The following is a 57,671-nucleotide window of genomic DNA, read 5'->3' on the forward strand; positions in this document are numbered from 1 at the left end:
GGAAAATGTTGCAACGGGATATGTGTTCAGCAATTACGCTAAATAGCTATGTACATGAGCCGTATACGAGGCCCGTATGTACGGTTCTGTGAGAGGGATGAGGCGGTAACGCCTCACCCTACTCGATGTGTTTAAAGAGACCTAAAACGGCATTTTACTCAAATTTCATACCCGTAGTCTTATTCTTCGTTGTAAAAATATAACAAGATATTCCCACTTAACCCTCAATATCTTTCTATTCTGTTGTTAAATTACGTAAATAATAAACGCTGCATTGTTAATAGGGTGTTGCATTAATTTTATTGAATACGTATGCAGGCAATTGTGCATTAGCAACGTCCTCTATAGCATTATCCCGACATTACTTATTGTCATTTAATTGTCATAACAATAACAAAAAGACAACAACTTTAACTGTATGGGACACCCGATTTATGAAACATTTCAAACCTAATCTCATTAAGGCTGCGCTGATTTCCGGTGGCGTTGCCTTCGTCTCAGCTCCAGCATTTTCACAAGAAGCAGGCACCGAAGCCGCTGACGAAACGAATATGGAAGTTATTCAGGTTAGCGGTATCCGTGGTAGTCTTCAACGCGCACAAGCCATTAAAATGGACAATACCTCGATAGTTGAGGCTCTTTCTGCGGAAGATATTGGTAAACTTCCAGATACCAGTATTGCAGAATCAATTGCCCGTCTACCTGGGGTAACGGGTGAGCGTCGCAACGGCCGTACAAGTGGTATATCCGTACGTGGTTTTAATGAAAACTATGTGGGCACCTCGCTTAACGGAAGAGAGTTATTAGGAATGGGCGACAACCGTGGCGTTGAATTCGACCTTTATCCAACTGAAATAATTTCTAATATCTTGGTTTATAAGACACCTGAAGCAGGCATGACCACGCAAAATATCGGGGGTTCAATCGACCTACAAACGGTGAAGCCGCTTACCGCAGAGAGTACATTTACCGTAAACGGAACGTTTGAAAAAAACGCCGAAGACTCGCCAAACCCTGATTTTGATAACGACGGTCACCGTCTATCCGTTAACTTTGTCGATCAATTTGCTGACGATACAGTAGGCCTTGCATTAACTGTAGCTAGCATGGAATCACCACGACAAGAGCAGCAGTTTCGTGGCTGGGGGTATGCAGGTGTTAATACGACCGCAGAAAATACCTTTAATGATAATGGCGATCCACTTTGGAACCCGCGCCGTTATGACGGCCAAGATACCGTAGATGTGCCTGAAGGTACTGTTGTACTTGGCGGTCACGATTCATTCCAACGTTCAGCGATGTTAGAGCGTGACTCAATAGCGGCAGTTGTGGAATGGGCACCAATCGACAAGCTAAATATTCAACTTGATGCCCTTTACATCGATTTCGTCGAAGATGATGTTCGCCGTGGTCTTGAAGAAGGTGGTGCAGAGTGGGGCACAGGGGCGTATACTATTACAGGTGTAGAAGATGGTTTAGTAACCAGCGGTTACTCTGATGGCTATTACAGTGTGGTTCGTAACGATGCTCGACGCCAAGAAGCTGATTTAACCACAATTGGCATCAACGCCGAATATCAACTCAGCGATTCTTGGACACTAGAAATTGATTATTCAACGGGCAAAGTTGAAAAAGAAATCATTGACGTAGAAAGTTATTCTGGCGTAGGTCGTGCAGGCACTGAGGGCCGCCCGATTAGTGCACGTAGTTGGGAAATGACGTCTACAGGTGTTATGTATTCTGATCATCCAACTATTGCACCGGTTGATTTAACTGATCCAGATCTTATTCGTCTAGCGGGTCCGCAAGCATGGGGCGCTCCACCTCTTCTTGAACCTGATGCACAGGACGGTTTTGTAAACCAACCTAAGTTCGAAGAAGAACTCGATACCCTAAGATTCGATGTAAAAGGTTACGTAGACTGGGGCGTGGTTACTGGCCTATCGGCAGGCGCTGTATACTCAGACCGCTCAAAATCTAAAGACAATGATGGTGCTTATTTAACTGCGCCTTCTTATCCTGAAGACGCCGCTATTCCAGATGTATTAGGTGTCGTGAACTTAGACTTTATCGGCATCGACGGTATTTTAGCCTACGATTCGCTTGGCCTGTTCGAGAGTGGATACTACATTGAAAGCGACGCTAGCCGTGTTCAAAACGATAGGCTCGGTGATACCTATACGGTAGATGAAGAGCTCATCACGCTATACACCAAGTTAGATTTAGAAATGGAACTGGGTGACATATGGGTACGTGGTAATGTTGGTGTACAAGTGGTTAATGCCGATCAGCAATCGACAGGTTTCTCTGCCACGTCAGATCGTGAAGGTTATACCATCGCAAGTGAAGTCACGGGCGGCGCAGACTATACCGATGTTCTTCCTACATTAAACTTATCTGCAGAAGTGGCTGAAAACCAATTTGTTCGTCTTGGCCTAAGCAAAGTAATTTCACGTCCTCGCATGGATGATATGCGGCCGAATACGCAAGTGACTTTTGCCTTTAACGATAACCAAATTACTAGCTCAGATATTGAGAACGGCCCATGGGGTGGTAGTGCAGGTAACCCAGAGTTACGTCCATTAGAAGCTAATCAATTTGATTTAGCCTATGAAAACTACTTTGCGGATACAGGTTATGTTGCAGTGTCGTTTTTCTATAAAGACATTAAGAATTGGCATCGTAGCACCTCGGTAGTGTCAGACTTTACCGAGTTCTATATTCCTGAACTACATCAAGGTTCACAAGGACAGACCCCGGTATTGTTCACGGGCCAAGTAAGTAGCGTATTAGATGGCTTTGAAGGTTTCGTGCGAGGCTATGAGGTACAAGGTTCACTGCCGTTTGATCTTTTACATGAATCATTAGAAGGGTTTGGCTTATACGCCAGTGCAACCTTTATGGACGGTGAAGTTGACGCTGCCCCAGGGCAAACTGAGACACGCATTCCAGGTCTTTCTGAAGAGTCATACAGCATGACATTCTTCTACGAAAGCAATGGTTTTGAGTTCCGTCTAGCTGCGACTAAGCGTGACCAGTACCTTACCGAAGAGCGTGGTGTAAGCTTGTCGCTAGTAGATGCAACCAAACAAGGTGGTACGCTCGTTGATGCGCAAATTGGCTATGACTTCGATGAGTCTGGTATTGAATACTTAGAAGGTTTACGAGTAACCTTACAAGCGCAAAACCTGACGGATGAAGATGACATCCAAGCCTCTGCGGCTGACTCTCGTCAGATTACTCAGTACCAAACGTATGGTACTAACTACTTGCTAGGGTTTAACTACAAGTTCTAATCTCTTTGTGTGTGTTAAAAGCCACCTGCTGCTTTATGTTTTAACCTGTGTTAAAACGTAACGCCACGGTGGCTTTTTTATTTGAATAAGAACACCAACACCAACTTACGTTTTCACATACTCGGTAAATCATTTATGCACAACCCACAACAAAACCCTGTCAAACACGTCGTCATTGCAGGCGGCGGAACAGCGGGCTGGTTAACCGCAGCATTATTAAAAAAGGTGCTTAATCAGGCGGTGAAGATAACCTTGGTTGAATCTGAGGCCATAGGCACGGTGGGCGTTGGTGAAGCAACCATTCCGCCTATTCGGTTAGTCAATCAAGTGCTAGGCATCGACGAGGCGCAGTTTATTCGGGACACAAAGGCTACGGTAAAATTAGCCATTCGTTTTGAGAATTGGAAAACCCAAGGTGAGCATTATTACCACACTTTTGGTAATGCAGGCAAAACCATGGCATTTTGTCATTTTCATCATTACTGGATGAAAGCGAAAACGTTAGGCCATGAAGCTGATTTGTGGCAGTACGATCTTAACTATCACGCTGCAGAAGCAGGTAAGTTCGCACAAATTAACGCCAAAGATCCCGCCTTTTCAATACCCTTTGCGTATCATTTTGATGCGAGTTTGTATGCTAAGTTTCTCAGAAAATTAAGCGAACAGATGGGCGTGGTGCGCTGCGAGGGGAAAATTCAACATGTACAGCGTTGTTATGACAGCGGTTACATCGAAACGCTACATTTAGATAGCGGTCAAAAAATTAGCGGAGATTTATTTATAGACTGTACCGGGTTTAGAGGGTTACTGATTAATCAAACCTTGGGGGCAGGGTATGACGATTGGTCTCATCTTTTACCCTGTGATAGCGCGTTAGCCGTGCCATCTGAGCGCCATACGTCAACGGCTGCTTATACCCGCTCAATCGCTCATGAAGCAGGATGGCAGTGGCGTATTCCCTTGCAGCATCGTAACGGCAATGGTCATGTTTACTGCTCGCGTTATATATCTGATACTCAAGCTCAAGATACGCTTATGGCGAACCTAGATACCAAACCGCTAGGCGATCCGAAACTAATTAAGTTTACCACTGGAAGGCGGCGCCAACAGTGGTACAAAAATGTGGTGGCCATTGGCTTATCCAGCGGTTTTTTAGAGCCTTTAGAGTCTACCAGTATTCACTTAATTCAATCTGCCATTGTACGCTTATTGCAGTTGTTTCCCCATCAAGGGATAACACCACACCTTGTCAATGAATATAACAGCCAATCAACCCTAGAGTTTGAGCAAATTCGTGACTTTTTGGTGCTTCACTATGTAGTAAACGAGCGAAACGATAGTGCATTTTGGCGCGATATGCGCAGCATATCTCTGCCCGATTCACTGCAACATAAAATTGCGCTTTTTAAAGAGAATGGGACTTTGGTACGAGAGCAAAATGACCTGTTTTTAGAAAGTTCCTGGCTACAGGTATTGTACGGTCAAGGTATAGTGCCAAACGACTACCATGGGCTAGTCGATAGTCTATCACAGCAAGATTTAAACAATATGTTAACTAAAATGTTGGCGTTAAAGAAAGAAGCACTGCATAAATTGCCCAGCCATGATGATTACATAGCGCGTATGATTGAGTATGCGAATAAGAAGTTTCCCGCTTAGTTTTCAAAATATTATGTTTTTTTCCTAGCGATAAAAAGCCGTCTTTATGACGGTTTTTTTGTGTCTTTCTGGTGCAACAATGTTATTGCTTTGTTTAATTGTCTATTTAATTCCTCATTAAATGTTATGTATTTGTAAATGAATACGTATGCAGGCCATTGCTCCCTTTTTGTACAAACCATTACTATTTGTAATTGAAACATAAGAGGCACTTTTGGGTGTGGTAGTCCTAAAGGTGTCGATAATAAACAAGGAATGGGAAACCAATGAATACATTCAAACCCAGCATGATCACGGCGGCTTTGATTAGTAGTGGCATCGCGATGTCATCGCTGCCTCTTTACGCACAAGAGTCACCGCAAATAGAAGAAGATGAAATTACTATCCCAGAGGAAGATACGGTTGAAAGGATTGAAGTCAGAGGTTTTAGTACCAGTCTTATTCAATCGTTAAATCAGAAACGCTTTTCTGATACGGTGTCTGAGCAAATATCGGCCGATGATCTTGGTGGACTGCCTGATGTCTCTATGGCTGATGCACTGACCCGTTTGCCAGGCATTTCCGCAGTTCGTACCGGGGGGCAAGCAGCGCAAATTAATATACGTGGTTTATCTGGAGATTTTGTTTTCTCTACGCTTAACGGCAGAGAGCAAGTGTCTACAAGTGGTAGTCGCGCCATAGAGTTCGACCAGTATCCCTCTGAACTTATAAGTGAAGCTGCGGTGTATAAATCGCCTAAGGCGTCACTTATTGAAGGGGGTATAGCGGGTACCGTTGAGCTTAGAACAGCCAGTCCGCTTGCCATGGACCAGCAACATAAATTTAGCGCCAACATGCGCGGAATGTACAACGATAGGGCTTCAGAGGTATCTGATGCAAAAGAATTCGGTCACCGGCTAAGTTTCTCTTACCAAGGTAAATTTCTTGAAGACACGCTAGGCGTATCGTTAGGCTATGCCCGTTTATTTCAACCTAGTGTATCTACCCAATTCATTGGTTTAGCCTACGACGGCGTTGTGGATGTCGATGGGGTTGAAGGCGATACCGATGGGCCGTCCAGTTGTCCTGAATGTGAGTACATTTCAGAAGGGTTTGAAATGCAGCATAAAGGCGGGGAGGAAACCCGCGATGGTTACGTAGCTGCTATTGAATGGGCGCCTGTTGATAATTTTACCCTCAAAGCCGATGCTTTTATCTCAAAGTTTGATTCAGAGGCGTTCGCCAGAGGGTTTAGGGTCAAGCTTGGAGGGGTTAATGCCGGTATTACTAATCCAGTTATCGTAAACAACAGTGTGATCGGCGGTACATTTTCGCGTACCGACGATAGTTTTACACGGGTTGAACTGGTTAACGATGACAACCAAGACTTTGATAGCGTCGAAAACCTAGGCATTAATGCGAACTGGGAAATATCACCTGACTTTGCCGTTCAGGTTGATATTTCACGGTCGTCCGCTGAAAGTGATTTTAGAAATGGATTACTGTGGTCGCTAGTGGGCGAAGATGCCAATGCAGTGAGCCCGGTATTTGACGAAAATGTTCAGATTTCCTATTTGTTAAACGGTCTAAATTTACCGGATATTGCGATTAACCAAAGCGATGCCTTTACCGACCTTGATAGGGTAATGGTTAGCAAATACGGTATTTATCCTTTTGTAAACAAAGATGAGCTCGATGCATATAGAATTGATTTTCAATACTACGTGGATATGCCTATTATCGCGGGCTTTGAGTTTGGTTATCGCTACTCAGATCGTGAGTACAATAACGATCGTTCAGTGTTTGAATACGGTAATGATAGTGCCTTTTCAGTAAGCCAGCCGCCACTCCAGCTAACCCCAGATATGGTAGAACAAGTTAATTGGAGCGGTGATTTTAGCTACTTCCCTAGTTATTTGTCGGTAGACTTAAATAGTGCACTTGATGCGTGGTTTCCAGAAGGCAGACCTCAGCCACTGCAAACTTGGGGGCCTGGGGCGGCAGGGGTGATAAATGGCCCTGGTACTGGCCCGTCAACTGCATGGACAATGCAAGAGAGTGGGGATGTATTTGAAACCGTAAACTCTGCGTACTTAATGGCGAATATTAATACGGAACTTGGAAGTATCCCCATTACCGGTAACCTAGGGGTACGTTATGTTGAAAGTAAGCAAAGTTCCACGACGTTAAACCGCGCCACGGCACTTATTAGCGATCCAGAAACGGGTGCCCAGATTGAATTAAGTGACCCCTCTTTAGGTGCACAAAACATTACCGACGAAGCTGGGCTAATCAATAATTTCTATAGCCCCGCGGTGGTAACGCACCAATACACAGATGTACTGCCTTCTATCAACCTTAACTTTAAGCTTACCGACGACACCCAACTACGGGTAGCAGCCGCTAAAGTAATGGGTCGCGCGCCTATTAATCGCTTTGCCGCGAACGCCTCAACAACCATAGAAACAGTAACCGCTTTTCAAGATCGTGACTCGGGGGAAATATCGCTTTCAACGCCAACAGCAAAGGTAAATGGAAGCGCGCAAAATAGCCCTTACTTAGAGCCATTTTACGCCACTCAGTACGATGTTTCTTGGGAGTATTACTTCAGCGAAACTGAAGGCGCGCTTGTTATAGCAGGTTTTTACAAAGACATTGAATCCTTTGTAGAAGATATAGAGATAGAACCTTACGACTTTGCTGGCAATGGTATCGTGGTACCAGAGTCTGTGCAAGTGCCTGTTTATTTAGCGCCTGAATTTAACGGCCAAGCAGCAGAATTAGCCCGTGATGCCAATGGCGATCCTGTCTTTGTCACCGTACCTACCGAAAACGGCAGCTACAGTACTGCGGTAAACAATGCAGAAGGTGGTTATATTCGAGGTTTAGAAGTTGCCTATACACAAATTTATAGCATGTTACCGGGATGGCTGTCTGGACTAGGGGTAAGCGCGAGTTATTCATTCACTGAAAGTGAAATTCAACGAACGCTTGGTGACAATATCTACGCAGCAGATTTGCCAGGCCTTTCTGAAAACGTCGCCACGGTCACTGTTTTTTGGGAGCACGAAGGGTTTGAAACACGGTTATCAGGGCGCTACCGCGATGCGTTTGTATCGCAACAAGTCGCGGTAAATGAACAGGTAACTAATTTCGATTCAGAGCTCGTTGTAGACTACCAGGCATCTTATGCAATCAACGATCACTGGAGCGTATTGTTTCAGGTGAACAACTTAACAGATGAGCCTACCAAAAGTTACTTCTCTTCCGTGGAACAAACCGGAACCATACAATTTTTTGGTACCCAGTATTACCTAGGGATGACTTACCAACTATGAAAAATAACATCCTTACTTTAATAAACTTATTCGCTTTCGCCAATATGACGCGTCATATTCAGGAGAACACTATGTTGACTAAAATGAGAGCATGGCGGTGTGCTGTGCTTATACTAGGCGCACTTGCCCTTACCGGATGTGGGGGCTCCGATGTAGAGCCCGGCTCAAATAGCTTACTTACTTGTGAAGTCCCTAACGTGCCTAACGCGCAGGGGACAGCGTGTGAAGCTCCGCCTCCTATTCAGTGTGACGCGCCTACTGTACCTAACGAGACCAACGATGCTTGTGTTGTAGGGGCCGACCCTACGTTGCCTGCTCCCGTGTTTACCCCAGGCGAAACCCAAGCGGTACTTTATTACAACCGAGCGGCGGTAGATGCCGATAATTCATCAAACGATCCGGCCTATGAAGGTTGGAAGTTGCACACATGGAATAATGATACCTGCGATGCTTATGCCGACGCTGATACTGATTGGGCAAGCGGTCGTCAACATACAGGTATAGATCCAAACTATGGCGCGTATTGGGTATTGGAGTTAAAGCCAGACTATGGAACATGCCATAACTTCATTATTCATAAGGGAACTGACGACGCTGGTAAAGAACTAGGCGGCGGTGATTTCCAAGCGTCATTAGTACAAGACGATGAAACCTTTGTAAGAATGAATTTTACCTTATCCGGTGAGCCTACACTTTTTGAATACCCTATTATGTCACTGGGGCCTCAACCCGTTGATATCGATGGCTTCGCTGCCCATTGGTTAGACGCAAATACGCTGTTATGGGATGTATCTGATACTGTGGTAGAGGTAAAACTTCACTATTCCGCTGATGCCGACCTAGAAACGTCATTGGACGCAGGTCTTAATGGTACTGCAGTAGATTTAGCGGCCACAACACTGTCTGACGAGCAAATTGACCGGGCTCCTCATCTTAGCGCTATGCAAGCATGGGAAGGCGATTGGAGTTTAGAAGAAGCGAAAGCTGTACTGACCACGCAAGCGGTTCTTGCGGGTTATGATGCAGACGGCGTGTTAGTCGCTGCTACAGGTATCCAAATAGCGAATGCCGTCGACGCTATTTATACCGAGGGTGAGAATGACGCAAATGAAGCCCAGTTAGGCGGCATTTATACAGATGAAGGCATAACGGCCGCTGTGTGGGCTCCCACTGCGCAAAACGTTGACTTACTTTTATATACGCAAAGTAAAACGCTAAGCCAGCGTATTGAGATGACAAAGGACGAGACCTCCGGCGTATGGCGTTATGAAGGCGATAACAGCCTTGACCGACAGCTTTACCGCTACGAAATTACCGTCTATCACCCTATCACAGGGGCTGTTGAGACCTTATTGGTCACTGACCCGTATTCCGTTTCATTAACCACCAACGGCCGCTTTTCTCGTTTTGTTAATTTAAACGATGAAGACCTTAAGCCGCAAGGCTGGGATACGCACGAGAGTCCGAGTATAGCCAATCCCGAAGATGCAGTAATTTATGAAGGGCATATACGCGATTTTAGTGTGCTTGACGCGTCAACTTCACAAGCCAATCGAGGGAAATACCTTGCGTTCACGGAGCAGGGGACCGCGCCCGTAGAACATCTTCAAAAATTAGTTGCCGCTGGGCTTAACTACTTCCACGTTTTGCCGGCTAACGATATTGCCACAATAGACGAGGATACCAGTAACACCGTAGATTTGTATGACACCGTTGATAACCTATGTCGCCTTAACGCAGAAGCTGCGGTGTGTGAGGAAGAAGACGGAAGTAGTTTATTAATTGATGTTTACAATAGCTATGATCCTCTCGCCGAGGCAGCGAAAGCGCAACAATTAACCAATGATCTTCGAGCGGTAGATACCTTTAACTGGGGTTACGATCCACATCATTTTAATGCGCCAGAAGGTAGCTATGCCTCAAGCGCAGAAGGTGTTGAGCGTATTATAGAAATGCGTGCCATGATTCAAGCGCTTCACGAAATGGGGCTACGCGTTGCGTTAGATGTGGTTTATAACCATACCAATGCCTCGGGAGTGTTCTCAAAGTCCGTGTTAGACAAAACAGTACCAGGCTACTACCACCGATATGAAGTGGATACAGGCGTGATTGTGAGGGAAACCTGCTGCGATGATACTGAGCCACGCAACGTTATGATGGAAAAGTTCATGGAAGATTCGCTTTTAATGTGGGCTGAGCATTATAAATATGACGCCTTTAGGTTCGATATTATGAGTCAGGCCACGAAAGACACTATGGTCCGACTTCGTGATGCGGTACAACAAATTGATGAAGACAACTATTTCTATGGCGAAGGTTGGACCAAAATCGACCGAGGTTATGAACAGGCGAACCAACTCAATATGGCTGGTACCCAAATTGGGACGTACAATGACCGAATTCGTGAAGCAATACGCCAAGGAAACGTATTTTCTCCTGACTCAGACGCGCTTTTAAGTGATCAAGACAAGGTAAAAATGGGCTTAACGGGAACACTAAAAGACTATGTACTTGAAACCTCATCTGGGGTAGCAAGTGCAACCAGTAATTTAGGTGGATACGCCGAAGACCCTGCTGATATTATCAACTATGTTTCAAAGCACGATAACGAGACCTTGTGGGATCAGCTTAACTACACCTTGCCCCATGATATTTCACTTAATCAGCGAGTACGTGCGCAAAATGTAGCTATGGGTATAAACCTTGTCTCTCAAGGGATCCCATTTTTACAGATGGGTGGCGACATGCTGCGCTCAAAGTCTATGGATAGAAACACGTATGATTCCGGAGACTGGTTTAACTATGTTGATTTTACTTACCAAACCAATAACTGGAACGTGGGACTACCTCCAGCCCAAGACAACGAAACCCGATGGGAAGAGATGGGGGAATTTATCTACGACCCTGAACGTGCAGCATCAATGGCTGACATTATGTTTGCCTCTGATGTATTTAACGAATTACTGTCAATTCGTATGTCGAGCTCGCTGTTTAGGCTAACTACTTCTCAAGACATTATCGATAGAATTGGTTTTCATAATATTGGTACTCGTCAGCAAAAAGGCCTCATTGCCATGAGTATCGATGATGGAATGGCTGCTGAGGGCGAAAGCCCTCGAGCAGACCTAGATCCTATGAATGATGCGTTAATGGTGGTGATAAATACCGGTTATGAAGAAAAGTCTATTACCGTAAATACGGCAACCGGATTTTCATTACATCCTACACTGGTGAATTCTGTGGACAGCCATGTACGCGGGGCCAGCTTCATTGAAGGCGAAGACGGTAATGGCATATTTACAGTACCGGCAATGACAATAGCGGTATTTGTTAAACCTCAAAGCGGGGCGCAAGGCTATGGTTTGTCTGCTTATGCCACCTCAGGCGCGCCGGATGTGGTGCCCTATGGTGAAGTAACCGCCTATCTTCGTGGCGACATGAACGGTTGGTCCACCGATGACGCATTTGTCTATCAAGGCGACGGCATCTACACAGTAGCAGTGGCGCTGGAAGGTGGAACAACCTATGGCTTTAAGTTCGCGTCTGAGGATTGGTCTACGGTTAATTTCGGTGCACAAGACGGCGACGATGCAATGATGGTTGCTGAGGTGGAAAAAGTGCTTGCACGCACCAATACGAACTTGTCGTTCACCCCATCAATAGATGCAACCTACTTGTTTACTTTAGATGCAAGTGACAGCGAAGCGCCTGTTCTTCGGGTTGAGAATGAAGAGCCCTATGTTGGAACAACCCTGTTCCTTCGTGGTGCAATGAACGAGTGGGGAACTGAGGATGCCTTCACTTACCTAGGCGGTAGAGTATATAGTTTCGCAAGGGACTTAGTGCCAGGTACCTATGAATTTAAGGTAGCCTCAGAAGATTGGGATACGGTTAATTTTGGTGCCATAAGCAGTGACGACGCAGACACCAATATAGGTGCGGGCGAAACGAAAGCTGTCGCTCGCTCCAATGATAATCTCGTTTTAACCATAGATACCGCTGATCGCTATGTATTCGTCTTTGATGTTAGTGATAGCGAAGCCGCAACGCTGGGCGTCTATAAAGAAGCGTTTTGGGGGGACACTGAGGTATTTGTACGTGGAGGAATGAACGGCTGGGGGGCTGTTGATAAATTTGTTTATCAAGGTGCAGGTGTTTATGCCGCTGATGTTGCGCTAAGTGCCGGGTCTATCGAGTTTAAAGTGGCGTCGGAAGATTGGGCGACTATAAACCTTGGTAATCCTAATGAAGCCGCTTCAAACGAAGTGGTTGAAGGCACACCTAAGGTAGTTGCAGCAAGCAACAATAACCTGATGATGGATGTAACTACAAGTGGCCTGTATGAGTTTAAAATTACCGGGCCGGATGGGGCTATGCCCTCGCTTACCGTTACCTTAAAATAGGGCATTCCTTAAGGGAAATAGCAATATGTACACATAAAACCGCGGCATGCCGCGGTTTTTTTTGGCTTATAAAAACGTTGTCAGCTTACTTCGCCATTTTAGCAGACTGTAAAGCGATACATATTTACATTGTTGTATGAATCTTGCACGAATTTACAGGACATTCAATTGTTGTCGCGAACGTGCTTGTTAGTTCAAAATTTCGTAGGTGCCGTATGAGTGGAAAAAAACCGAAGTGATCTAATTGCGGCCAATACGCGAACATAACGAGGAAAGGAGATTCAGATGAAGCGCGCACTAGTTGTTGAAGGAGGCGCCATGCGCGGCATATTTGCCGCAGGCGTGCTCGATAAGTTTATGGAACAAGAGTATTACCCCTTCGATTTTGCTGTAGGGGTATCAGCGGGTGCCACCAATTTATCCACCTATGTGTCTTCTATGCCTGGTTTAAGCAAAACCATCGTCATGCAGTACGCTACGAAGCGCGAATTTTTCAGCCCCTTACGATTTATTAAGGGCGGCCACATGACCGATGTTCACTGGTTGTGGCATCACTCGAAGAAATCATTAGGTATACCGGGGCCAAGCAAAGGGGCAAAAATGCCGCTCTATGTAGGGATAACCAATGTTGATACCGGCGAATGCGAATACCTATTGGCTACCGAAGACAATGTAGATAGTTTAATGGTGGCCTCCTGTGCGCTTCCCACGGCCTTTCGCGAGCAACCTATTATTGAAGGTGCCCGCTATGTTGACGGCGGCGTAGCCGATGCCATACCGGTGAAACAGGCATACGACATGGGCGCGCGGGATATTACCGTAGTGCTCTCTCAGCCGAAGGGGTTTATCAAGCCTGAAGTAAAATCTGTTTGGTTAATGGAGAAAATGTACGGTACGCAGCCTGCGTTATTAGAAAAAATTCTACAGCGCGCCACTATTTATAACGAAACTCTGGCCTTCTTATCGGATCCGCCGAGCGACTGCCGCCTATCCATTATTGCCCCCGATGAAGCATTTTGCGTAAAAAGACTCACCATGGATAAGCGAAAATTACTCAAGGGTTATGCACAAGGGAGAAGAATGGCCCGCAGGGCAATGAAGTTAAATGTGGCGATGGCGGGTTAGCAAACAACCCATTGATGACCACGTTTGTAAATTGTATATAGATGCTGTTGCTATTTAGTGGCACTATCGCGCTTTTATAATAGTTTATTAAAAGGTAGCGGTAGCAAGTGCAACTTAAAAAACAGCAAATCAGCCTTGGCTTAGTGAACCCTAAAAATCCCGTCAACGTTGCGTCTATTTTACGTGCAGCAGGATGTTACGGCGTCGCAAGTGTATTTTACACTGGCCAACGCTATCGTTTTGCAAAAGATTTTAACGCAGACACGAAGGCCTTTCATAAGGTTATACCCACAGTGGGGGTAGATGATTTAAAAGATGTTGTGCCCACCGGGGCATCTGTCGTCGCCATTGAATTAGTGGAAGGGGCTACTCCTTTACCTGAATTTGAACATCCAGAAAATGCGTTTTATATCCTTGGACCTGAAGACGGCAGTATTAATAGCGAAACGCTGGCGTGGTGCGACCACGTCGTTTACGTTCCCACCTATTCGTGTATGAACTTAGCCGCCACCGCGAACGTGCTTTTGTATGATAGGTTAGCAAAATCCGACTATGCCAAAGGCAACGCGTTAATTAGGCAAAGTAGAGATACGAACAACCGAACTAAGATTTAGCGGCGGACACCTCTGAATACGTATGCATGTTTTTTAACATCTATTTAACGCGTATCCTGTGTGTATTGCTAACTAATTAACGTTTTCTGCTATGTTAACATTACCTTTGTCTACCCGCGGTATTATGCGAATGTTGCCTATACTGTGCTTTTCCCTAACCGCTTGTCATAGCGAGCCTCCTGTGTCTAATGCGCAACCTTCACTTAGCAACACAAGTTCCATTGAAACCCGTGCGCAAATTAATCGCGAAGCCAGCAAGCCTGTGGTATATCAAGTGTTTACTCGTTTGTTTGGAAATACCAATACCACCAATGCGCCATGGGGAACCCGAGATGAAAACGGGGTAGGTAAATTTGCTGATTTCACGCCGCAAGCGCTGGCAAGTATTAAAGCGTTAGGTACTACGCACATTTGGTACACGGGTGTGCCACACCATGCGCTGGTGACAGACTATTCTGCCTATGGCATTGAAAATGACGATCCTGACGTAATAAAGGGGCGGGCAGGCTCTCCTTATGCGGTGAAAGATTATTATAACGTAAATCCGGATCTCGCCTTAGACGTCGCTAATCGCTTAGATGAGTTCGAAGCCCTTATTGCGCGCACGCACGCCCAAGGAATGAAAGTGATTATCGATATCGTACCTAACCATGTGGCACGTCACTATCATTCCCTCTCTGCTTTGCCCGGCGTCGAGGATTTTGGCGCGCATGATGACACAGGTGTAGCTTACGCGAGGGATAATAATTTTTACTATGTTGTCGATAAGGCGTTTTTGGTGCCACAGGCAAAAGACTATTCTCCCTTAGGTGGCAAGCCCCATCCTCTCGTTGACGGCAAATTCGATGAAAACCCCGCCAAATGGACCGGCAATGGCGCAAGAACAGCGCAGCCAGATAGTAATGATTGGTATGAAACCGTAAAAGTAAACTATGGGGTAAGGCCCGACGGTAGCTATGACTTTCCAAGGTTGCCTGCCCAATACGCAGATAAATCCTACCAAGCGCACAGAGAATTTTGGCAACACAAAAACTTACCCGATTCTTGGTACAAGTTTAGAGATATCGCACTGTATTGGTTAGATAAAGGAGTGGACGGTTTTCGCTATGATATGGCTGAAATGGTGCCAGTGGAGTTTTGGTCTTTCTTAAATAGCACCATTAAACAGCATAACCCAGACGCATTTTTACTGGCTGAAGTTTATCAGCCCGAAAAATATCGCGACTATATTTATTTGGGCAAAATGGATTACCTTTACGATAAGGTTGGGTTTTACGATACGTTAAAGTCGATTATGCAAGGCCAGGGGAAGGTGAGTGATTTGGTATCGGTACATAATGAGGTTAGCGATATTGCCGAGCATATGCTGCACTTTTTAGAAAACCATGACGAACAACGTATAGCAAGCCCTGAATTCGCTGGCAACGCTGAAAAAGGGAAACCCGCGATGGCGGTAAGCGCGCTGATAAGTGCCTCGCCCACCTTGCTCTATTTTGGCCAAGATGTGGGAGAAGATGGCAGTGAAGATATGGGCTTTGGCAAGCCTAGTAGAACCACAATATTCGATTACGCAGGGGTTCCCGCTCACCAACGCTGGATGAATAATGGGAAATTTGATGGCGGCCAATCTACCCCAGATGAACGAGCGTTACGTAAGTTTTATAGGCAAATTATGGCTATCGCTACTACTGAACCTGCTATCAACGGAGCATTTATAAGCTTACATGATAGTAATTTGCAACATAGCGATGCCTATTCACAGCAACAGTTCGCCTTTGCGCGCAAACAAGGTAAGCATGGTTTTATCGTTGTAGCCAACTTTGCAGATACGCCAGTGAAAGACTTTACCCTTGTGTTGGCGCACAATGTTATCGAAAGTAACCAGCCCCGTGTAACACTTTCTCCGCTTCTATCCCATGGGTCTTTATCGGCAACGCGCAAAGGTAATAACTACCAGGCAACTATGTCTCTTGCGCCTCTTGAAACCAAAGTTTATAAATTTTAACCGCAATTATTGGTGTGAAAATGTTCGACTGCGCCCCTAAAGGGGCGTGAATACGTATGCAGTGCATTGGTAACACGAATAAGGAAGGGTAGTATCTGTAAACTAGTTGTTAACGTAATGTCTAATTACCACGAGGCTGTTGTGTTCGGTATATATCTCACTGCAAAAAAAGCACAAACACATTTTAACTTGCGCCAAAATCTGTTTTTTCGAAAAAATAGTTTTCCTATGTCAGTTAAAGCCGCTGTGTGTGTTTCAACTCTGCTGTCAACCTTTGCGGTAATTGCAAAAGACACGGTTGAGGTTTATCCACCAAACTGGTGGGCCGGTATGGCTTCAGCTGAGGTTGAACTTATGCTACACGGCGATGGTATTGCTGATGATACTGTTTTACTTAATGCCGAAAACGTTAAAGTGAGCAAGGTGGCTGCCTTAGACAGTGATAACTACTTATTCGTTACCCTAAATACTGAAGGCGCACACGCCCAAACCTTCGAATTGACGATAAATGATGCCGACGGCAGTAGCCGGAGTATTGATTATCAGTTAAAAGCACGTACCGAAGGCGCAAAAGAGCGCCATGGTTTCGATCCTACGGACGCCATTTATTTACTTACCCCTGACCGGTTTGCCAATGGTAATCGCCATAATGACAATATTAAAGGGTATAAAGACAAGTTAGCACGCAAAGACAAAGGCGGACGGCATGGCGGTGACATTGAGGGTATTATCGAACATATAGACTATATTAGTGAGATGGGCTTTACCCAGATATGGTCGATGCCGCTGCTTGAAAACAATATGGATGCGTATAGCTATCATGGCTACGCTATAACCGACTACTATCAAATTGACCCCAGATACGGCAGCAATAGCGATTATGTTACGCTAAGTAAAAAAGCCAAAGCGGCTGGGGTGGGCGTAATTATGGACATGGTGCTAAACCACGTAGGAAGTGAGCATCCGTGGATGAACGATACGCCTTCTGATGATTGGTTTAATAACCAAGGTAACTTTGTTGGCACCACACACCGTCGAGAAGCTTTGCACGATCCCCATGCTATAGAAAGCGATATTCGAGGGTTTAGTGATGGTTGGTTTGTACCTACTATGCCCGACTTAAACCAACGAAATCCTCATCTAGCAACCTATCTCATTCAAAATGCTATCTGGTGGGTAGAATATGCGCAATTAAGCGGTATTCGGGTGGATACCTACTCCTATCCAGATAAAGCATTCTTGGCAAAATGGACACAGCGTATTACGCAAGAATACCCAAACCTTAATATCGTTGGTGAAGAATGGACCATTAATCCAGCGATTACTGCGTATTGGCAAGCTGGTAGCCAAAGGTACGACAATTACGCCAGTGCGCTACCGTCGGTGATGGATTTCCCCTTACAAGATGCGCTTGTAAAAGGGCTCAATGAACCTGAAGGGTGGGGCACAGGGTTAGTGAATATTTATCAAACCCTCGCCAACGATTTTTTATATGGTGCACCCAACAACCTGGTCGTGTTTGCCGATAACCACGATATGAGCCGAATTTATACTCAAGTCAATCATGATCTTAACAAGTGGAATATGGCCATGACCTTTTTTCTTACGGTGCGAGGCATTCCACAAGTTTTTTACGGTAGCGAAATACTCATGCAAAATGAAGGGAGTGAAGATCACGGTGTTATAAGAAGTGACTTTGCTGGTGGTTGGCCAGACAATAAACAGAAAAGTGCATTTACTGGCAAAGGGTTAAGTGACGACGAACGTTGGGCGCAACAGCGTATAAAGGCATTGTTGGCATTAAGAAAGCAATTTCCTGCGCTATTTACCGGCGCGTTTAAACACTATGCACCTAAAGCGGGAACCTATACCTATTTTAGGACTTCAGACGTACCCGGCGCCCCTAGGCTAATGGTTATTTTAAATAAAGGGCAAAAGCAAAGCGACACGAACACACATAGTAGCGCTTCAACGAATGACCGCGTAAAGCCAACGCAAGTGCCACTGACTCAATACAGTGAGATGCTTAAAGGGTACAGTAAATTAGAGCGCGTAAGTGATGGGGCAGTGTTTAATGTTAATGATACGCTAACCCTTGACCCCATGTCGGCCCAGATTTTTGTGGTTCGATAAACAATTACATTCAGTACATAAAACGATAAATAGAGCAAACTATGCAAGCAACTCAACCACGCCTTTCTTTTTGGCAAATTTGGAACGTCAGCTTTGGCTTCCTAGGTGTTCAATTTGGCTTTGCGCTACAAAACGCAAATGTCAGCCGTATTCTGTCCGACTTGGGCGCAGATCTTCACTCCTTATCCCTGTTTTGGCTGGTGGCTCCCATAATGGGCCTCATTGTTCAGCCTATTGTTGGGGCTGCATCAGATAGAACCTGGAATGGCTTAGGTCGCCGTCGTCCATTTATTCTCGCCGGTGCAATCGCCGCGGTTATCGGCATGATTTTATTACCTAATGCACCTATATTTGTTGCGTTTGTCGCGCCTATGTTGATGGGGGCGTTAATGGTAGCGCTTATGGATGCATCGTTTAACGTGTGTTTCCAACCGTTTCGCTCATTAGTGTCAGATATGGTGCCGCCGTCACAGCGTAATGTGGGCTACTCTGTACAGTCGTTTCTTATCAATATAGGGGCTGTTATTGGCTCCATTCTTCCCTTCGTATTAACCAACGTAGTGGGCTTGGAAAACACGGCACAAATGGGCGAAGTTGCACCTTCTGTAATGTGGGCATTTTATATTGGAGCTACTGTACTGCTTGGTACAGTGTTATGGACGGTATTTCGAACCAAGGAATATTCGCCGCAAGAGTATAGACGCTATAAAGGGGTAACCGAAGCCACCTCAGTTCCAGCTAAAAAAGCGCCGCTTTCGACCCGATTGTCTGAGTTTTCTCTTCTGGTTGTTAACATGCCTAAAACCATGAAACAGCTTGCCGTAGTGCAATTTTTTTCGTGGTTCGCACTGTTTATTATGTGGGTGTACACCACACCAGCAATTACCCAACATATTTGGAATGTAGATAAACAATGGTTTGACCCCGCGTTTATCGCCGCCGCTCCCATGGTGCCAGAAACTATTATTATGGCCAAAGGCGCGGCGGGGGATTGGGTAGGTATTTTATTTGCAGCTTATTCCGTTTTCGCCGCCATATTCTCTATATTTCTAGCCCGCTTAGCTGATAAATTCGGCCGCAAACTTGTGTACGCAGGCGCGCTTGCCCTCGGTGGCGTAAGTTATGTTAGCTTCCTAATGTTTCAAGATCTTACCATGGTTAACGTAAACCTTCTTATTACCGATGTCACCGTACCTTTAGGTGCTGTAAAACTTCTTATACCTATGGTTGGAGTGGGTATTGCTTGGGCCGCGATTTTAGCGATGCCTTACGCCATGCTCGCAGGGGCACTGCCGGCAAACAAAACGGGTGTCTATATGGGCATATTTAATTTTACCGTCGCTATACCTCAAATTGTGTCTGGGTTAACCGCCGGATGGATACTAAGTAGCGTATTTGAAAACGAGGCCAAATACATCATAGTAGTGGCAGGCGTATCTATGCTAATCGGTGCGATTGCCGTATTTTTTGTCAATGAGCCTGATGCCGAGATTATTCATAATGCGCAGGGAGAACAAGCATAATGAGATGTAAATATAACGCTATTGCCGTGGCGCTTACGGCAAGTTTACTCGCAGGGTGTGGCACTACCCAACCCACGCATACCCAAACTAGCGCTGTTTCAATCGCACCTGCAGAGGTGGAAATTGTGGGTACCACCACACCTTTTGCCAGTGAGTCGGTTTATTTTGTTATGACAGACCGTTTTGTCGATGGTGATCCCGACAATAACTACGAAGACCAAGGGGGAGAGCATCCTACTTGGCAGTTACCCCTAGAAGGGCCTGACGGCAAAAAAGCGTATGTGGGCTATATGGGAGGCGACCTTAAAGGTATTCTCGACAATGGTGAATACATTAAAGACATGGGGTTTAGTGCGGTATGGATCACGCCTGTACTAGATAACCCTAATCAACAGTTTACTGGTGATGAGCAAATCACCTACGGTGGCGCGTTCAAAGATGGCGGTAAAACAGGCTACCATGGCTATTGGGCAACGAACTTTTATAAAGCGGACGAGCATTTGGTAAGCGAAGACTTATCGGTAAAGCAGTACACCGCACAAATGCGCGACAAATTTGGTCTAAAATCGGTATTCGATATTGTTGCTAACCACGGCAGCCCAAGCTTTACTATGCCTGAAGACCAGCCTGGATTTGGCGAAATCTATGACAAAGACGGTAACTTAGTCGCCGATCATCAAAACCTAGCACCAGAAGCGCTAGACCCCGAAAATAATCCTTTGCATGGCTTTTTTCACAACTACCCCGACCTTGTTAAGTTATCAAACCTAGACGATGAAAACCCTAAGGTACGTGACTATCTGATCAATAGTTATCTTTATTGGATTTCCCAAGGCGCAGATGCTTTTCGCATAGATACTATTCGCCATGTCCCCCATGCGTTTTGGCGTGAAATGTCAGACCGGGTGCGGGAGCAATACCCCGAGTTCTTTATGTTTGGCGAAAGTTTTCAGTACGATGCTAATTTTATTGCCCAACATACTTTGCCCAAAAATGGCGGCGTAAGCGTGCTTGATTTCCCTATGCAAAAAGCCATGGTTGAAGTATTTGAGCAACCTGATAAAAGTGATTTTTCCACGCTTGAAGAGGTACTTTATTTAACTCATGGGCCTTACCACAATCCCTATGACCTCACGACTTTTTATGATAACCACGATATGGCACGGATGAACGCCACAGATGAGGGCTTTATTAATGCCCACAACTGGTTGTTTACAGTGAGAGGCATACCTGTAGTGTATCAAGGGTCTGAAATTGGGTTTATGCGAGGTACATCAGAGCATGCAGGTAATCGGAACTATTTAGGCCAAGCGCGAATTGAAAAAGCCAAATCTCACCCAATCCGACAAGCGCTGTCGAAAATTGCCAATGTACGCAAGCACACCCCTGCGTTACAACGGGGTATACAGTTGAATGTTGAAATGGCCGGGCACCGCGCGGCTTTTTATCGCGTGTTGCAACATAATGGGCAACATCAAGTTGCATTAGTGCTATTAAATAAAGGGCCAAGCGAAACCCAATACGCAATAGGCGAGTACCTCCAAGAGGGTACCTGGGTTGAACAACTTTCTGGTGAAACGCAAACGGTGGCAAAAAACCACACTCTTAAGGCTACGGTTGCCCCAAACGGTGTTCAGGTGTGGGTACTTAATGCCCCTATACGGAATACGTCGCTTATCAGCGCGGTGCGTGATCAAATGGCGCGGCAATAGCCGCCCAACACCTTTTTAAAGGTAATCGTTAGAAATAAAAAAGGTGCTAAATTTAGCACCTTTTTTTATATTGGGGCGGGCACCTTTCCTGTGCTATTTAGATAATTTACTACCACAGGATTGGCGTACAATAACTTCAGCAGGCATTAAATAATCTTCTACGTGCTCATTATTAATGGCCTTGAGCAGAGTATTAACCAGTAACTCGCCCGCGAGTTTGGTATTTTGCTGCACCGAGGTAAGGGTGGGGGTGGTATACGCGGAAATAGAAATATTATCATAACCGACCACCGCCACATCGTCGGGCACCTGAATGCGGTTTTCCCGAAGGGCGCGCAATACTCCCATGGCGATTAGATCCGAAGCGCATACGATGACTTGCGGTAACTCCCCTGTCGACATTAAGGATAGAATACCGTTATATCCGGCTTCCTCAGTGGAAATAGCATTGCGTTGAACGCTGTTTTTTTCTAAGCCGTGCTTCTTCAGCGTATCGATGTAGCCTTGATATCTAGCCATAAATTCGGGGGCTTGCTGGCCATTATCACCAATAAATGCGAATGAGGCTTTACCGAGTGACAATAGGTGTTCGGTAATGTTTTGACCACCTTGATAATTATCACAACCGATACTCACCCCAGGGTGCGCTTCATCTGGCGCGCCCCAGCGTACAAAATGCGTTCCTTGCGACTCAAGCTGCGCTACTTTATTCTGATAATCAGTGTAATCGCCATAACCTAGCAGGATAATACCATCGGCTTTGTTTGAGTCTTCATATTCAGCGTGCCAGTCATCTTCTAGGTTTTGAAATGAGACGAGAAGATCGTAATTCGCTTGGGCGCACGCACGGGTAATGCTTCCTAGCATGGCTAAAAAGAAGGGGTTAATCATTGAATCGTCTGAGGTCGGATCTTCAAACAAAAGCAAAGCAATGGTGCTGCTTTTTTGCTTCCTTAAGTTGCTCGCGTTTTTATCAACTTTATAATTGAGTTCGCGGGCAATCTCCTGAACCCTTCTTCTGGTCTCTTCGTTAACCAAGGGGCTATTATTTAGCGCCCGTGATACCGTTGACTGAGATACGCCGGCTAAATGGGCAATATCAAAAGAGGTTGCTTTTTCCTTCATAAACACCATATCTTGCTGCTACGACAGTGTTATCGCCCTGCTAGATTACCATATTTTTGCAAAAAGGCGGCGATTTTGGCGTGTAACCGTATTTGGTTTAAATTATTTGCAGTATTGTTTGTAATAGTCACTTACTCCGTTGCTTATTCAACCAGTTGTGAGGCTAAATTCAATTAAACATGGTTGAATGATTTCTCTCAGTGTTATACTGACCACACTTTTTTTAAACTACTTGTGTTAAGGGGAACATGCGAATGGCCGAGACAGATCATCGTCCGACCAATTTTATCCGTCAAATCATCGACAAAGATCTTGCCAATGGTGTACATGACGCTATTAAAACTCGATTCCCACCAGAGCCGAATGGCTTTCTGCATATAGGGCACGCGAAATCAATTTGCCTTAATTTTGGCATTGCCCAAGATTATGCAGGCACTTGTAACTTGCGTTTCGATGATACTAACCCGGCGAAAGAAGACATAACTTTCGTCAACTCAATTAAAGAAGATGTAAAGTGGTTAGGCTTCTCATGGAGTGGGGAAGCTCGCTATTCGTCAAACTATTTTGATCAACTGCATGGGTTTGCCAATGAATTAATTGACAAAGGTTTAGCCTATGTCGACTTTTCACCGCAAGAAACTATGCGGGAAATGCGTGGCACCCTTACCGAGCCAGGTAAAAATAGCCCGTATCGCGATACTGACATTGAAACTAATCAGCGCGAATTTGCCAAGATGACGGCGGGTGAATACAAAGAAGGTGAATGTAGTCTTAGAGCCAAAATAGACATGAGTTCGCCTTTTATGTGCATGCGAGACCCGGTAATTTACCGTGTTAAACACGCGCACCATCACCAAACAGGTGATAAATGGTGTGTATACCCTATGTACGACTTTACTCACTGTATCTCTGACGCGATTGAAGGAATTACGCACTCGTTGTGTACCCTAGAGTTCCAAGATAACCGTCGCTTGTACGACTGGGTAATTGAGAATATCTCAATAGATTGTACGCCGCGCCAATACGAATTTTCTCGTTTAAATTTAGAATATACCGTTTTAAGTAAGCGCCGCCTTATTCAATTGGTTGAAGAGCACCACGTAAGTGGCTGGGATGATCCTAGAATGCCAACCGTTGCAGGCTTGCGTCGTCGTGGCTACACACCAGGTGCGGTACGCGAGTTTTGTAAACGCATCGGCGTTACCAAGATGGACAATATGGTTGAAATGTCGATGCTTGAAGCATGCATTCGTGATGACTTAAATGCGAACGCGCCACGGGCCATGGCAGTACTTGACCCCATTAAATTGGTCATAGAGAACTACCCAGAAGATAGCAGTGAAATATTGCATGCGCCTAACCACCCTAATGATGAAAGCATGGGAACGCGGGATATTTCTTTTGGTCGGGAAATTTGGATTGAAGCAGAAGATTTTCGTGAGTCGGCCAATAAGAAATTCAAACGCTTGGTGCTAGATAAAGAAGTACGTTTACGTAACGCTTATGTAGTAAAAGCCAATCGTGTAGAAAAAGATGAAGACGGCAAAGTAACCACTGTTTACTGTACTTACGATGCTGATACTCTGGGTAAAGATCCCGCTGATGGCCGTAAAGTAAAAGGCGTTATTCATTGGGTAGACGCGGGTACAGCACAAAAAGCAGAATTTCGTTTATACGATCGTTTGTTTAATGTACCCAACCCTGCAGCAGAAGAAGATTTTACCGATGCAATAAACCCAGATTCACTTAAGGTGCTATCTGGCTGGGTAGAAGCAAACCTTGCCAAGCAGGTGCCTGAAGTCGGAGCGTGGCAATTTGAACGTACAGGATATTTTTGCCTAGATGCAGATAGCAGCGATGACTTACCGGTATTTAACCGCACCGTAGGCTTGCGTGATACGTGGGCGAAAATTGGCGATTAAGCTTGCTCAGGTTGTTTGAGTACAATTAAATAAAGGCCGCGAAATTTCGCGGCCTTTTTTGTGTGCTATCACGTAGGGTTATGTAGAATGATCTAGTCCTATTTACTTAGGTTGGCAGTCTAATGATTGCCCTGTTACCTCGATACTATCATCGCCCATTAAATATAAATAGGTGGGCATAATATCGGCGGGGGTTTTTAAGGTTTCTGGGTTTTCAGCTGGAAACGCCTGCGCGCGCATACTGGTACGCGTACCACCTGGGTTAATACAATTAAACCGTAGTGATTTGTGGCGGTATTCATCCGCTAAGGTTTGCATTACACCCTCAGTGGCAAATTTAGATACCGCATAGGTGCCCCAAAAAGCCCGTCCTTTTCGCCCCACACTTGACGTGGTAAATACCACAGACGCATTAGGCGCCTTCTCTAAAACAGGGATTAGCGCCTGCGTCATGAAAACCGTGCCATTAAGGTTAATTTGCATAACCTCACGCCACTCTTCCTCGCCAATATCTTTAAATGCGCTTAAGTGTCCTAACACAGACGCATTGTGAAGAACGCCATCTAAACGACCAAATTGGTCGGCAATTGTTTGCCCCATTTGTTGATAATGAGAGGGCGTAGCACCTTTTAAGTCAAGCGGTACTATGGCAGGTTCCGCATTGCCCGCAGCAACAATTTCGTCATAGACTTTTTCTAGCTTAGCCACGGTTCTGCCCAGCAGAATACAGGTAGCGCCATGAGCTGCATAGCAGCGCGCAGCTTCTGCCCCGATACCATCACCGGCTCCCGTAACAAGGATAACCTTATCCTTTAATAATTCTGCGGGTGCTTGATATTCGTTCATTGTATTCATGTAAAAGTACTCACCAATTTTGCGCTATTCGTTAATTTAACTAACCGCCTGCGATGATACTCACACTGAAAGATAAGTAAAACGTTACTGCTGAAAAAACGATAAACGTAAAAAAAATTAACACAAAGAGTTAACAAAACTTTGCAAAGTTGCAACAAAGTCAATAAGATTGAACTAGATACAAACTGGTCTAACTTGTTTAAAACAGCGCCATTGTCTGAACTGAGAGGGTTTCCACAGGAGACATCTCGCAGAGTGATTATGTTTTAGACGCAGAATAACAACAATTGCTTGTAGGGAGTAGCGATGAGAAAACTCATATTAAGTTCCAGTGTGGCTCTAGCACTGGGTCTAACAGGGTGTGGTGGCTCAGATGACACGTTGGCTGATATTGAAGCCGAAACAGAAGTCCAGACCCCATTTTCACGGGTAGTATTCGACCCAGCGTCAGGTGATTTAAATATTCCTAACGATCTTTTAATGCTTCCGGGCGACGATGGCTTCTTTGATTATACGTTAAATATTCCAGTGGACGATGCCACTGATTTTGCCGATCCGCAGAACGCATTGAACGTGCTAGATGGTTGGTCAACCCAGCACCCATTTGCGATTAATGTTGAAACGCCAGTAGGCGTTTCCCTTGATGAGAGTTCAATCGCTTCAGGTGTATTATTATTTGAAGCGACCTTAGGTCTAGATCAAAGTGACGCAGATTGCGCACAAGTCACTACACCCTCTGCAGGTTGTAAGCTAGGGGATCAGCTAACTTATGGGGTTGACTATGTATTGTCTCTTGCAGATGACGATACCATTAACGTCGTGCCCCTTAAGCCCCTTAAATCAGGCCAAGGCTATATGTTAGTGATGACCACGGGGTTGAAAGATTCTACCGGCAAGTCGGTACAAGGCTCGACCACGTGGGATTTAACCCGTCAGGATATCAACACATTACCTCTATCTTCAGAAGACCAACTATCTCTTCAAGGTCTTGTGAATTCATTGGTAAATCCAGTGATTGGTGCAGGCTATGAGCGTGATGAAATTACCTATGTATCTGCGTTTACGACCCAGTCTGTGGGCGTCTCGTTAAATACGATAAAGAAAGTCATGGTTAGTGACTTTGCTACCCTTGCCGCCCAACAGGACCCTAGCGCAGCAGCTGCGCTGCCGGTAATTACGGTAGGCGATGTGGATAGTGCGCCTACGGCAATGGAAGCATTAGAATTAGTCACCGAAGATGTGGTTGCAGGAGCGGTACAACAAGGCATTGCAATGTTACCTGAAGGGTCAGAGCAAACGATTGCTTTTATTGAATCTACTGACTTTAGTTCGTTAGAGTCTTGCTCAGGTTTAGCGGCCACTGCCAGCGGACAAATGTCTGCTCAATGGGGCGCACTCAATGAATTTGCAGTAGGTGTATCGGGTGCAATTTTAGCGCAAGCTGGGCCATTTTGTGCCGCCAAGCGCTACGAAGGTAATATCTCGCTACCTTACTTCTTAGGCACGCCCACGGCTGAAAACCCAACCGCACCCGTGGATGAGTTTTGGCAGGCAGCGTGCGACAGTGGCATAGTGTTAGCTTCTACTTCACAAGAGGTGCTAGGCGCAGCAACGCCAGGGCCAAACCATGAGATGTGTTCGGCGCTAGGGTTAGCAGATTTACGCGTTAACGGTGAAAAACTAGATAGTGCGCGAAATATCACTAAATTTAATCCGTATCCGCAGCCTAATGGCGGCAATATGGGTAATGAAACCCTTGATGTACAGGTTACTATACCCGATCCAGCCATTGCAGCCGCGTTAGGTGTTTCGCTAACTATGCCTGAAAATGGCTGGCCTGTTGCTATGTTAGCCCATGGTATCGGCAGTAAAAAAGAAGACATGCTAGCCATTACAGCGACGTTGTCGTTAGCTGGAATTGCAACCTTTGCTATCGACCAACCGCTACATGGTTCACGCGGGTACGATTTAACCGGTGATGGCGTGGATGAGATTAACGCTACATTGGTAAGTCCTACCCATTATATGAACTTAGCAAGTTTACCTACGGCAAGAGACAATCTCCGCCAAAGCGTTTCTGATTTACTAGGGTTGCGCTTAGGGTTAAATGCAGTAGTTGATGCTACCGCAAGCCAAAGCGTAAAAATAGATACATCTAAAGTGTCGTTAATGGGGGTTTCGTTAGGTGCTATTACAGGCGGTAATTTCGCCTCGGTTGCAAATACCTCTATGGGCGGCGATCTTGCTGCGTTAGACAGCATGTTCGCAGTGCAGCAGGTTTCTCTTGAATCGCCTGGCGGCGGTATGGCTACCTTCTTATTAGAATCGCCCTCATTTGGCCCGTTAATTAAAGGGCTGTTGCTCTCGCAGGCATCCGATGAGTTTGTGGCGTTACTAAATCAGCTTTATGGCACTTCCGATGTGACAGAACAGCAATTAGTGGCAGCGGTTAGCACGTTTATGGAAAGCTTAACTGCTGAACAAGCGGCGTCTGTAAACGCGGTTTTCTCTGAGTTTGCCTTTGCTGCTCAAACTATGATGGACTCAGGTGACCCAACCAATTATGCGCAAGCCTTAGGTGCGAGTACGCCAGTTCATATGATGACAGTCGTCGGTGATGGTGGCGAAACAAACTTGCCCGATCAGGTTATCCCTGTTTCAACTGCGCTGCCGTTGTCAGGCCAATTACCTTTGGCACAGCTTATTGGTTTAGAGCAGGTTACTACAACAAAAGCAGGTACCGATCCAGTTAGTGGTTTGGTGTTATTTAATAGCGGTGCGCATGCATCGAGCTTAAGCCCTGCTTCAAGTGTTGCGGTGACCACTGAGATGCAAAAAGAAGTCGCCGGCTATATCGCCTCTGGCGGTACCGCTATCCAAATTTCTGATGAAACAGTTGTTGCTAACTAACCTACAGATAATGCTGTAAATTTTTAAAGCCGGCTATTTAGCCGGCTTTTTTATATCTAGGATAAATGATGTTTGAATGTTTCATGGTGTTAATGTAATGTTAATTGGTCGGATCTGTTGAAATAAAGGATTCTGCTTATTTCACCTACATAAACAATGAGGGATATTATTGTGAATAATACAAAAAAAATACGACTTTTCGGGCGCACACTTCTCGCCATAAGTATTGCTACCACATTAGCGGCCTGCGGTGACAACAATAACGACTTTAGTAATATAGAGACACCGACCACGCCAGAGCCTACACCCACCACGCCAACTCAGACTGCCATTCCCGCCTTTGATGATGACGGCACCTTAAGTGCTGACATCCGTTGGACCACTTATGGCGTTCCTCATATTAAAGCCGACAATTTAGAAAGTATGGCCTATGGAGTAGGTTACGCCTTTGCTAAAGACAACTTGTGTGTACTTGCCGACCAAATTGTAAAATATAATTCGCAGCGAGCGAAATACTTTGGGCCTGATGCGAACCCGGGGTCGGGGGATGCTGAACACCTGATTAACGACTTTGGGTTTCTAACCCTAGGCATAAGAGAGTTGGCAGAAGATAATTTGCCACGTCTTTCTGCCAATAGTCGAGCTATGTTTCAAGGCTATACCCAAGGCTACAACCGTTACTTGGCAGAAACCCCTGTTGATGAGCAGGATCAAGCTTGTGCAGGGCAGCCTTGGGTACAAGCTATCGACAGTGTAGATTTACTTACCTATTCACTGGGCGTGGCGTTATTACCGGGTGCCGCGAATTTCCTTGGTCCTATGTTCTTAGCGGCGCCAGAAGGCGAGAGCTATTTACCTACGCCAGCATCCACACAGAGTACCGAAACCATAGCCAGCAAAGTGGCATTAAAGATTGCACCTAACGTGCAACTTCCCGCAAAAAACCCACAAGAAATGGGCTCAAATGGGTGGGGCCTAGGTAGCGACAAAACCACCAACGGTAAAGGTATGGTGCTGGGAAATCCGCATTTTCCCCACACTGGAAATTTACGCTTTTGGCAGTTCCACACCCAAATTCCTGGGCATTTAAATGTAACCGGAAGCTCACTTATGGGCCTACCGGGAGCAGTGAATATAGGGTTTAACGAAAATGTGGCATGGACACACACCTTTTCCACGGCAGAGCATTTTGTGGTGTACCAATTATCACTTGATGAACAAGACACTTCAGGGCTAACCCACACAGTAGATGGTGCTAAACGAACTATTTATGAAAAGCCGCTGCAAATTGACGTTGCCGTAGCCCCAGGCCAAACGATCACGCTGAATAAAACGGCGTATTACACTAATTATGGTCCTATGATTGAAGTGCCCGGTAACTTCGAGTGGACGGCGCAAAATGCATTTGCGATAAAAGATGCAAACTTACCCAACTTTGATGTGGTTGATCACTGGCTGGCAATGAATATGGCCACGTCTATGGATGAATTTAAACAGGCATTTAAAGATTACGATGGTGTTATTTTTAATAATACAATGGCAGCATCGGCAGACGGTGAGGTGTTTTATATTGATGACTCTACGGTGCCTGGCTTAACCGCCACAGCTATAGAAGAATTAACCACCAATCCATTGTTGATACAAACGAAGGCGGCGGCTGGCTTTACTGTATTGCCTGGCTTTTTGTCTGCCTTTGATTTTAACCAACCAGTACCCTATGAACAGGCGCCTAAATACGAAGGCACTGATTCGGTACAAAACTCCAATGATAGCTTTTGGCTAACTAACTTATCCTCGCCAATAACAGGGGTATCACCTTTATACGGAAATGTTGAATACCAACAAAGCTTACGTTCTCGAATGGGGCAAAAATTTATTGAAACTGAAGCGGGCAGCGACGGTACATTTCACCCTGAAGAGGTAGAAAACCTTTTATTGTCAAACAGAAGTTATTTAGCCGAGGACATTTTACCTTCGGTACTGCAGATGTGTGCAGCACAGGGCAGCGACCCTGTTATGGTAGATGGCGAAAGTGTTGATATAGCCGCTGCCTGTGATGCATTAGGGAATTGGGACGGCACCATGAATACACTTAGTGTAGGTGCCCATGTATTTAGAGAGTTTGCTTTCCAGTTCTCAAATAATCCACAGTGGGAAACACCATTCTCTCTTGATGCACCCGTTACTACGCCAAGCGGGCTAATTCAAAATGAAACCACACTGCAACAATTCGCTCGTGCGGTACAGGTACTTAACGAAGCAGGTGTTGCGCCCGATGCCAAATTTGGTGATGTACAATTTGTTGAACGTAGTTTACCCGATGGAACGGCTTCAGGGGAAAAGCTTCCCTGGGGTGGAGCGCATAATATAGAGGGGGGATTCAATGTCTTTAATATTGTTGCGGGCAACAACGGAACCTTGCTGCCACGCCATACCTATGCGCCGCTTAACAATGACACCATTATGAGCGAAGAAGCGAAGGGCTATCATATCAACTATGGAAGTAGCTGGATGCTCGTTATTAACTTTACTGACGAAGGCCCACAGGGAAGAGGTATTTTGACTTACTCGCAATCTCGCGTTTATGGCAGTGATCATTTTCTGGACCAAACACAGTTATATTCACAGCACCCAACCTTACGGGACATGTATTTTACAGAGGAAGACATTGCCGCAAATACAATCAGTGAGTTAACCCTATCGTCAGAGGAAAATTAGACTGCTATTATGTGCACCAATTATTTGGGCGCCTTACAGTAAATGAAGGTGATTAAGTATCGAAGAAGGGTCAATAAAGGCCCTTCTCTATTGCACTAGGAGAGCAGTTTGGAGTTTTTGTATGAATACGGCTTGTTTGTTGCCAAAGCCGTGACATTAGTAGTGGCGTTTGTCGTTGTTGTCTCAGCCATTGTGGGTGTTGCGAATAAGAATAAGCAAGGGAAAGGACAACTAGAAATTAACTCTTTGTCTGAACAGCTAAAAGACATTACTCATTACGCGCGTCAGGTGTTGTTAGACAAACCCTCGTTGAAACAATTAGCAAAAAAACAAAAGAAAGAAGCCAAAGAGAAAAAGAAGAGCCAAGCTAGCGACGAGACATCGCCGCGTTTATTTGTTATCGATTTCAAGGGTTCTATGGATGCCCACGAAGTGGATAATTTGCGCGAAGAAATTACCGCTATTTTGTGTGTAGCCGAAGAAAAAGATGAAGTGTTAATTAGGCTAGAGAGTGGCGGGGGCGTGGTACATGGCTATGGTTTGGCTGCATCGCAACTTCAGCGCATTAAAAATAAAGGCTTAACCTTAACGGTAGCCGTAGATAAAGTGGCAGCAAGCGGGGGCTACATGATGGCCTGCGTTGCCGACAAACTTATTGCCTCACAGTTTGCCTATATCGGCTCTATCGGTGTTTTGGCTCAGTTGCCTAACTTTAATAAGGTGCTTAAAAAGAATGATATTGATTTTGAGCAACATACTGCGGGCGAATATAAACGTACGCTTACCATGTTTGGCGAAAACAGCGATGAAGGAAGAGAAAAGTTTAAACAGGAAATAGAAGAGATTCATACACTGTTTAAAGATTTTGTGCACAGTCAGCGTCCAGAAATGGCCATCGAAAAAGTGGCAACAGGTGAATACTGGCCAGCAGTAAAAGCACAGGAACTTGGGTTGGTTGATATGCTATCCACCTCCGATGATTATATTCTTTCCCATTATCCAGAGAGAGAAATATTCAGTGTTAAATACAGTGTAAAAAAGAATGTGGCCGAAAAGTTGGGTATGTCTGTGGCGTCGGTAGCTGAAAAGGTACTGATGAAATCGTGGAGTAAAGCCCGCCACTGGTTTTAAAATTCCACTTTAAAATCAATGTCTTCTCGTGTTACGCGTAACCGCGTATAAGCATTGGTAGGCAGAAAAGGCAGCAGTGACAGGGTTAATGTCGCTGCGTCTGTCTGCATTAATAATAAGAACAACATAATGGCGAAAAATACAAAATCAGATATTCTCGATGCCGCTGAGGTGCTGTTTTCGCAACAGGGCTTTACGCAAACATCGATGCGCGAAATTACCGCTACGGCAAACGTAAACCTCGCCTCGGTGAACTATCATTTTGGTAGCAAAAAAAATCTCATTCAGGCCGTACTCAAACGGTATTTTGATATTTTAATGCCAGAAGTGAATGTTTGTCTTGAATGGCGAAAACCTGAAGTGGGAAGTAAGGGAATAAAGACACTTTTAACCACACTTATCCCGCCTATGCTAAAACTTAACCAATTAAGGGGCGATGGCACAGCTATTTTTGTGCAGTTGTTGGGGCGAGGATACAACGAAACGCAAGGCCACTTGCGCCGGTTTATAATGACAGATTACGGGCATACCGTAAGAGCTCTCGTTAGTGCAATACAACAGTGTTTACCTGAAGTGCCTGAAGAAGAATTATTTTGGCGTTTGCATTTTGCCATGGGAAGTTTTGTGTTTTCAATGGCATCAAGCCAGGCGTTAACAGAAATAGCTGAGTCTGATTTTCACAAACATGTAGATATTGAAGAGGTGATTAGCCGCTTGGTACCCTTTGTTGCTCACGGGCTCGCCGGCAATCCGTCTAAATAACGCACTTTTAGCGTGTTTCGCTTCAATGCACGTTTCTTTGGTACAATGTAAGACATTCACGTATTTGTAATACGTTTTTTAATCAATTTGTCTAACTTTTGCCCGGAGGACACGTGCCAGTCACTATTCAACAGTTAACGCAGTATTTAGACGGTACCTTACGTGTACAAGAAATTTCTGATTATTGCCCCAATGGCCTACAGGTAGAAGGGCAAGCCGAGGTAAACCGCATTGTTACTGGCGTAACAGCTTCGCAAGCTTTAATTGACGCCGCAATAGACGCAAGGGCTGATGCCATACTGGTACATCATGGTTATTTTTGGAAGGGCGAGTCGCAGCCGATTACGGGTATGAAGAAGCGTCGAATTGCCAGTTTACTGCACAACGATATTAGTTTGCTAGCCTATCACCTACCTTTAGATGTGCACCCAGAATATGGTAATAACCGTCAATTGGCGAAGCTGCTAGGTATAGAGCATGTTAAAGCACTTAGTCAGGTTAAGCCTGTGGGCGTTGTGATGGAAGGCGAGTTTGCGGCGCCTATTAGTGGCGCGAAGCTTCAGCAGCAACTAGCCAATAAATTAGCCCGCGATGTTCTTATGGAATGCCCGCAAGACAAAATAATTAAGCGTGTGGCTTGGTGTACCGGCGGCGGACAAGGCTTTATTGAGCAGGCCGTAAATGCCGGTGTTGATGCTTTTATTACTGGCGAAGTATCAGAACAAACCATTCATACTGCACGAGAAATGGAAGTGGGTTTCTTTGCGGCAGGTCATCATGCCACAGAACGCTACGGTGTTAAGGCATTAGGTGAACACTTGCAAGGCGAGTTTGACCTTGATGTGAGGTTTATTGATATACCCAACCCAGCCTAAAGGTACATTTACAACGATGGAAAAAGATCGCCTGTTTAATGGCATAGCAACAAAATTTGCTGACAATATTTATGGAACAACGAAGGGGAAGTTAAGACATCTTATATTGTGCGATGTGTTAACGCCTTATGTTAGCAAGCCACTATCGATTTTAGAGGTTGGGGGTGGTACAGGGATTATGGCTGCCCACCTCGCGCAACAAGGGCATACAGTGATGCTTACTGATGCTTCACAAGACGTATTGACCCTTGCAACAGAAAACTTAGCTGGATTTTCTAATGTCACTATCAAGCAACAGTACCTGCAAGATATAAAAGATATCAAAAACTACGACCTCGTGGTGTGTCATGCGGTATTAGAGTGGCTTGATAAACCGTTTGAAGCCATCGACTTTTTATTTGAAAATTTAAACCAAGGGTCAAGACTGAGCCTAAGCTTTTTTAATAAAGACGCAGCGTTAATGGCCAATGCAATCTATGGTAATTTCGAGTACATTGAACGGGGCTTAAAGGTAAAAAACCAAGTAAAGCTCAACCCGCATCAAGCGCTACCAGCCAAGCAGGTTGTTGACTACTGTACTGACAAAGGGTTTCGTATATTGGGCAAAACTGGAGTGCGGTGTTTTCATGATTATATGAAAGTTAATGAGCACCAAACCAGCAAATTTGAACAGTTATTGCGTACAGAGCGACAATACAACCAAGTTGAGCCTTTCTTGTGGTTAGGTAAGTACTTTCATTTAATGCTCGAGAAACCATAACGCTAAGCCTTTGGCTCTATACTCCTGTTATAGGCGGTATGGTATAGCACACAATGTTTTTATCCGCCGACTAAACCTTAACAAGACAACGCTTAGCGAACCCAGTTCTCGCCCGTTGTTTTTAAGCAACCATTGGCGCACGAATGTATGTTCTTTAGGGTTGTATTTGCTATCTCATTCAGTGCTTCGTGGGTGAAAAAACCTTGATGCCCGGTAACAAGGACATTGGGGAACGTGAGTAATCGCTGAAAAGTATCATCCTGAATAATATCTTGGGAGTGATCAGAGAAAAAAAGCTCTGACTCTCTCTCATAAACATCAAGGCCTAGATACCCAAGATGGCCCTGCTTAAGTGCATGTATTACCGCTTTATCATCGACCAGGCCCCCACGGGAAGTATTAATTAACATTACGCCCTTTGGCATAAGGGCTAATGATTTAGCGTTAATAATGTGCTCAGTGGCGTGAGTTAACGGGCAATGTAAGCTTACTATCTGGCTGCTTACGAATAGATCTTCTAGTGTCGTATAGCGCACACCCAAGTCAATCAGCTTTTGGCAAGGGGCGGGGTCGTAACACAATATATTGCAGCCAAATCCCGTAAGTATTCGAATTACGGCTTGCCCTATTTTGCCACTACCAATGATACCTACTGTTTTATTATGAAGCGTAAACCCCATTAAACCGTCAAGAGAAAAATTGCCTTCTTTTACTCTGTTATATGCTTTATGGGTTTTTCTATTTAGGGTAAGCATTAATGCTAAGGTATGTTCTGCTACCGTTTCCGGGCTATATGCTGGTACTCGGGTAACGGCTATTGCTAATGTTTTGGCGGCCTTTACATCAACATTGTTAAACCCAGCACAACGCAAAGCAACATGTTTAATACCTAACTTGGCAAGAGTGGTGAGGGTAGCCTTGTTTACTTCATCATTAACAAACACACATACAGCGTCAAACCCCTGGCAGCTAATTGCGGTGTGTTCATTTAATGGGTAGGTAAAATAACTAGCTTGTAGCTTATCGCGAGATAGGCCGCGTTCAGTGTCCTTACTGTTTGCGCTATTAATGTGCGCGTTGAAAATATCTTCATCGTATGGTTTTACACTAAAAAAGGCGACCTTGATCATAGCGACAACTCCTAAAGCAAAGCTTCTATTTGCTGAGTTAACTCTTCGGGCGAGGTGGTAGGGGCAAAACGCGTTATCGTATTACCGTCACGACTCACTAAAAATTTTGTAAAATTCCATTTAATGCGCTTAGTGCCTAGTAAACCTGGCGCTTCAGTTTTTAAGCTCGTATATAGCGGATGGCTATTTATGCCATTCACCTCGGTTTTTCTAAATAATGGAAAAGTAACCCCATAATTTAGGCTACAAAATTGTGCTATATCCCCATCGCTGCCTGGTTCTTGGTGTCCAAATTGATCGCAAGGAAACCCGAGAATTTCAAACCCTTTGTCTTTATAGTTAGCATAAAGGGCTTCTAAGCCCTCATATTGCTTGGTAAAACCACATTTACTGGCAGTATTAACGATTAACAGTACCTTGCCCTGATAGTCGCCCATTTTTACCGATTCGCCATTATTACGCGTTAGGGTGTGTTCGAAAATAGACATTCTGGCTTCCTATTATTTTTGTTGCAGAAAAGTTTGATACACTCAAAATCAGTATAACTTGATCACGTGGTAATAAAATCCAGATGACACAATTAAAAGTAAGTTTCCTTGGTTTAGGCGTAATGGGTTATCCCATGGCTGGGCATTTAGCCAGTGCGGGGTTTGATGTAACTGTGTTTAATCGAACTACTGAAAAAGCGCAGCGCTGGGCTGCTCAGTACAAGGGGGCCGCAGTATCTACTCCCGCGCAAGCAGCAGAAGACGCTGATGTGGTGTTAATGTGTGTAGGCGACGATAACGATGTTCGTGCAGTGGCAAAAGAAGCGATAGCCGTTATGAAAGAAGGGGCCGTATTAGTGGATCACACCACGGCGTCAGCACAGGTCGCTAAAGAAGTGTATGCCCTGTGTAAAGACAATGGGCTTGGATTTTTAGATGCGCCGGTTTCAGGGGGCCAAGCAGGCGCAGAAAATGGCCAACTGACGATTATGGTTGGGGGCGATAAAACGGATTATGAAACCGCCTTACCTGTTATAAGTGCTTATGCTCGGCATAGCCAACTACTGGGTGAGTGCGGCGCAGGACAATTAGCTAAAATGATGAACCAAATTTGTATTGCCGGCGTTATTCAAGGGCTTGCGGAAGCGCTCCATTTTGGGCAAAAAGCGGGGCTAGACTGTACATCTGTTATTGATGTCATCAGCAAAGGCGCTGCGCAATCTTGGCAAATGGAAAACCGTGCGCACACGATGCTAGACAACACGTACGACTTTGGTTTTGCCGTGGATTGGATGAGAAAAGATTTATCAATAGCCTTGGACGAAGCAAGAAGAAATGGCTCAACCTTGGCGCTTACTGCGTTGGTCGATCAGTATTACGCCGATATTCAAAAAGTAGGGGGAGGGCGATGGGACACCTCTAGCTTACTTACGCGGCTTAAATAAAAACGGTATGCGTTACGTTTACATTACCATAAGAAGCGTTAGGAAAACGAAGCTCCCTTACTAGTGGGGGGCTTGCGAAGCACCCTGTGGGTTCTTATTGCTAAAGCCTTGGGCAATACTCGTAAGTTGTTCAAGGCGCTGTTTATTGCTGTCTGTTAGTTTTAGCTGCTGAATATTTTGCAGTAACTTACGAAGACTAAACTTTCTATACACAGATGAATCGGCCTCAATCATACATTGCACGAGGTTAAGGGCGAAAGCCGGGGTTTGCGGCGCAAGCGTTAACGCATCATAAAAATGTTTCATTGCCGCCAGGTATTGTTTTTCAACAAATAACCGAGTGCCCGTTTCGTTAAGCTCTATAGCCTGTTGCTGATTTAACCCTAATCGCTCACCGCCTACAAATATAACTTCTTCATTACTCACTTGAGAGGATATCGACTGTAGCTCAGTGTTTTTCTGCTTTGCTAGTGTAAGCAGTTGGCTGGCCTTTGCTTCTTCGTGCAACGCATGGTGAACTTTGGCGGCTATAACCAACAGCGAAGGCTCAGTTCGTAGGTAATTATCCATGTAATCAGCATCAAGGAGATGGGCCGCTTTGTCTTCGTCATTATCTAACACCGCCGAAAACGCCAGTAGATAATCCCGTTTTTGTAAAAGCTGTCTATCACTTTGGTTACGGCCTGCTATCCCTACTAATTTGCGGGCCTGGGATAAGCTTTCGGTTCTATTGGTACTAGGCGCTTCTTCAGCAAGCAATAAATAAAACTCAGCAAGCGCAAAAGTAAAGTCATTGAACCTATCTTTTGCGCTTCGATGCATAGCACGTTTTTTCTGTAAGAGGTCAATCGCTTCAACAACCTTATCTTGCTTTTGAAATGCAATGGTCTTAAGTCGTGTTGCTGGTAAGCTAAGCTCGCTGAATTTTATGTTTTCTAAATAGCTGGCCACCTGGCCATAGGCTTTTTGCTCGAACGATAGGGAAGCCAACCATTCAAATGCGCGATCTTTAGCAAGGCTTGACGTTACTAGCTGGCCTAATTCTTGTTGACAAGAAGGCCACCTCCCAGCAGCGTATTGGCATTTAATTTTCCCCCACTGCGCCCAAAGTACCTTATCAGAGCGGGTAAGGACTTCATCATAGATAGCCATGGCGCGTTCTACGTCGCCATTTTCAAATAGAAGCTTAGCGTAAAGTTTGCGAACATCTGCAGCGAGACGCGGGGGAACGCCCTCTCGAATATTTCGTTGCAGTATACTTAGGGCGCTCGCTGGCTGTTTATTATTTACCTCATGTAATACAGGTTCAACGTACTGCCGATAAGCGATGTAGTGATTGATTTGGCGATGCAGTGATGCCATGGTGTAGGGTTTTATCAGTAATACATCAGGCTGAATGTCCATTATCCTGCCAATCACCTGAGGAGAGCGATCTGAGGTAAGAAAGATAATACCGGTACTAGGGCGAATAAACCCTGCATCACGTAGTGCTTGTATCCATTCTACACCGGTCTTGCCTTGACCAAGGTGATAATCCATCAATAGGAATTCAAAATGCTGTTTGCGAAGTGCAGACTTAAGCTCTGTGCCGGTGGCATAGCTGCTTACAGTTAAGTTTCCAATAGACAGCAGATGACCACGTAAGGTTGTACGTGCTGTTGCATTGTCTTCAACAATCGCAATCCGGTATTCCACAAAAGCCTTTCTCAACAGTTTTATAAGCAAATAGCTTATCAGTGATAAAACAAAAGTGCATTAGACATTAGAGGAACTTTACGCCTTACGCTGACGGATACCCGCTATATGCAAAAGCAACGGATGAAACCAGTTACACCTAAGTAATGTCACAATAAATTTACATATAAATAAAATATAATTGACGTTTACGTTTACGTGAAGGGCAACAATTAGTTAGGGTTAGTAAAAATAACGATGGGAGTGAAGAGAAAATGAAGCGCGTACCCTTACTAATTAACGGTGAGTTCGTCGACTCATCGTCCGCGGAAAATATTGAGGTTACCAACCCAGCCGACAATAGCGTTATTGCACAGGCACCGTGCGCTACCGATACAGAAGTAGAGCAAGCCATCGCCACGGCGCAAAGGGCGTTTGAAAATTGGAAAGATGTGCCTGTCACCCAACGCGCCCGCCTAATGATGCGTTACCAAGCATTGTTAAAAGAGCACCACGATGAAATAGCTACCTTACTCGCCTCAGAAACAGGTAAAACCTTTGATGATGCCAAAGGCGATGTGTGGCGTGGCATAGAAGTCGTTGAACAAGCTATGAATGTTCCCTCGTTAATGATGGGAGAGACCGCAGAGAATGTCGCGCGTGGAATAGATACGTATAGCTTCATTCAGCCTCTAGGCGTGTGCGCGGGGATTACGCCGTTTAACTTTCCGGCCATGATCCCCTTGTGGATGTTTCCTTTAGCTATCGCTTGTGGCAATACGTTTGTACTTAAGCCTTCGGAACAAGACCCGCTCACCCCAACGCGCTTGGCAGAACTGTTTCTAGAAGCAGGTGCGCCACCGGGCGTGCTAAACGTTATACATGGAGGCAAAGAACAGGTAGAACCCTTGCTTACTGATCCGCGCATAAAAGCGGTTTCATTCGTCGGCTCGGTGCCAGTAGGGCAACACATTTACCGTACTGCTACGGCGAATATGAAACGCGCCCAGTGCTTTGCTGGGGCGAAAAATCATACGGTGATTATGCCTGATGCCAATAAAGAGCACGTATTAAACAATTTAGTAGGCGCATCGGTAGGCGCTGCGGGTCAACGATGCATGGCCATATCAGTTGCGGTTTTTGTAGGTGAAGCAGAAAAGTGGATCCCCGAATTGGTTGAGCGTATCGCCAAGGTTAAACCGGGCCTTTGGAACGATGAAAAAGCTGGGTTTGGCCCCCTGATCAGCCCTCAAGCGAAGCAACGTGTGCTTCGCCTTATACAAGAGGGCAAGTCGCAAGGCGCAAACTGTTTGTTGGACGGCTCGCAATTTAGCGTAAAAGGTTATGAGTCAGGAAACTGGGTGGGGCCTACCGTTTTTTCAGATGTTACAACTAAAATGTCTATCTATCGTGAAGAAATCTTCGGGCCAGTCTTATCCTGCATGTCGGTAGCCTCACTTGATGACGCCTTAACCTTGGTGAATAACAATCCATATGGTAACGGTACGTCTATTTTTACCAACAGCGGCGCCGCTGCACGTAAATATCAAAGCAATGTAGAAGTAGGGCAAGTTGGTATTAATGTCCCTATTCCTGTTCCGCTACCTTTCTTTTCGTTCACAGGTTGGAAAAACTCTTTCTATGGGGACCTACACGCCTACGGAAAACAAGCCATCCGTTTCTACAGCGAAACCAAAACCATCACCTCTCGCTGGCTTGAAGATGATGTTCCAGGTGGCCCTAATCTTACCATTTCAATAGATTAGTCTTTAAGGTTGATAAGTAGAGTAGATACAGATTATGAATTTTGAATTATCGGAAGATCAAATTGCTTTTCAGGACACGGCCCGTCAGTTTAGCGAGCAAGAATTAGCCCCTAATGCAGCGCAATGGGATAGAGATCACTACTTTCCTATAGAGACTATTCAGCGCGCCGGAGAATTAGGCTTTTGCGGGTTATATACCTCACAAGAGGCGGGTGGGCTTGGGTTAAGTCGCCTTGATTCCTCACTTATATTTGAGCAGCTTGCTATGGGCTGCACTACGACCACGGCCATGCTTACTATCCATAATATGGCCACATGGATGATTGCACGTTGGGGTACTGATACAGTGAAACAAACGTGGTGTCCTAGCTTGGTTGCCGGTGAGAAACTGGCTTCTTATTGCCTGACAGAACCAGGGGCAGGATCGGATGCGGCTTCACTTCGCACTAAAGCCCAAAAAGTTGCAGACGGTTATGTATTAAATGGCGCTAAAGTATTTATTTCTGGCGCTGGCGGCACCCATGTTCTCGTGGTTATGGCACGAACAGGTGGTGAGGGGGCACAAGGCGTTAGTGCATTTGCAGTACCCGCCGATGCTGAGGGCGTTTCTTATGGTAAAGCGGAAGAAAAAATGGGGTGGAATGCGCAGCCAACACGCATGATCACTTTTGACAATGTAAAGCTTGAAGAATCGTGGCGATTAGGGGAAGAAGGACAGGGTTTTAAAATGGCCATGCAGGGCCTTGACGGTGGGCGTATTAATATTGCCACTTGCTCTATTGGCACCGCGCAACAGGCGTTGAATGTAGCTACTGCGTATTTAAACGAACGACAGCAATTTGGTAAACCTATAGCGGCCTTTCAAGCGTTACAGTTTAAGTTAGCTGACATGGCAACAGAGTTGGTTGCCGCACGTCAAATGGTACGTATGGCTGCGTGTAAGCTCGACAATAAGGATGCGGATAGAACCACCTATTGTGCGATGGCAAAACGATTTGCCACTGATGTGGGTTTTAAAGTGTGCAATGAAGCTTTACAGTTACATGGTGGGTATGGGTATATCAAAGAATATCCACTTGAGCGCCACGTAAGAGATGTACGTGTACATCAAATTTTAGAAGGCACTAATGAAATAATGCGCGTGATCATAGCAAGGCGGCTACTGGCTGACGAGCGAAGCGTGCTTTAACGTCAAGGAGTATTCATGGAACAAACAGGACCCATCGTAATCGCACAAGAATGTATCACCGAAAGTGGCGATTATATCGGCGTACTTACGCTTAATAAGCCTAAAGCACTAAACGCCCTCGATTTAGAAATGGCAGATATTCTTCTTGATACGTTAAATCAATGGCAAGCCCGTGATGATATTGCTTGTGTGGTGTTAAAAGGCGCGGGCGATAAAGCCTTTTGCGCGGGCGGCGATATTGTATCAATGTACAACGCCATGCGCGAACAAGAAGGTCAGATCCCCGATTTCTTACAGCAATTTTTTAAGCTTGAATACACCCTTGACTATACCATTCATCACTATGAAAAGCCGTTTATTGTATGGGGCTCTGGCATCGTAATGGGAGGCGGAATGGGCCTTTTGTGTGGCGCAAGCCATCGTGTAGTTACCGAAACCTCTCGCCTGGCTATGCCAGAAATCAGTATAGGCTTATACCCTGATGTAGGAGGCAGCTACTTCCTACCACGTCTTCCTGGCAACGTAGGCCTATTTTTAGGCCTCACCGGTGGTCATATGAATGGCGCTGATGCCCTCTACGTGGGGCTGGCCGACCATCTTGTGGCAGCAAATGAATTCGACACTATGCTTGGCGAGTTGCAAAAACAAATAAGTGCCAACGGCACCGCTGATGAAATTGTTACCCATGTACTTAATAACTTAGATACGCCAGTTGAAAAGTTAACTAGCCATGTTTCAACCCACAGAAGCGCCATTGATACGTGGTGCGAAGGCAGCACCACTGCACAAGTGGTGAATAACCTTTTAAATGCCGATATGGGCGAAGATAAATGGCTACTCAAGGCGCAAAAAACGTTAAAGCAGGGTTCTCCCATTACCGCGCATTTGGTGTTTGAACAATGTCGGCGCGGGGCCACATTGTCGCTGGCTGAGTGTTTTAAGATGGAAGCCATTATGTCCTGTCGTTGTGGAGAAAGTGGCGAGTTTCAAGAAGGGGTACGCGCATTACTTATTGATAAGGATTTATCCCCGAAGTGGAAGTATTCAAGGGTTGAAGATGTGCCTGCTACGGTGATAGAGCACTTCTTCACCTCGCCATGGGACACCCATTCCCATCCTCTTGCAGATATTGGAGAATAGCCATGTCACACATTGCATTTATTGGATTAGGCAACATGGGCGGCCCAATGGCCGAGAACTTACTTAAAAATGGCCACAAGGTGTGGGTATTTGACCTGGTGCCAGAAGCGGTGAAAACCTTAGTTGACGCAGGTGCGAAAGAAGCTTCCTCTGCTATTGAAGCAGTGCAACACGCAGAAGTTGTTATCTCTATGTTACCCGCCGCCCCTCACGTCAAAGCGCTTTATTTAGGCGATGAAGGAATTATTGCTGCGGCGAAAGAAAACGCCCTTATGATTGACTCATCTACCATAGACGCAACAACCGCGAAGATCATAGGCGAAGCAGTAGAAACCAGTGGTCGCCGATTTGTGGATGCCCCAGTATCAGGTGGCACAGCCGGAGCAAAGGCAGGTACCTTAACCTTTATTATGGGGGGGACTGAAGATGCGGTGGCCGCTGCAAAACCCGTATTAAAAGCAATGGGAAAAAATATTTTCCATGCCGGGGGGATAGGTGCAGGGCAGGTGGCAAAAATATGCAATAACATGTTACTGGCGGTGCTAATGACAGGCACCTCTGAGGCGCTACAAATGGCTATCGACAATGGCCTAGACCCAAAGGTGATGTCCGATATTATGCTGAATAGTTCGGGCTGTAACTGGACACTGCAGAAGTACAATCCTTGTCCCAATGTTATGGAAGGTGTCCCCTCGAGTAACGACTACCAGGGGGGCTTTATGGTGAAATTGATGAATAAAGATCTTAATTTGGCCATGGAAACAGCGGCAAAAAGTGTGTCTGCTACGCCTATGGCGGCGGTTGCACAAAGTTTGTACCGTCAACACGAAAGAAATGATAACGCAGAGCGCGACTTCTCAAGTATTTTTTCGTTATTTCAGCAATGATAATAAATGGGGCTGTAAACAGCCCTATTTATTTGGCGGTCATTGCCTTGAGTATTGGTGCATTTGGCATAGGACACAGGGGGCGAAAATTGTTAAACTTGCCGCCATTGTTAGTTGTCGGGATCTATCCTTATGTGGCAGTGTCCTCTTTGCCAAGCGCCTATTGCGTTAACCTCTAGTGTTATCAAATGCTCAAATAATCACAGTTTTGATAAAGCCAAAGCGGGCTATGTGAATTTATTGCCTGTGCAGTTTAAAAAGTCTAAATCTCCAGGCGATGACAAAAACATGGTGCGCGCTCGTCGCGACTTTCATCTACAACAAGGTTACGCACCATTGAAGCAAAAAATGGTGGCCCTGTTAGCACAACATGGCCATGCCAACGCGCAACCTTTTGTGGTATACGATGCTGGCTGTGGAGAAGGTAGTTATTTAAACGCGTGTGTCGAGGGCCTAAATAAGCAGGGCTTTAATACCTTAGGTGCAGGCAGCGATATTGCAAAAATTGCCGTAGAGCTTGCCGCTAAAGCCTTCAAAAACGAACAGTTTGTGGTAGCCAGTAGTTTCGATTTACCGCTACAAGATGAGAGTATAGATGCCGCAATACAGGTATTTGCGCCAGGCAGTAGCGAACAATACCACCGCGTTTTAAAGGCTGACGGGCTTCTAATGACAGTCGATCCCGCACCTCAACATTTAATAGAATTAAAAGCGCTAATTTACGATACCCCCGAGTTTCATAAGGTCTCAGGGGTTACGCGTAACGGATTTTCACGAATAAGCGATGAAACTCTATCGTTTACTTTGCCACTTACCAGTGAAACACAGCGTATTGCGCTTATTAAAATGACCCCGTACTACTGGAGTTTACCGGCGCAAAAGTTAACCCATATTGTACAGCAATTAAACCAGGTCACTGCTAGTTTTAGCATTCAGCTATTTCGCAAGCAACGTAGCGAGAGCGACGATTAATGGCAACAAGAAAAGCACTTTTTTTAGACAGAGACGGTATTATTAACGTTAATCATGGCTATGTGGGAGACTATGAGAACTTCGATTACATAGACGGAATTTTTGCGCTTATCGATACTTTTGTGAAGGCGGGATATCAAGTTGTTATTGTAACCAATCAATCGGGTATCGCACGAGGCTATTATACGCAAGAGAACTTTCACGCACTGATGGAACGAGTACAGCGAGATTTTTCTGCGGCGGGGTTGCCTACTATCCCCGTTTATTATTGTCCTCATCACCCTCAAGGTAAGCTGGTTGAATATAAAAAGGCATGTCGATGTCGCAAGCCCCAGCCTGGCATGTTGCTAAGGGCACAACACGAGTTAGGTATCGATTTATCAAGGAGTGTTTTAGTGGGTGACAGTTGGAGTGATATAGAAGCCGCGCTGGCGGCTGAACTGGCACACAGCTTTTACGTGTGTGAAAAGTATATGCCAGAGAATGCGCCAGAAGGTAAAGTAACCCGGGTTAACCATGTGGCTGACGTTTGCGCACAGGCGCAACAATTGGGTTTGATTTGAAGGCCTTGCTTGTAAAACTCTTTGTAGCAAAACTCTTTGTAGCAAAACTTTGCTGCTTAAAAACCACGCTCGTTAAAACAGCGCGCCAAAAGTAAAAAAAGCGCCTTGCGGCGCTTCTTTTAGTTCTGCTTAGAGAACCGTGATAAATGCATAATAGCTCGACTGAGTAAATCAACATTAAGTGGTGCGTTACTGCGTTTATTCGTCGCGGTTTCGGTTATTTCATAACTACCATTACTTAATACATCGGTACGCTTACCGTCGTGAAATACCACAATACGTTCACCTGATGTACTCACTAGCCAATTACGTGATGGGCTAAGAAGGCTTTGCCCAGTTGAGTAGTAGTGTACAGGGGCATCACAGCCTAGCGCACTTAAAATTGTCGGCGCTATATCTTCGGTGCTGGCGACTTGCGCGTTCAACGCCATATTGCTGTACAAGGTACCCTTACTACTGCCACTTCCTGTGTGATAGCCTTGGGCAATAATCACGTTATGATCGCGTAGCATCTCTTCGTCAAGATAACGTGCAATAGTAGCGGCGGGTAAAAAGGCCAGATGAAGACCACCGTGTTCATTAGACAGCGGTTGTCTGTAACTACTAAACCGCGAGGTTTCTAGGCTCTCATCAAAATGAATAGAAACAGGCATGCCTAAGCCAGTGGGCAAGGCTAATAGCACAGGGCGCTTATTCTTAAGGGAGTCTTGGTATATTTCCGGTACCCCAAATAGGGTGGTGGTAATAAGTCCATCTAAAGAACTCGCTGTTGAATAGTAGTTAGTAAGCTGCTGTAAGTTAAAGCGCTCAATATTTTCAATGGGTGCGTCATCAGTTTGTACTATAACTGTGGTGCTCTCATTTACATCAACAGAACAGTAAACAGGCTCAGCAGGATAGTTGATGTTATGGATATCTGGGTTGAACTGCAATTGTTTGCGCTCTTCATACGCTGCAAGGTCTAACAAACCGTACCGCGACATGGTGGTTTTAGCGGTGGCAGGGTATGACAATGGAAACATATTGTCTTGTTTGATAATAGGTTGATATAGCTTCGCATCGGCCCAAACGTGAACGGCGTGGCTAGACACAAAACACACCACAAAAAAGCTGGTGACAGGGATACCTACCTTATATTTAGTAAAACGCTCAATACGTTTCCAAATAGCATTGGCCAGTACAAGTTGAAAGCCAAGCCAAACGATAAACAGCAAAAACAAATAGGCCCATTGTTGCCAGCCAAAGGTACTAATTTGGGTTTGTGCCTCGTTTCTTAATAAGTCTGCAGCATGGAAGCTAAGATGAAAACCTGTTCGATTAAATAGCAGTGCATCGAAAGCTAACAGCGCCAACCCCACCGCCGCAATGATAGACGCGCTGGCTTTTATCACTCGAATGTTCGAGGCTAAATAACACAGCGGTAGTACAAAAATTACAAACCCAAAAAAGGTCATAAAGCCAATATGACCAAACCAGTTTGTAAAAAGGTAAAGTGTACCTACGCCTGTACCCGGCATGGGGGATGAAAAAACAAAAATAGAGGCAATGACAATAGCTATAATAATATTGGCTAATGCAAACCAGTGCCCCCAGTTAACCAGTTTTGTCACCCGTTGACGGCGAGGAGATTCTGCTAATATCATAGTAAGGCTCGCTTAACTTTGAACACTCTTTTTGAGCACATTGGCGAATTGATCTGCCATGGCTTGGCGATTCTCAGGGGCAACCTGATTATTTAATATGTGGGTGATAACATTACCTAACACCATAAGCGATAAATCTCTATCGGCTTTGTTTTTCTCTAGTGTTAAAATAACTTCGTTCATTAGCGCTTCGAATTCGTCGTTAGTGTAACGGCTATTCTGGGGCATTGTGACGCCTCTTTTTTATGTTTTCTTTGATAAAAAGAATGGTTTTAGTCGTAAAATGATTATAATCGTTGTTTGAGTGATAACAATGATTCATTCTAAAATCCCGCAAATCCTTGGATATTTCTGACACTTTTTAAGCAACAGGACACCCTTTCATTTATGAGTGCATTGATTCACCACTTTGTTGTACACCGTTTAGTCGTTAATAAAGATGACAAGATAGAAGCGATCCCTCGTGATAACTGCTTAGCAGTAACACCGGAAATCGAGCTATTAGCGCAACAGATTAACCATAGTTTTAATGCAAAACCAGGAAAGGGCGTGGGCCATTTCGTTAATGAGGTAGCGCATGAAACCAATGATACGGCAACCGACGAGCAACAGGCTGGCCAAGATGTATCTGAGTTTGCCAGCCAGTTAAAAAACTACATGGATATTAAAAAGGCTGCGGGCGATAACGTAGAAGACGCATTTCATGCTTTTTCACTTTCCGCCACCAAGCGTTTGGTAAAAACATTAGCTGAAACCGGCACCGTAGAAACGGGTTTTTTGATATTTTGCCAATACGAATTTTTAGCCACCCAATATTTAATGATTGCGCTATTAAACACGCGCTCTCACGTAGAAGTAACCAATTCACTCGATCTTTCTGCCCGCGAACATTTAGACCTAGCACGCATGCAGTTAGCAGTAAGGTTTGATTTAACCCAATGGGAAGTGCAGCCAGAACAGCAGCGTTATGTCAGCTTCATCAAAGGAAGAATGGGCCGTAAGGTATCAGACTTTTTTATGCAGTTTGTTGGCTGTGAAGAATTGGTAGATGTAAAGCAACAAAATAAACAGCTTATTTCCTCGGTAGATGCCTATCTCGCGAGCGAGTCGTTAGATCCACAAGAACAACATCAACATCGCGAAGAGGTAAAAAGCTACTTTAAAGAGAAAATTGACGCAGGTGAAACCTTATCGGTGGACGAATTAGCCAACCGGTTACCGGCAAATGAAGAAAGTAACAGTAACTTTTCCTCGTTTACTGCAACACTCGAAACGCCACTTGAAAAGGAAATTCAACCGGATCCTGCAGCATTAAAACAGTTAGCGAAGTTTAGTGGGCAAGGGGGCGGCGTATCGGTAAGTTTTGAGAGAAAGCTTATGGGTGAAAGGGTATTTTACGATCCTGCTACCGATACCCTAACCATTCGTGGAATTCCACCAAATTTAAAAGATCAGCTTAATCGACAATCTTCCACGGACTAATCGCTGATTTAGCGCGTAAAAAAACGTATACTAACGATAGAAAACGAACACGATTCAAGGGTGTTATGCAATTATTTGTAAATGATTTGACAGTGATGGACTTTTCTTACCTTTGCCCAAAGCGTGGCATGGTAGGGGAAAGTTGGATTGTCGATGTAATTTTGGACGGTGAACTCAACGAAGAGAGCATGGTTCAAGATTTTGGAAAGGTGAAAAAGAACCTTAAACGTTTGATTGATGAATATGTTGATCACAAGTTACTTGTACCTGCCGAATACGTAGGCGCTGATGTAATACACGACGAAACCTCGGAACAAGTTGAGGTACGTTTTGGTTGTGAAGATGGGCGGCAAATTATGTTGCATTGTCCAGCAGAAGCGTACGCATTTTTGTATTCCGACGTAGTAACGATGGAGTCTGTAAGCGTGTATTTAAAAGACGTACTTGCTACTCATTTGCCAGAAAATGTAGACAACATAACGTTGAAGCTTAGAACGGAAGTGATCAACTCGCCGTTTTACCATTACACGCATGGTCTTAAAAAGCATGATGGAAACTGTCAGCGTATTGCTCATGGGCATCGTTCACGTATTGATATTATTCTAGACGGCGAGGTAAGCGAGTCCTGGCAAGCTTATTGGGCTAATCGTTGGGAGGATATTTATATTGCCTCCAGCGAAGATGAAATTAATTATACCGAACGTAAAATGAGCGGTGAAGTAGGCGAGCCCAGCGCATATTTTTGTTTTGCGTATGAAGCGTCTCAAGGGTACTTTGAACTACTGATCCCTAAGTCTGATTGCGAAGTTATAGACACAGATTCCACTGTAGAGTGCTTAGCGCAGTATTTATTGGTAGAGCAGAAAAAGCGGACACCCGATGCCACGTGCCAAGTCATTGCATATGAAGGTGTAGGCAAGGGCGCAATGGTAGCGGAGTAGTCGATTTTGTATTTTGTTAAAAACACCCTCGTTGGCATAATAGCGGTATCATCCTTTATGGTAACCCCGGCCCTGGCGGTTTCGTTGTCAAACATGGCGCCGATGGCAAACGCAGAAAAAGGCGCTGCGCAACATTTAGCCGATAAGACGGTGCAGCTGCACGGAACTATGACCCAAGGCAGTTTACTTCGAGGGCAAGTACCCGTTGGCACAGAGGTTGTTCTTGATGGCGAGCCGGTACGGGTAAATAAACAGGGCAAATTCGTGATAGGCTTTGAGCGAAAAGCTGAGCTATCTCATCGCCTAGAAGCCACATTCCCTGACGGTACTAGAGTAGAGAAACCCATTGAGTTAGCAGAACGGGCGTATAATATACAGCGCATTGATGGCTTAGATCAGAAAATGGTATCGCCCCCCGAATCGGTACTCGCGCGTATTAAACAAGACAATATTGATGTGGCAAAGGCACGTAGCCAGGTTACCGACCTAGATGCCGTTTTCACCCGTTTCCAGTGGCCTGCGAAAGGGCCCATAACTGGCGTTTATGGCAGTCAGAGAATTTTAAATGGTACGCCAAAGTGGCCGCATTATGGTGTAGATGTAGGCGGAGCAACAGGCACGAAAGTGACCGCACCGGCTAGTGGAACAGTAACCTTAGCGCAAGATCTCTACTACTCGGGTAATACGCTAATTATCGATCATGGTATGGGCGTATTTTCTACATTTCTTCACCTAAATGCGGTAACGGTTAAGGTAGGAGATAAGGTCGCCCAAGGCGAACAGATAGGCACGATAGGAGCTACGGGGCGGGCCACAGGTCCTCATTTAGACTGGCGAATTAATTGGCGAAAAATGCGCTTAGACCCACAAACTTTGGTGAGTGGTTTACCACAATAGCGCAGTATTAAACACCGAATAGCCGCGTTATTACGGCTAATCTGTGTATAGTTAGATATTACTTTTATGGCTGTGGGTTTAGGCGCGCGCTAACCAAGTATTAAACTTATCGTTATCTTCGATAGTGAAAAATGCCCGATCTTTACGTGCTTCAATAACCGCCAGTGTAAGGTTAATTAACTGACCATCTCGTATTACCGTTATTTTCACTGTGTCGGTTGTTGCATTATCGAGCAAACGTTGTAATTTTACCGCGGTCACAATTTCATCGTTAATGGCCAATAGCGTGTCGTTCACCATCACACCTGCTTGGGCCGCAGATAGCCCTTCAAACACCTGCGTTACGGTTAGCCCTAACGTCGCAGGCTTATAATTAGCACCAAATTGATGGCGTATACCCGCAAAAGCGGTTTTCCCCCCCTTATCATCCGCACTTACCGCTGTACGGGTATGTAACGCTAGACCAATGTCATCTAACCAGCGTTCAAGGGGCACATCGTCGGTGCCATACACCACAGCATTTAAATATTCGCTAATATCAATATCGAAATGGTCTTGGCAAATGCGCGCAATTACATCGTCTGGGGTGCCAATTTCATCGCGCCCATAGCGTTCCCACAGTACCTTCATCACGTTGTCTAGACTCACCCGGTTGTCGGTATGCTTACGAAGCAGCAAATCTAACCCAAATGCAATAATGCCGCCCTTGGTGTAATAAGATACAATATTATTAGTAGCGCTGGCGTCTTGTTTATAGAATTTAGTCCATGCATCAAAGCTACTCTGTGCAGCCGATTGTTTGAACCGCCCCGCGTTTTGTAATAACCGGGTGAGGTTCTGCGCGACAATATCTAGGTATTTTTCACCGTCTATAACCCCCGCGCGCGCTAGCGTGACATCATCATAAAAACTGGTAAAGCCCTCGTAAATCCATAGCTGGTTGGTATAGGTTTCTTCTTGTAACTGTGGCGCTACCATTACTTCTGGTTTAATTCGCTTTACATGCCACGTGTGGAAAAGCTCATGACTACATAAACTTAGAAAGGTAATGTAGCCATCAGTTTTGTGTCCCTTGTCTTCACCAACTAGCGGTAACTCATAACGCGGGTACAAAAGGGCAGTGGAATTGCGGTGCTCTAACCCGCCAAAGCCATTGTCGGCTAACAACGTCATAAATAAGTAACGTGAAATAGGGTGAGGCGCACCAAATAGCTGCAGATGATGTTCACAAATTGGCGTTAAGTCTTCGGCTATACGCGCTTTATCGATGTTTTGATGCCCTGAAAATAACAAATCAAAGGTGATACCTTGCACATCAAAACGATATGTCTCACATTCACCAATAAAGATTGGATGATCGATAAACTCAGCGTAACTTTCACTGTAAAACTGCCACTGTTCGGGGCTATTGTCGTGGTTTATCGGTGACATACTAGTGTGTGCTTTCCAGCTCGCTTTAGGGGGAGGGGCGATAGATAGCTCACAAGGTAAGTGTTGCATTTCCTTAACGTTTAAAAATGCGCTTGTACCGTTAATAAATGCATATTGGTGGTTGATAAAGGCAGAGCGAACCGACAAATCGTTGGCGTGTACTATATATTTCACCACTAGTGCATCGCCGCTACTGTGTACCAGCCACGTTTGTTTATCGCACTTTTCAAATGCTACTTTATGGCCGGTTTCAAACTGGCAAAATTCAATTTCCACAATGTTTTTTGCAAAGTCTCGTACCATATAGCTTCCAGGTATCCAGCTTGGCAATGAAAACGTAAGTAATTGGGCATCATGCTTAGGTACCGTTAGCGTCACGGCAAACAAATGTTGCTGCCAACAATGAAGAGAAAGTTGATACTGTAGCCTTGTTGAATTCATAAGGTTCCTAGTCTGAAAATAGGTTTAATATAATGCCTTATTGGGAAGATTTTGTCAGCTGAGCTAAAATTGGTTACATTGTAGTTAATAATAAAAAATAAGAAGTGTCGAATGGAAGAAAAAGTAGTTAACAGACGTATGGATAGGGAAGATGTAGAAAGTTTACGCTCCTTACTCCCAGGCGCTGTGGTGGACCTTCAAATTACCACACCCACCGCCCCCCGTAGGGTAAAAACTGGCTACGTGGGCTTAGATTTGGGCAACTGCTTATTTTTCCAGGCGCCTACCTCGGCAAAATGGATGTCTACGCGGGATTTACTCACCGTGGGAAATGAGCTCGTGGTGCGCTATGTTCTTGAAGGGAGTGCGGGGCAGGTAATAGCGTTTCGGGTAAAGGTATTAAAGCTACTTGCTAAACCCACAGGCTTATTAATTACTAGTTTCCCCTCCCACATTGAATCTATTGGGCTTAGAGCGAATAAACGGACTCAGCCCGGCATATCGGTAAAAGTAAGTGCTGAATCCTTCCCAGAAGCTGAAAAGGTAAAAGGGATTATAGTCGATATCTCTCGTCATGGCTGCAGAATCGCTTTGCCCCTTAACCCCGAATGGCCGGTAATGCTAGATAACGCAAGCATTACGCTAACCTATTCTACCGACGGGGAAGAAACCGATATACAAGCTAAGGTAAGAAACCACAAACTCGAAAGTGATTTTGTGTATTACGGTATAAAATTCGACAGTGATGAAGAAACAGTGAATGCACTTTTATCTCGTCACACATTGATAGGGTAAAACACGTTTAGCGTGTAAGAGTATAATAATTAAAAATGAGAGGTTGCCTATGCGCACCATAGAAAGGTTGCTCACCCAATACAGCGAAAGCCACCAAAACAAAACAAATGTGCTTATTCATGGTATTGCTGTACCCAGTATTTATTTTGTTACTTTAGGGCTAATTTGGTGTATTCCTGTCCCCGATTTTCTTGCCACACTAAACGTGACATGGGCCCACGTTGTCGCCATTCCTGTACTGTATTATTACTTTTCCTTGTCTGGGCCTATAGGCGCGGCAATGACACTACTCACCTTAGCTTGCTTTGGCGGGGTTAAGCTGTTGTTGCACTTTAACATTGGGGTGTGGCAATTTTGCCTCGCGCTTTTCGTTGTAATGTGGATACTGCAATTTGTAGGACATAAAATTGAGGGTAAAAAACCATCATTTTTTGAAGACTTACGGTTTTTATTAGTAGGCCCTGCATGGTGGTGGATGCATTGGCTAAAACGAATGAATATCAGCTACTAAATTCTTTTGGGGGCGTTCGCCCCCTTTGTGCGACAAGACGCAGATGAAGTACGACCAAGCCGCTACGGTGTACGCTCGGCTTGCGTATAATTACGCTATTAATTTATAAACTGGTGATTATGTGAGTCGCTTTCAGCGTGTTATTGAAAGTAATGAGCGCCTGTTTTGGGCATTACACAGCGCAGGGTGGGCAGGTTTCGCTATAATTTATTATATCGGCTCCTTTTTGCATGATGTTCGCCCTATCTGGGTCTTTATTATATTGCTCAATGCCTATGCCGGATGGTTGCTCACCATACCGCTTCGCTATATCTATCATTGGGCGAGAAAACAAACACCGCTTAAAATGCTAACCGTGGTGGTGGTGTCCTGCTACCTAATTGCCATGTTATGGGCGGTGGTAAAAAACGTTAATTATTGGGAAATCTATAAACACGGCTACCGACCAGACGAATGGTATATGTATTTAACCAATACCATTAACTCATTAATCATGGTGGGGTGTTGGAGCGGTGTGTATTTCGGCATTAAAAACTTTCAAATGCTGCAAAAAGAAAAGCAAAATGCTTTGAAAGCGAGCACCATGGCGCACCAAGCACATATAAAAATGCTTCGCTATCAGCTAAACCCCCATTTTTTGTTTAATACACTAAATGCTATTTCTACACTTATTTTATTGAAAGAAAATGATACGGCTGAAGCCATGGTCTCTCGTTTGAGCGACTTTTTACGTTATTCATTAGATAACGATCCCATTAAACGAGTGCCGTTAGGCCAAGAAATTAAAGCCCTACGTTTGTATTTAGAAATTGAAAAAGTAAGGTTTGACGACAGATTAGAGGTACGTTGGGATATAGACGAGGAGTGTGAAAATGCTCTTGTACCCAGTATGATATTGCAACCCATTATTGAAAATGCCATTAAACATGCCATATCAAAAATGGAAAATGGTGGGCAAATAGCTATCACCGCCCGCACCTTCGGTAATGATTTGCTGATGGATGTAGCAGATAATGGCCCCGGGGCTGATATTAAAAATGGTCAGCTTAGTCGCGAAAATGGCGTCGGGTTGGCCAACATTAAAGAGCGTCTGCACTCTTTGTATCAACGGGATTTTGCGTTTTCTATAGAACATAACCAGCCGTCAGGGGTGCGAGTACGTATTCGTATTCCTTATGAAGTAAAGGATGTATAAGCATGACTAAGCAAGTAATTAAAACCCTGGTAGTGGACGATGAGCCACTTGCACGACGCGGATTGCGTGCAAGGCTGGAACGCCATGATGACATTCAGGTACTCGCTGAGTGTCAAAATGGATTAGAAGCGGTTAGCACAATTTCTCAGCTACGTCCCGACTTAGTATTTTTAGATATTCAAATGCCAGGCCTAAATGGTTTTCAGGTGATCCACAAGCTACGTGAGCTTAATCAACCTATTCCTTTGGTCATATTTGTTACCGCTTACGATAGCTATGCCATAAAAGCATTTGATGTACATGCGCTGGATTACTTATTAAAACCTGCCGATGACGAGCGTTTGCGTTTAGCCCTTGATAAAGTGCGTGAGTACTTTTCTACCCAGCACCAGGACGAACAGTCGAGAAAACTGGTAAATTTAGTGGCGGAGCTAACCGGCGACGATTGCGAAGAAATTTTACGTAAATTAGCCAGCGGTGAGCCGGTAGAAACCAACCCTTACCCTGAAGTGTTGGCCATTAAAGATGGCTCGGAAGTTACCCGGGTTAATGTACAAGATATTCAGTGGATTGATGCCGCCGGTGATTACATGTGTGTACATGCATTAGACGGAATGCATATTATGCGTAAAACCATGAAGGAGCTTGAACAAGAGCTAAACCCACAATGGTTTGTTCGCGTGCATCGTTCGGCAATCGCCAATATCCGTTTTGTGAAAAAACTGGTAAGCCATATTAGTGGCGAATACCATCTTATTTTACAAAACGATACGGAATTGAAAGTAAGTCGTAGCCACCGGGATAAAGTAAAGGCAGCAATGAAAATGTAATACGAAAATAGCCCTCTTTATGAGGGCTATTTTACTCTTTTCGGTAACATGTTCCCACTATCAATATCGCTGATTCATAGTTGCCAGCATGGTTTCAACGCTGCATTCATCAAGGGGCTTCGTATACGCCCATGTTTCTTTTAAGGGCACTTCAACAGGGTGATGGTCAACTTCGCCAATCATAATTAGTGTTTTTTCTGTACCCACCAGACCCACAGCGTAGGTACCTAGCTTGGTGGCTAATAGCCGATCTTGGCTAACCGGCGATCCGCCGCGCTGCACGTGCCCTAAGGTGACTGGGCGCACCTCAGATTGCATGTGTGAAGATAGACGTTCAGCTAATGTGTTTAACCCGCCAGGCCAAACATTTTCGGCCACAACCACAATGAAACTGACCGGGCCTTTTAGCTTTCTACGCGCCTCAATTTGATTAATTATTCTTTCAAGCTCTTGTTGTTCATTATCAAACCTTTCAGGCACAATGACATAATCTGCTGCTGAGGCGAGAGCAGCATTCAACGCTAAAAAGCCAGCGTGTCTTCCCATTACTTCTACTAGGAAAATACGCTCAAACGCGTCAGCTGTATCGCGCACTTTATCAATAGAAGAAACCGCCGTATCTATAGCCGTGTAATAGCCGACAGTCGCGTCGCACCCAGCTACATCGTTATCAATAGTACCTGGGATGCCAAGAATTTGCCCATCCCAGCAGGTTGATAAATGTTGGGCGCCTTTAAAAGATCCATCGCCACCTATAACAATAAGGGTATCAATACCTAGCGCTTGTAGATTTTTTGCCGCATCTTTGGCGCCTTGGTGAGATTTAAAGGCTTCACAGCGCGCACTATGTAAAATAGTACCACCTTGCTGAATGAGGTTGTGGGTAGCGTTTAAAGAAAGGGTTTCATACTCTTGGTTGAGTAAGCCATTGTAACCATGCAAATAGCCAATTAGCGTATATCCCTTGGTTTCACATGCGATAACGATTGCGCGTATACAGGCATTCATGCCTGGCGCATCACCTCCAGAAGTTAACACTGCGACACGTTTTGACACATGTTCTCCCTTTTCTAATTTTCCAGTTATTTTAATATGACATGAAATAAGCCTTCTGAGCTAGTCTCATCGTTGTGGCTTTTCGTATAGGGTAGATATACTTAAGAAAATACCATTTAACCCTAGCAGTATTTAAGTATATGGGCGAGTTTGGTATAAAATAAAGGATTAGAAGTATGACGAAGTTTATCAAAATTTGCGTGTTGTCGATGATACTCACGCTTACTGCGTGCTCATCTAAGTTTGCCTACAACAACCTCGATTGGTGGGTGTATTGGTATTTAGATGACTATATTTCCCTTACCGATAGGCAAGAGGATATATTTGATAAACACTTAAATACATGGCTACAGTGGCATAAGTCTTCAGAATTGCCCCGCTATAAGCAGCAATTACTTGCGCTTAAAACGCAACTAAACAACAACACCCTTAATACGTTTGCCATTAACCAGCATTTTTCCCAAGCACAGTCTCATTGGCAGCGAGTGCGGGATAAAATAAGCCCTCCATTAGCGCGCCTTGCAAAAACGTTAACCGATGAGCAGGTAGTGACACTGTTTGCACAAATAGAAAAAGAAAATAAAGAAGAACAGGAAGAGCGAAATGAATTTTTGGCAAAATCGCCAAAGGAAAGAAAACAAGAACGGCTAGAGCGTCTTATTGAAACAGTAGAAGAGCAAATAGGCGATATTAATGATGACCAGCGAGAAATTATTACCACCTATAGTGAGCAGTTTACTTCTACCGCTGACTATTGGTTAGCCTATCGTAAAGATATTCAGCAGGCTGCTCGCCGTCTATTTGTTACACGACATTCAAATGAAAATTTTGTTAACGATTTAGTTGCCTTG

The 57,671-nt window shown here is 44.9% G+C and carries 41 protein-coding genes (1 of these 41 running past the window's edge); 32 read left to right on the forward strand and 9 right to left on the reverse strand.

The features are described from left to right. The first annotated feature begins 434 nt into the window (after positions 1–434). From GTH32_RS16120 to GTH32_RS16165, 10 genes are all read left to right on the forward strand, one after another. Complete coding sequence (locus tag GTH32_RS16120) at positions 435–3,296, forward strand: TonB-dependent receptor (protein ID WP_163087662.1); 2,862 nt, start codon at positions 435–437, stop codon at positions 3,294–3,296. Between the two features lie 135 nt (positions 3,297–3,431). Then, a complete protein-coding gene (locus GTH32_RS16125; protein ID WP_163087738.1) occupies positions 3,432–4,955 on the forward strand; it encodes a tryptophan halogenase family protein in 1,524 nt (507 codons plus the stop codon). Between the two features lie 266 nt (positions 4,956–5,221). Further along, positions 5,222–8,272, forward strand: a complete 3,051-nt coding sequence (locus GTH32_RS16130) for a TonB-dependent receptor (protein WP_163087664.1) — start codon at positions 5,222–5,224, stop codon at positions 8,270–8,272. Positions 8,273–8,343: 71 nt separating this feature from the next. Continuing rightward, on the forward strand, positions 8,344–12,675 hold the full coding sequence (locus GTH32_RS16135) for an alpha-1,6-glucosidase domain-containing protein (RefSeq protein ID WP_163087666.1): 4,332 nt from the start codon (positions 8,344–8,346) through the stop codon (positions 12,673–12,675). A 285-nt stretch (positions 12,676–12,960) separates the two neighbouring features. Then, positions 12,961–13,800 (forward strand): patatin-like phospholipase family protein, encoded by an 840-nt coding sequence (locus tag GTH32_RS16140; protein ID WP_163087668.1) that lies wholly within the window; start codon positions 12,961–12,963, stop codon positions 13,798–13,800. Positions 13,801–13,907: 107 nt separating this feature from the next. After that, complete coding sequence (locus GTH32_RS16145) at positions 13,908–14,414, forward strand: TrmH family RNA methyltransferase (protein WP_163087670.1); 507 nt, start codon at positions 13,908–13,910, stop codon at positions 14,412–14,414. 91 nt (positions 14,415–14,505) lie between these two features. Continuing rightward, positions 14,506–16,419, forward strand: coding sequence for an alpha-amylase family protein (locus GTH32_RS16150; RefSeq protein ID WP_246223298.1), 1,914 nt, complete (start codon positions 14,506–14,508; stop codon positions 16,417–16,419). A 228-nt stretch (positions 16,420–16,647) separates the two neighbouring features. Further along, positions 16,648–18,552 carry a glycoside hydrolase family 13 protein gene (locus GTH32_RS16155; RefSeq protein WP_163087672.1) on the forward strand — a complete coding sequence of 635 codons (1,905 nt, stop codon included), beginning with the start codon at positions 16,648–16,650 and terminating at the stop codon, positions 18,550–18,552. Between the two features lie 41 nt (positions 18,553–18,593). Then, the gene (locus GTH32_RS16160; protein WP_163087674.1) at positions 18,594–20,075 is read left to right on the forward strand and encodes an MFS transporter; all 1,482 of its coding nucleotides are present in this window, start codon (positions 18,594–18,596) and stop codon (positions 20,073–20,075) included. Next, positions 20,075–21,787, forward strand: a complete 1,713-nt coding sequence (locus GTH32_RS16165) for an alpha-amylase family glycosyl hydrolase (RefSeq protein WP_163087675.1) — start codon at positions 20,075–20,077, stop codon at positions 21,785–21,787. The genes GTH32_RS16160 and GTH32_RS16165 overlap by 1 nt, the downstream gene beginning before the upstream one ends. A gap of 93 nt (positions 21,788–21,880) precedes the next feature. Here the strand turns inward: GTH32_RS16165 and GTH32_RS16170 are convergent, their stop codons facing one another. Beyond that, positions 21,881–22,912 carry a LacI family DNA-binding transcriptional regulator gene (locus GTH32_RS16170; protein WP_163087677.1) on the reverse strand — a complete coding sequence of 344 codons (1,032 nt, stop codon included), beginning with the start codon at positions 22,910–22,912 and terminating at the stop codon, positions 21,881–21,883. Between the two features lie 254 nt (positions 22,913–23,166). Between GTH32_RS16170 and glnS the strand changes: the two genes are divergently transcribed. After that, positions 23,167–24,834 (forward strand): glutamine--tRNA ligase, encoded by a 1,668-nt coding sequence (glnS, locus tag GTH32_RS16175; protein ID WP_163087679.1) that lies wholly within the window; start codon positions 23,167–23,169, stop codon positions 24,832–24,834. Between the two features lie 102 nt (positions 24,835–24,936). Here the strand turns inward: glnS and GTH32_RS16180 are convergent, their stop codons facing one another. Continuing rightward, positions 24,937–25,680 (reverse strand): YciK family oxidoreductase, encoded by a 744-nt coding sequence (locus GTH32_RS16180; protein WP_163087742.1) that lies wholly within the window; start codon positions 25,678–25,680, stop codon positions 24,937–24,939. A gap of 315 nt (positions 25,681–25,995) precedes the next feature. Here GTH32_RS16180 and GTH32_RS16185 point away from each other — a divergent pair, with 315 nt between their 5' ends. The 6 genes from GTH32_RS16185 to GTH32_RS16210 all read left to right on the forward strand — a co-directional run bounded on the left by GTH32_RS16185 (position 25,996) and on the right by GTH32_RS16210 (position 34,845). Then, a complete protein-coding gene (locus GTH32_RS16185; protein WP_163087680.1) occupies positions 25,996–28,599 on the forward strand; it encodes a VolA/Pla-1 family phospholipase in 2,604 nt (867 codons plus the stop codon). Positions 28,600–28,755: 156 nt separating this feature from the next. Continuing rightward, a complete protein-coding gene (locus GTH32_RS16190; RefSeq protein ID WP_203565525.1) occupies positions 28,756–31,317 on the forward strand; it encodes an acylase in 2,562 nt (853 codons plus the stop codon). Between the two features lie 108 nt (positions 31,318–31,425). Further along, on the forward strand, positions 31,426–32,448 hold the full coding sequence (sohB, locus tag GTH32_RS16195) for a protease SohB (protein ID WP_163087682.1): 1,023 nt from the start codon (positions 31,426–31,428) through the stop codon (positions 32,446–32,448). 129 nt (positions 32,449–32,577) lie between these two features. Further along, positions 32,578–33,210, forward strand: a complete 633-nt coding sequence (locus GTH32_RS16200) for a TetR/AcrR family transcriptional regulator (protein ID WP_163087684.1) — start codon at positions 32,578–32,580, stop codon at positions 33,208–33,210. A gap of 113 nt (positions 33,211–33,323) precedes the next feature. Beyond that, positions 33,324–34,085, forward strand: coding sequence for a Nif3-like dinuclear metal center hexameric protein (locus GTH32_RS16205; RefSeq protein ID WP_163087689.1), 762 nt, complete (start codon positions 33,324–33,326; stop codon positions 34,083–34,085). A gap of 16 nt (positions 34,086–34,101) precedes the next feature. Beyond that, positions 34,102–34,845, forward strand: a complete 744-nt coding sequence (locus GTH32_RS16210; RefSeq protein WP_163087691.1) for a methyltransferase — start codon at positions 34,102–34,104, stop codon at positions 34,843–34,845. Between the two features lie 92 nt (positions 34,846–34,937). Here the strand turns inward: GTH32_RS16210 and GTH32_RS16215 are convergent, their stop codons facing one another. Both GTH32_RS16215 and GTH32_RS16220 read right to left on the reverse strand, forming a co-directional pair. Continuing rightward, complete coding sequence (locus GTH32_RS16215; RefSeq protein WP_163087693.1) at positions 34,938–35,975, reverse strand: 2-hydroxyacid dehydrogenase; 1,038 nt, start codon at positions 35,973–35,975, stop codon at positions 34,938–34,940. Between the two features lie 11 nt (positions 35,976–35,986). Next, on the reverse strand, positions 35,987–36,463 hold the full coding sequence (locus tag GTH32_RS16220; protein WP_163087695.1) for a glutathione peroxidase: 477 nt from the start codon (positions 36,461–36,463) through the stop codon (positions 35,987–35,989). Positions 36,464–36,546: 83 nt separating this feature from the next. Between GTH32_RS16220 and GTH32_RS16225 the strand changes: the two genes are divergently transcribed. Beyond that, complete coding sequence (locus GTH32_RS16225; protein ID WP_163087697.1) at positions 36,547–37,407, forward strand: NAD(P)-dependent oxidoreductase; 861 nt, start codon at positions 36,547–36,549, stop codon at positions 37,405–37,407. 60 nt (positions 37,408–37,467) lie between these two features. Here GTH32_RS16225 and GTH32_RS16230 read toward each other — a convergent pair whose 3' ends face one another. Next, the gene (locus tag GTH32_RS16230) at positions 37,468–39,102 is read right to left on the reverse strand and encodes a response regulator (protein WP_163087699.1); all 1,635 of its coding nucleotides are present in this window, start codon (positions 39,100–39,102) and stop codon (positions 37,468–37,470) included. Positions 39,103–39,356: 254 nt separating this feature from the next. On the opposite strand from GTH32_RS16230, the gene GTH32_RS16235 reads away from it, so the two are divergent. The 6 genes from GTH32_RS16235 to GTH32_RS16260 all read left to right on the forward strand — a co-directional run bounded on the left by GTH32_RS16235 (position 39,357) and on the right by GTH32_RS16260 (position 45,598). Continuing rightward, positions 39,357–40,847, forward strand: coding sequence for a CoA-acylating methylmalonate-semialdehyde dehydrogenase (locus GTH32_RS16235; RefSeq protein WP_163087701.1), 1,491 nt, complete (start codon positions 39,357–39,359; stop codon positions 40,845–40,847). A 34-nt stretch (positions 40,848–40,881) separates the two neighbouring features. Then, positions 40,882–42,036, forward strand: a complete 1,155-nt coding sequence (locus tag GTH32_RS16240; protein ID WP_163087703.1) for an acyl-CoA dehydrogenase family protein — start codon at positions 40,882–40,884, stop codon at positions 42,034–42,036. A 15-nt stretch (positions 42,037–42,051) separates the two neighbouring features. Continuing rightward, positions 42,052–43,176, forward strand: coding sequence for an enoyl-CoA hydratase/isomerase family protein (locus tag GTH32_RS16245; RefSeq protein ID WP_163087705.1), 1,125 nt, complete (start codon positions 42,052–42,054; stop codon positions 43,174–43,176). A 2-nt stretch (positions 43,177–43,178) separates the two neighbouring features. Next, the gene (gene mmsB, locus GTH32_RS16250; RefSeq protein ID WP_163087707.1) at positions 43,179–44,063 is read left to right on the forward strand and encodes a 3-hydroxyisobutyrate dehydrogenase; all 885 of its coding nucleotides are present in this window, start codon (positions 43,179–43,181) and stop codon (positions 44,061–44,063) included. A 132-nt stretch (positions 44,064–44,195) separates the two neighbouring features. After that, positions 44,196–45,035, forward strand: a complete 840-nt coding sequence (locus GTH32_RS16255) for a putative RNA methyltransferase (RefSeq protein WP_163087709.1) — start codon at positions 44,196–44,198, stop codon at positions 45,033–45,035. Then, on the forward strand, positions 45,035–45,598 hold the full coding sequence (locus GTH32_RS16260; protein WP_163087711.1) for a D-glycero-alpha-D-manno-heptose-1,7-bisphosphate 7-phosphatase: 564 nt from the start codon (positions 45,035–45,037) through the stop codon (positions 45,596–45,598). The genes GTH32_RS16255 and GTH32_RS16260 overlap by 1 nt, the downstream gene beginning before the upstream one ends. A gap of 119 nt (positions 45,599–45,717) precedes the next feature. On the opposite strand, the gene GTH32_RS16265 is transcribed toward GTH32_RS16260, so the two are convergent. Both GTH32_RS16265 and GTH32_RS16270 read right to left on the reverse strand, forming a co-directional pair. After that, a complete protein-coding gene (locus GTH32_RS16265) occupies positions 45,718–47,241 on the reverse strand; it encodes a DUF3413 domain-containing protein (RefSeq protein WP_163087713.1) in 1,524 nt (507 codons plus the stop codon). Between the two features lie 12 nt (positions 47,242–47,253). Then, positions 47,254–47,469: a YejL family protein gene (locus GTH32_RS16270; RefSeq protein ID WP_163087715.1), complete on the reverse strand. Its 216-nt coding sequence runs from the start codon at positions 47,467–47,469 to the stop codon at positions 47,254–47,256. A gap of 159 nt (positions 47,470–47,628) precedes the next feature. Here GTH32_RS16270 and yejK point away from each other — a divergent pair, with 159 nt between their 5' ends. The 3 genes from yejK (at position 47,629) to GTH32_RS16285 (ending at position 50,561) form a co-directional block, all read left to right on the forward strand. After that, positions 47,629–48,723 (forward strand): nucleoid-associated protein YejK, encoded by a 1,095-nt coding sequence (gene yejK, locus GTH32_RS16275; RefSeq protein ID WP_163087717.1) that lies wholly within the window; start codon positions 47,629–47,631, stop codon positions 48,721–48,723. Between the two features lie 65 nt (positions 48,724–48,788). Further along, positions 48,789–49,664 (forward strand): 6-carboxytetrahydropterin synthase, encoded by an 876-nt coding sequence (locus GTH32_RS16280; RefSeq protein ID WP_163087719.1) that lies wholly within the window; start codon positions 48,789–48,791, stop codon positions 49,662–49,664. 102 nt (positions 49,665–49,766) lie between these two features. Next, positions 49,767–50,561, forward strand: a complete 795-nt coding sequence (locus GTH32_RS16285) for a M23 family metallopeptidase (RefSeq protein WP_246223300.1) — start codon at positions 49,767–49,769, stop codon at positions 50,559–50,561. 78 nt (positions 50,562–50,639) lie between these two features. Here the strand turns inward: GTH32_RS16285 and GTH32_RS16290 are convergent, their stop codons facing one another. Then, positions 50,640–52,433 (reverse strand): M61 family metallopeptidase, encoded by a 1,794-nt coding sequence (locus tag GTH32_RS16290; RefSeq protein ID WP_163087721.1) that lies wholly within the window; start codon positions 52,431–52,433, stop codon positions 50,640–50,642. Positions 52,434–52,544: 111 nt separating this feature from the next. On the opposite strand from GTH32_RS16290, the gene GTH32_RS16295 reads away from it, so the two are divergent. The 4 genes from GTH32_RS16295 (at position 52,545) to GTH32_RS16310 (ending at position 55,764) form a co-directional block, all read left to right on the forward strand. Continuing rightward, positions 52,545–53,228 (forward strand): PilZ domain-containing protein, encoded by a 684-nt coding sequence (locus GTH32_RS16295; RefSeq protein WP_163087723.1) that lies wholly within the window; start codon positions 52,545–52,547, stop codon positions 53,226–53,228. Positions 53,229–53,277: 49 nt separating this feature from the next. Then, the gene (locus GTH32_RS16300; protein ID WP_163087725.1) at positions 53,278–53,739 is read left to right on the forward strand and encodes an Mpo1 family 2-hydroxy fatty acid dioxygenase; all 462 of its coding nucleotides are present in this window, start codon (positions 53,278–53,280) and stop codon (positions 53,737–53,739) included. Positions 53,740–53,860: 121 nt separating this feature from the next. Next, positions 53,861–54,934 (forward strand): histidine kinase, encoded by a 1,074-nt coding sequence (locus GTH32_RS16305; protein WP_163087727.1) that lies wholly within the window; start codon positions 53,861–53,863, stop codon positions 54,932–54,934. Between the two features lie 2 nt (positions 54,935–54,936). Continuing rightward, positions 54,937–55,764: a LytR/AlgR family response regulator transcription factor gene (locus GTH32_RS16310; RefSeq protein WP_163087728.1), complete on the forward strand. Its 828-nt coding sequence runs from the start codon at positions 54,937–54,939 to the stop codon at positions 55,762–55,764. A 60-nt stretch (positions 55,765–55,824) separates the two neighbouring features. On the opposite strand, the gene GTH32_RS16315 is transcribed toward GTH32_RS16310, so the two are convergent. Then, on the reverse strand, positions 55,825–56,820 hold the full coding sequence (locus GTH32_RS16315; RefSeq protein WP_163087730.1) for an ATP-dependent 6-phosphofructokinase: 996 nt from the start codon (positions 56,818–56,820) through the stop codon (positions 55,825–55,827). A 176-nt stretch (positions 56,821–56,996) separates the two neighbouring features. On the opposite strand from GTH32_RS16315, the gene GTH32_RS16320 reads away from it, so the two are divergent. Beyond that, positions 56,997–57,671, forward strand: partial view of a DUF6279 family lipoprotein gene (locus GTH32_RS16320; protein ID WP_163087732.1) — the 5' portion only. Its footprint extends 177 nt past the window's final position; 675 of the gene's 852 nt are visible here — the first part of the coding sequence; it begins with the start codon at positions 56,997–56,999; its stop codon lies beyond the right edge, outside the window.

It is taken from the genome of Alteromonas profundi, from assembly GCF_010500865.1.
Classification (GTDB): domain Bacteria; phylum Pseudomonadota; class Gammaproteobacteria; order Enterobacterales; family Alteromonadaceae; genus Alteromonas; species Alteromonas profundi.

Excerpts from the sequence above, each read along its gene's own strand:
- GTH32_RS16265 (WP_163087713.1), bottom strand. The coding sequence starts at position 47,241 with ATGATATTAGCAGAATCTCCTCGCCGTCAACGGGTGACAAAACTGGTT.
- GTH32_RS16155 (WP_163087672.1), top strand. The coding sequence starts at position 16,648 with ATGTCAGTTAAAGCCGCTGTGTGTGTTTCAACTCTGCTGTCAACCTTT.
- GTH32_RS16190 (WP_203565525.1), top strand. The coding sequence starts at position 28,756 with ATGAGGGATATTATTGTGAATAATACAAAAAAAATACGACTTTTCGGG.
- GTH32_RS16290 (WP_163087721.1), bottom strand. The coding sequence starts at position 52,433 with ATGAATTCAACAAGGCTACAGTATCAACTTTCTCTTCATTGTTGGCAG.
- GTH32_RS16120 (WP_163087662.1), top strand. The coding sequence starts at position 435 with ATGAAACATTTCAAACCTAATCTCATTAAGGCTGCGCTGATTTCCGGT.
- GTH32_RS16220 (WP_163087695.1), bottom strand. The coding sequence starts at position 36,463 with ATGTCTATTTTCGAACACACCCTAACGCGTAATAATGGCGAATCGGTA.
- glnS (WP_163087679.1), top strand. The coding sequence starts at position 23,167 with ATGGCCGAGACAGATCATCGTCCGACCAATTTTATCCGTCAAATCATC.
- yejK (WP_163087717.1), top strand. The coding sequence starts at position 47,629 with ATGAGTGCATTGATTCACCACTTTGTTGTACACCGTTTAGTCGTTAAT.
- GTH32_RS16245 (WP_163087705.1), top strand. The coding sequence starts at position 42,052 with ATGGAACAAACAGGACCCATCGTAATCGCACAAGAATGTATCACCGAA.
- GTH32_RS16170 (WP_163087677.1), bottom strand. The coding sequence starts at position 22,912 with ATGAAGGAAAAAGCAACCTCTTTTGATATTGCCCATTTAGCCGGCGTA.
- GTH32_RS16150 (WP_246223298.1), top strand. The coding sequence starts at position 14,506 with ATGTTAACATTACCTTTGTCTACCCGCGGTATTATGCGAATGTTGCCT.
- GTH32_RS16260 (WP_163087711.1), top strand. The coding sequence starts at position 45,035 with ATGGCAACAAGAAAAGCACTTTTTTTAGACAGAGACGGTATTATTAAC.
- GTH32_RS16125 (WP_163087738.1), top strand. The coding sequence starts at position 3,432 with ATGCACAACCCACAACAAAACCCTGTCAAACACGTCGTCATTGCAGGC.
- GTH32_RS16130 (WP_163087664.1), top strand. The coding sequence starts at position 5,222 with ATGAATACATTCAAACCCAGCATGATCACGGCGGCTTTGATTAGTAGT.
- mmsB (WP_163087707.1), top strand. The coding sequence starts at position 43,179 with ATGTCACACATTGCATTTATTGGATTAGGCAACATGGGCGGCCCAATG.
- GTH32_RS16270 (WP_163087715.1), bottom strand. The coding sequence starts at position 47,469 with ATGCCCCAGAATAGCCGTTACACTAACGACGAATTCGAAGCGCTAATG.
- GTH32_RS16210 (WP_163087691.1), top strand. The coding sequence starts at position 34,102 with ATGGAAAAAGATCGCCTGTTTAATGGCATAGCAACAAAATTTGCTGAC.
- GTH32_RS16295 (WP_163087723.1), top strand. The coding sequence starts at position 52,545 with ATGGAAGAAAAAGTAGTTAACAGACGTATGGATAGGGAAGATGTAGAA.
- GTH32_RS16135 (WP_163087666.1), top strand. The coding sequence starts at position 8,344 with ATGTTGACTAAAATGAGAGCATGGCGGTGTGCTGTGCTTATACTAGGC.
- GTH32_RS16240 (WP_163087703.1), top strand. The coding sequence starts at position 40,882 with ATGAATTTTGAATTATCGGAAGATCAAATTGCTTTTCAGGACACGGCC.
- GTH32_RS16255 (WP_163087709.1), top strand. The coding sequence starts at position 44,196 with ATGTGGCAGTGTCCTCTTTGCCAAGCGCCTATTGCGTTAACCTCTAGT.
- GTH32_RS16180 (WP_163087742.1), bottom strand. The coding sequence starts at position 25,680 with ATGAACGAATATCAAGCACCCGCAGAATTATTAAAGGATAAGGTTATC.
- GTH32_RS16215 (WP_163087693.1), bottom strand. The coding sequence starts at position 35,975 with ATGATCAAGGTCGCCTTTTTTAGTGTAAAACCATACGATGAAGATATT.
- GTH32_RS16235 (WP_163087701.1), top strand. The coding sequence starts at position 39,357 with ATGAAGCGCGTACCCTTACTAATTAACGGTGAGTTCGTCGACTCATCG.
- GTH32_RS16310 (WP_163087728.1), top strand. The coding sequence starts at position 54,937 with ATGACTAAGCAAGTAATTAAAACCCTGGTAGTGGACGATGAGCCACTT.
- GTH32_RS16280 (WP_163087719.1), top strand. The coding sequence starts at position 48,789 with ATGCAATTATTTGTAAATGATTTGACAGTGATGGACTTTTCTTACCTT.
- GTH32_RS16140 (WP_163087668.1), top strand. The coding sequence starts at position 12,961 with ATGAAGCGCGCACTAGTTGTTGAAGGAGGCGCCATGCGCGGCATATTT.
- GTH32_RS16225 (WP_163087697.1), top strand. The coding sequence starts at position 36,547 with ATGACACAATTAAAAGTAAGTTTCCTTGGTTTAGGCGTAATGGGTTAT.
- GTH32_RS16285 (WP_246223300.1), top strand. The coding sequence starts at position 49,767 with ATGGCAAACGCAGAAAAAGGCGCTGCGCAACATTTAGCCGATAAGACG.
- GTH32_RS16200 (WP_163087684.1), top strand. The coding sequence starts at position 32,578 with ATGGCGAAAAATACAAAATCAGATATTCTCGATGCCGCTGAGGTGCTG.
- GTH32_RS16165 (WP_163087675.1), top strand. The coding sequence starts at position 20,075 with ATGAGATGTAAATATAACGCTATTGCCGTGGCGCTTACGGCAAGTTTA.
- GTH32_RS16300 (WP_163087725.1), top strand. The coding sequence starts at position 53,278 with ATGCGCACCATAGAAAGGTTGCTCACCCAATACAGCGAAAGCCACCAA.
- GTH32_RS16185 (WP_163087680.1), top strand. The coding sequence starts at position 25,996 with ATGAGAAAACTCATATTAAGTTCCAGTGTGGCTCTAGCACTGGGTCTA.
- GTH32_RS16160 (WP_163087674.1), top strand. The coding sequence starts at position 18,594 with ATGCAAGCAACTCAACCACGCCTTTCTTTTTGGCAAATTTGGAACGTC.